Origin of the sequence: Halarchaeum rubridurum (genome assembly GCF_014647115.1) — an archaeon.
Classification (GTDB): Archaea; Halobacteriota; Halobacteria; order Halobacteriales; family Halobacteriaceae; genus Halarchaeum; species Halarchaeum rubridurum.
In genome coordinates, this window is record NZ_BMOO01000004.1 from 332,863 (window position 1) to 381,248 (window position 48,386).

The 48,386-nt window shown below is 69.1% G+C and carries 52 protein-coding genes and 1 other RNA gene (1 of these 53 running past the window's edge); 25 read left to right on the forward strand and 28 right to left on the reverse strand.

What is annotated here, in order from left to right; translation table 11 throughout:
* Positions 1–531, reverse strand: partial view of a phosphogluconate dehydrogenase (NAD(+)-dependent, decarboxylating) gene (gene gnd / locus IEX84_RS10505; RefSeq protein WP_188872520.1) — the 5' portion only. The gene continues 366 nt to the left of window position 1, outside the view; 531 of the gene's 897 nt are visible here — the first part of the coding sequence; the start codon lies at positions 529–531; its stop codon lies beyond the left edge, outside the window.
* Positions 532–626: 95 nt separating this feature from the next.
* Here gnd and IEX84_RS10510 point away from each other — a divergent pair, with 95 nt between their 5' ends.
* Positions 627–1,064, forward strand: coding sequence for a FlaD/FlaE family flagellar protein (locus IEX84_RS10510; protein WP_188872521.1), 438 nt, complete (start codon positions 627–629; stop codon positions 1,062–1,064).
* Positions 1,065–1,192: 128 nt separating this feature from the next.
* On the opposite strand, the gene flaJ is transcribed toward IEX84_RS10510, so the two are convergent.
* From flaJ to IEX84_RS10540, 6 genes are read right to left on the reverse strand one after another with little or no spacing between them, the layout of a single operon-like run.
* The gene (flaJ, locus tag IEX84_RS10515) at positions 1,193–2,950 is read right to left on the reverse strand and encodes an archaellar assembly protein FlaJ (RefSeq protein WP_188872522.1); all 1,758 of its coding nucleotides are present in this window, start codon (positions 2,948–2,950) and stop codon (positions 1,193–1,195) included.
* Positions 2,951–2,956: 6 nt separating this feature from the next.
* Positions 2,957–4,636 (reverse strand): type II/IV secretion system ATPase subunit, encoded by a 1,680-nt coding sequence (locus IEX84_RS10520; RefSeq protein ID WP_188872523.1) that lies wholly within the window; start codon positions 4,634–4,636, stop codon positions 2,957–2,959.
* Positions 4,637–4,638: 2 nt separating this feature from the next.
* Positions 4,639–5,394 carry an ATPase domain-containing protein gene (locus IEX84_RS10525; protein ID WP_188872524.1) on the reverse strand — a complete coding sequence of 252 codons (756 nt, stop codon included), beginning with the start codon at positions 5,392–5,394 and terminating at the stop codon, positions 4,639–4,641.
* 4 nt (positions 5,395–5,398) lie between these two features.
* Positions 5,399–5,854, reverse strand: coding sequence for a hypothetical protein (locus IEX84_RS10530; RefSeq protein ID WP_188872525.1), 456 nt, complete (start codon positions 5,852–5,854; stop codon positions 5,399–5,401).
* A complete protein-coding gene (locus IEX84_RS10535; RefSeq protein WP_188872526.1) occupies positions 5,855–6,298 on the reverse strand; it encodes a hypothetical protein in 444 nt (147 codons plus the stop codon).
* Positions 6,299–7,255 (reverse strand): FlaD/FlaE family flagellar protein, encoded by a 957-nt coding sequence (locus tag IEX84_RS10540; RefSeq protein ID WP_188872527.1) that lies wholly within the window; start codon positions 7,253–7,255, stop codon positions 6,299–6,301. It abuts the gene before it with no gap.
* Positions 7,256–7,409: 154 nt separating this feature from the next.
* Between IEX84_RS10540 and IEX84_RS10545 the strand changes: the two genes are divergently transcribed.
* Positions 7,410–8,024 carry a hypothetical protein gene (locus tag IEX84_RS10545; RefSeq protein ID WP_188872528.1) on the forward strand — a complete coding sequence of 205 codons (615 nt, stop codon included), beginning with the start codon at positions 7,410–7,412 and terminating at the stop codon, positions 8,022–8,024.
* Here IEX84_RS10545 and IEX84_RS10550 read toward each other — a convergent pair.
* From IEX84_RS10550 to IEX84_RS10560, 4 genes are all read right to left on the reverse strand, one after another.
* Entirely contained in the window at positions 8,021–8,398 is a 378-nt protein-coding gene (locus IEX84_RS10550; RefSeq protein ID WP_188872529.1) for a hypothetical protein, read from the reverse strand. The genes IEX84_RS10545 and IEX84_RS10550 overlap by 4 nt on opposite strands.
* A 64-nt stretch (positions 8,399–8,462) precedes the next feature.
* Positions 8,463–8,597 carry a hypothetical protein gene (locus IEX84_RS14745; RefSeq protein ID WP_268237653.1) on the reverse strand — a complete coding sequence of 45 codons (135 nt, stop codon included), beginning with the start codon at positions 8,595–8,597 and terminating at the stop codon, positions 8,463–8,465.
* 2 nt (positions 8,598–8,599) lie between these two features.
* Positions 8,600–9,199 carry a hypothetical protein gene (locus IEX84_RS14595; protein ID WP_229732358.1) on the reverse strand — a complete coding sequence of 200 codons (600 nt, stop codon included), beginning with the start codon at positions 9,197–9,199 and terminating at the stop codon, positions 8,600–8,602.
* A gap of 49 nt (positions 9,200–9,248) precedes the next feature.
* Entirely contained in the window at positions 9,249–9,428 is a 180-nt protein-coding gene (locus IEX84_RS10560; RefSeq protein ID WP_188872530.1) for a hypothetical protein, read from the reverse strand.
* A gap of 91 nt (positions 9,429–9,519) precedes the next feature.
* Here IEX84_RS10560 and IEX84_RS10565 point away from each other — a divergent pair, with 91 nt between their 5' ends.
* Positions 9,520–10,005: a DUF7500 family protein gene (locus tag IEX84_RS10565; RefSeq protein ID WP_188872531.1), complete on the forward strand. Its 486-nt coding sequence runs from the start codon at positions 9,520–9,522 to the stop codon at positions 10,003–10,005.
* 87 nt (positions 10,006–10,092) lie between these two features.
* On the opposite strand, the gene IEX84_RS10570 is transcribed toward IEX84_RS10565, so the two are convergent.
* The 5 genes from IEX84_RS10570 to IEX84_RS10590 all read right to left on the reverse strand — a co-directional run bounded on the left by IEX84_RS10570 (position 10,093) and on the right by IEX84_RS10590 (position 15,433).
* Entirely contained in the window at positions 10,093–10,713 is a 621-nt protein-coding gene (locus IEX84_RS10570; RefSeq protein ID WP_188872532.1) for an archaellin/type IV pilin N-terminal domain-containing protein, read from the reverse strand.
* A 151-nt stretch (positions 10,714–10,864) separates the two neighbouring features.
* Positions 10,865–12,142, reverse strand: coding sequence for a hypothetical protein (locus IEX84_RS10575; protein ID WP_188872533.1), 1,278 nt, complete (start codon positions 12,140–12,142; stop codon positions 10,865–10,867).
* Positions 12,143–12,269: 127 nt separating this feature from the next.
* Entirely contained in the window at positions 12,270–13,148 is an 879-nt protein-coding gene (locus tag IEX84_RS10580) for an ABC transporter ATP-binding protein (protein WP_188872534.1), read from the reverse strand.
* Between the two features lie 3 nt (positions 13,149–13,151).
* Entirely contained in the window at positions 13,152–14,255 is a 1,104-nt protein-coding gene (locus tag IEX84_RS10585) for a FecCD family ABC transporter permease (RefSeq protein WP_188872535.1), read from the reverse strand.
* Between the two features lie 44 nt (positions 14,256–14,299).
* Positions 14,300–15,433 carry an ABC transporter substrate-binding protein gene (locus IEX84_RS10590; protein ID WP_188872536.1) on the reverse strand — a complete coding sequence of 378 codons (1,134 nt, stop codon included), beginning with the start codon at positions 15,431–15,433 and terminating at the stop codon, positions 14,300–14,302.
* Positions 15,434–15,619: 186 nt separating this feature from the next.
* Here IEX84_RS10590 and IEX84_RS10595 point away from each other — a divergent pair, with 186 nt between their 5' ends.
* The 3 genes from IEX84_RS10595 to IEX84_RS10605 all read left to right on the forward strand — a co-directional run bounded on the left by IEX84_RS10595 (position 15,620) and on the right by IEX84_RS10605 (position 20,245).
* Positions 15,620–18,268 carry a valine--tRNA ligase gene (locus IEX84_RS10595; protein WP_188872537.1) on the forward strand — a complete coding sequence of 883 codons (2,649 nt, stop codon included), beginning with the start codon at positions 15,620–15,622 and terminating at the stop codon, positions 18,266–18,268.
* Positions 18,269–18,463: 195 nt separating this feature from the next.
* Positions 18,464–18,856 (forward strand): CBS domain-containing protein, encoded by a 393-nt coding sequence (locus tag IEX84_RS10600; protein WP_188872538.1) that lies wholly within the window; start codon positions 18,464–18,466, stop codon positions 18,854–18,856.
* Positions 18,857–19,138: 282 nt separating this feature from the next.
* Positions 19,139–20,245: an aminopeptidase gene (locus tag IEX84_RS10605; RefSeq protein ID WP_188872539.1), complete on the forward strand. Its 1,107-nt coding sequence runs from the start codon at positions 19,139–19,141 to the stop codon at positions 20,243–20,245.
* 200 nt (positions 20,246–20,445) lie between these two features.
* Here IEX84_RS10605 and rnpB read toward each other — a convergent pair.
* Positions 20,446–20,773: RNase P RNA component (gene rnpB, locus IEX84_RS10610), an RNA gene on the reverse strand.
* A gap of 223 nt (positions 20,774–20,996) precedes the next feature.
* Between rnpB and IEX84_RS10615 the strand changes: the two genes are divergently transcribed.
* On the forward strand, positions 20,997–21,629 hold the full coding sequence (locus IEX84_RS10615; protein WP_188872540.1) for a TIGR00296 family protein: 633 nt from the start codon (positions 20,997–20,999) through the stop codon (positions 21,627–21,629).
* Position 21,630: 1 nt separating this feature from the next.
* On the opposite strand, the gene IEX84_RS10620 is transcribed toward IEX84_RS10615, so the two are convergent.
* Positions 21,631–22,797 carry a nicotinate phosphoribosyltransferase gene (locus tag IEX84_RS10620; protein WP_188872541.1) on the reverse strand — a complete coding sequence of 389 codons (1,167 nt, stop codon included), beginning with the start codon at positions 22,795–22,797 and terminating at the stop codon, positions 21,631–21,633.
* An 83-nt stretch (positions 22,798–22,880) separates the two neighbouring features.
* Between IEX84_RS10620 and IEX84_RS10625 the strand changes: the two genes are divergently transcribed.
* Positions 22,881–23,384: an amino acid-binding protein gene (locus tag IEX84_RS10625; RefSeq protein WP_188872542.1), complete on the forward strand. Its 504-nt coding sequence runs from the start codon at positions 22,881–22,883 to the stop codon at positions 23,382–23,384.
* Between the two features lie 10 nt (positions 23,385–23,394).
* Positions 23,395–24,009: an IMPACT family protein gene (locus IEX84_RS10630; protein WP_188872543.1), complete on the forward strand. Its 615-nt coding sequence runs from the start codon at positions 23,395–23,397 to the stop codon at positions 24,007–24,009.
* Positions 24,010–24,041: 32 nt separating this feature from the next.
* Here the strand turns inward: IEX84_RS10630 and IEX84_RS10635 are convergent, their stop codons facing one another.
* From IEX84_RS10635 to upp, 4 genes are all read right to left on the reverse strand, one after another.
* The gene (locus IEX84_RS10635) at positions 24,042–26,753 is read right to left on the reverse strand and encodes a TRAP transporter permease (RefSeq protein ID WP_188872544.1); all 2,712 of its coding nucleotides are present in this window, start codon (positions 26,751–26,753) and stop codon (positions 24,042–24,044) included.
* Positions 26,750–27,274, reverse strand: coding sequence for a DUF1850 domain-containing protein (locus IEX84_RS10640; RefSeq protein ID WP_229732359.1), 525 nt, complete (start codon positions 27,272–27,274; stop codon positions 26,750–26,752). The genes IEX84_RS10635 and IEX84_RS10640 overlap by 4 nt, the downstream gene beginning before the upstream one ends.
* 24 nt (positions 27,275–27,298) lie before the next feature.
* Positions 27,299–28,300 carry a TAXI family TRAP transporter solute-binding subunit gene (locus tag IEX84_RS10645; protein ID WP_188872545.1) on the reverse strand — a complete coding sequence of 334 codons (1,002 nt, stop codon included), beginning with the start codon at positions 28,298–28,300 and terminating at the stop codon, positions 27,299–27,301.
* 230 nt (positions 28,301–28,530) lie between these two features.
* Positions 28,531–29,208, reverse strand: coding sequence for a uracil phosphoribosyltransferase (gene upp / locus IEX84_RS10650; protein ID WP_188872546.1), 678 nt, complete (start codon positions 29,206–29,208; stop codon positions 28,531–28,533).
* 94 nt (positions 29,209–29,302) lie between these two features.
* Between upp and IEX84_RS10655 the strand changes: the two genes are divergently transcribed.
* From IEX84_RS10655 to IEX84_RS10665, 3 genes are all read left to right on the forward strand, one after another.
* Positions 29,303–29,596: a hypothetical protein gene (locus tag IEX84_RS10655; protein WP_188872547.1), complete on the forward strand. Its 294-nt coding sequence runs from the start codon at positions 29,303–29,305 to the stop codon at positions 29,594–29,596.
* A complete protein-coding gene (locus IEX84_RS10660; protein WP_188872548.1) occupies positions 29,596–30,555 on the forward strand; it encodes an ArsA family ATPase in 960 nt (319 codons plus the stop codon). Before IEX84_RS10655 ends, IEX84_RS10660 begins: the two co-directional genes overlap by 1 nt.
* A gap of 199 nt (positions 30,556–30,754) precedes the next feature.
* Positions 30,755–32,500 carry a carbon starvation CstA family protein gene (locus tag IEX84_RS10665; RefSeq protein ID WP_188872549.1) on the forward strand — a complete coding sequence of 582 codons (1,746 nt, stop codon included), beginning with the start codon at positions 30,755–30,757 and terminating at the stop codon, positions 32,498–32,500.
* Positions 32,501–32,530: 30 nt separating this feature from the next.
* Here IEX84_RS10665 and IEX84_RS10670 read toward each other — a convergent pair whose 3' ends face one another.
* Both IEX84_RS10670 and IEX84_RS10675 read right to left on the reverse strand, forming a co-directional pair.
* A complete protein-coding gene (locus IEX84_RS10670) occupies positions 32,531–33,193 on the reverse strand; it encodes a hypothetical protein (RefSeq protein WP_229732360.1) in 663 nt (220 codons plus the stop codon).
* Entirely contained in the window at positions 33,186–33,560 is a 375-nt protein-coding gene (locus IEX84_RS10675; protein WP_188872550.1) for a cupin domain-containing protein, read from the reverse strand. Before IEX84_RS10675 ends, IEX84_RS10670 begins: the two co-directional genes overlap by 8 nt.
* 93 nt (positions 33,561–33,653) lie before the next feature.
* Here IEX84_RS10675 and IEX84_RS10680 point away from each other — a divergent pair, with 93 nt between their 5' ends.
* The 3 genes from IEX84_RS10680 (at position 33,654) to IEX84_RS10690 (ending at position 35,842) form a co-directional block, all read left to right on the forward strand.
* Entirely contained in the window at positions 33,654–33,863 is a 210-nt protein-coding gene (locus IEX84_RS10680; RefSeq protein ID WP_188872551.1) for a hypothetical protein, read from the forward strand.
* Between the two features lie 64 nt (positions 33,864–33,927).
* On the forward strand, positions 33,928–34,617 hold the full coding sequence (locus IEX84_RS10685; RefSeq protein ID WP_188872552.1) for a DUF5828 family protein: 690 nt from the start codon (positions 33,928–33,930) through the stop codon (positions 34,615–34,617).
* Between the two features lie 40 nt (positions 34,618–34,657).
* Positions 34,658–35,842 carry an inorganic phosphate transporter gene (locus tag IEX84_RS10690; protein WP_188872553.1) on the forward strand — a complete coding sequence of 395 codons (1,185 nt, stop codon included), beginning with the start codon at positions 34,658–34,660 and terminating at the stop codon, positions 35,840–35,842.
* A 67-nt stretch (positions 35,843–35,909) separates the two neighbouring features.
* Here IEX84_RS10690 and IEX84_RS10695 read toward each other — a convergent pair whose 3' ends face one another.
* Positions 35,910–37,274, reverse strand: a complete 1,365-nt coding sequence (locus tag IEX84_RS10695; RefSeq protein ID WP_188872554.1) for a hemolysin family protein — start codon at positions 37,272–37,274, stop codon at positions 35,910–35,912.
* Between the two features lie 96 nt (positions 37,275–37,370).
* Here IEX84_RS10695 and IEX84_RS10700 point away from each other — a divergent pair, with 96 nt between their 5' ends.
* Genes IEX84_RS10700 through IEX84_RS10710 form a run of 3 tightly spaced genes read left to right on the forward strand, consistent with a single transcriptional unit; the run spans position 37,371 to position 38,775 of the window.
* The gene (locus IEX84_RS10700) at positions 37,371–37,667 is read left to right on the forward strand and encodes a glutaredoxin family protein (RefSeq protein WP_188872555.1); all 297 of its coding nucleotides are present in this window, start codon (positions 37,371–37,373) and stop codon (positions 37,665–37,667) included.
* The gene (locus IEX84_RS10705; RefSeq protein ID WP_188872556.1) at positions 37,667–38,179 is read left to right on the forward strand and encodes a redoxin domain-containing protein; all 513 of its coding nucleotides are present in this window, start codon (positions 37,667–37,669) and stop codon (positions 38,177–38,179) included. Before IEX84_RS10700 ends, IEX84_RS10705 begins: the two co-directional genes overlap by 1 nt.
* Positions 38,180–38,181: 2 nt before the next feature.
* Positions 38,182–38,775 carry an L-threonylcarbamoyladenylate synthase gene (locus IEX84_RS10710; RefSeq protein WP_188872583.1) on the forward strand — a complete coding sequence of 198 codons (594 nt, stop codon included), beginning with the start codon at positions 38,182–38,184 and terminating at the stop codon, positions 38,773–38,775.
* Here IEX84_RS10710 and IEX84_RS10715 read toward each other — a convergent pair.
* Positions 38,772–39,416: a CRISPR-associated protein Cas4 gene (locus IEX84_RS10715; protein WP_188872557.1), complete on the reverse strand. Its 645-nt coding sequence runs from the start codon at positions 39,414–39,416 to the stop codon at positions 38,772–38,774. The genes IEX84_RS10710 and IEX84_RS10715 overlap by 4 nt on opposite strands.
* 73 nt (positions 39,417–39,489) lie before the next feature.
* On the opposite strand from IEX84_RS10715, the gene IEX84_RS10720 reads away from it, so the two are divergent.
* Complete coding sequence (locus IEX84_RS10720) at positions 39,490–39,666, forward strand: hypothetical protein (protein WP_188872558.1); 177 nt, start codon at positions 39,490–39,492, stop codon at positions 39,664–39,666.
* 147 nt (positions 39,667–39,813) lie between these two features.
* Here IEX84_RS10720 and IEX84_RS10725 read toward each other — a convergent pair whose 3' ends face one another.
* On the reverse strand, positions 39,814–40,413 hold the full coding sequence (locus tag IEX84_RS10725; RefSeq protein WP_188872559.1) for a conditioned medium-induced protein 4: 600 nt from the start codon (positions 40,411–40,413) through the stop codon (positions 39,814–39,816).
* A 97-nt stretch (positions 40,414–40,510) separates the two neighbouring features.
* Here IEX84_RS10725 and IEX84_RS10730 point away from each other — a divergent pair, with 97 nt between their 5' ends.
* Genes IEX84_RS10730 through IEX84_RS10740 form a run of 3 tightly spaced genes read left to right on the forward strand, consistent with a single transcriptional unit; the run spans position 40,511 to position 42,515 of the window.
* Positions 40,511–41,116: a biotin transporter BioY gene (locus tag IEX84_RS10730; RefSeq protein WP_188872560.1), complete on the forward strand. Its 606-nt coding sequence runs from the start codon at positions 40,511–40,513 to the stop codon at positions 41,114–41,116.
* Complete coding sequence (locus IEX84_RS10735) at positions 41,113–41,814, forward strand: energy-coupling factor ABC transporter ATP-binding protein (protein ID WP_188872561.1); 702 nt, start codon at positions 41,113–41,115, stop codon at positions 41,812–41,814. The genes IEX84_RS10730 and IEX84_RS10735 overlap by 4 nt, the downstream gene beginning before the upstream one ends.
* Positions 41,808–42,515, forward strand: a complete 708-nt coding sequence (locus IEX84_RS10740) for an energy-coupling factor transporter transmembrane component T family protein (protein ID WP_188872562.1) — start codon at positions 41,808–41,810, stop codon at positions 42,513–42,515. The genes IEX84_RS10735 and IEX84_RS10740 overlap by 7 nt, the downstream gene beginning before the upstream one ends.
* A 12-nt stretch (positions 42,516–42,527) precedes the next feature.
* Here IEX84_RS10740 and IEX84_RS10745 read toward each other — a convergent pair whose 3' ends face one another.
* Positions 42,528–42,902, reverse strand: coding sequence for a hypothetical protein (locus IEX84_RS10745; RefSeq protein WP_188872563.1), 375 nt, complete (start codon positions 42,900–42,902; stop codon positions 42,528–42,530).
* Positions 42,903–43,034: 132 nt separating this feature from the next.
* Between IEX84_RS10745 and hemB the strand changes: the two genes are divergently transcribed.
* The 3 genes from hemB (at position 43,035) to IEX84_RS10760 (ending at position 48,273) form a co-directional block, all read left to right on the forward strand.
* Complete coding sequence (gene hemB / locus IEX84_RS10750; RefSeq protein WP_188872564.1) at positions 43,035–44,018, forward strand: porphobilinogen synthase; 984 nt, start codon at positions 43,035–43,037, stop codon at positions 44,016–44,018.
* Between the two features lie 309 nt (positions 44,019–44,327).
* Entirely contained in the window at positions 44,328–46,154 is a 1,827-nt protein-coding gene (locus tag IEX84_RS14600; protein WP_188872565.1) for an ammonium transporter, read from the forward strand.
* Positions 46,155–46,611: 457 nt separating this feature from the next.
* On the forward strand, positions 46,612–48,273 hold the full coding sequence (locus tag IEX84_RS10760; RefSeq protein ID WP_188872566.1) for an ammonium transporter: 1,662 nt from the start codon (positions 46,612–46,614) through the stop codon (positions 48,271–48,273).
* Positions 48,274–48,386: the final 113 nt, after the last annotated feature.

Consider the following 48,386-nt stretch of genomic DNA (forward strand, 5'->3'; position numbering starts at 1 on the left):
GTACTCGACGCCGTTGTGCACCATCTTCACGTAGTGACCGCTCCCGGCGGGCCCCATCCGGTCGTGGCCCTGCGGTCCGGTGGCGACCGCGTCGAAGACCGGGACGAGTTCGTCGTACGCCCACTGCGGGCCGCCGACCATCAGGCTGAAGCCGAGTTCCGCGCCAGCGGGCCCGCCCGAGGTCCCACAATCGAGGTACGCGGCGTCGATGGAGTCGGCGCGGCGCGTCGAGTCCTCGAAGTGGCTGTTCCCGCCGTCGACGACGACGTCCTCGGCGTCGAGGTGCGGTTCGAGTTCTTCCAGCGCGGCGTCGACCGGGTCGCCCGCGGGCACCATCAGCCAGATGCGTTTCTCCGCGCCGAGCTGGTCGGCGACGGCTTCGATGCTGTTCGCGGGCGTCGCACCCGCGTCGGCCGCGTCCGCGACCGCGTCCTCGTCGATGTCGAACGCGACCACGTCGTGGCCCGCGTCGAGGACCCGATCAACTACGATGCGCCCCATCCGGCCGAGCCCGATGACGCCGAGTTCCATACGCGTGGGTCCCGGGGCGCGACCGTAGGGGTTGCGGTTCCCGCGGGTGGCCGCAACGGCAAAGGGCTCGCGGCCCCGAGACGGGACAACGAATGATGTCCCAGTCGCCGTCGGGCCGCGACCCCCATCTCACGGAGATTCAGGGGGAGGGTGCCGAACGGATCACGGCACTCAAGTGGGCGCGCTATCTCTCCGGGACCTTCGGCAGCAGCGGGGCGCTCAACGCCCTCCGGCTCTACGCCGAACTCGGCTGGATCAGCGAGGGCGTCCGCCAGACGATGACCGACTACGTCCGCGGGCTCTCGGGCGGCGCGACGAGCACCGTCGCGGGTTCCGTGGACGACGACCTCCCGAAGGAGCTCGAATCGCTCGCCGGGACGCCGTTCCACCAGCACGCGAAGTCCCTCGAGTTCATCACGACTATCGCCAACGAGAGCCTCTCGCACGTCCTCGCCTCGACGACGCTCGGCGAGGACCTCTCCGGGCCGAGCGACCTCGGCGACCCGAGCGACCTCACCGGCCCCGGCGAGTAGACACGAACGACGGCGTCGATTCGGTTTTCACTCGACCGGTCTCCGAACGCCCACGAGCGCCACGACCGCGGAGCCGGTACGCCGCCACGGTCGATGGCCGTGTGCGCCCCGCGGCGGGGGATTCGAGTTCAGGAGAAGGAGATGATGGACTCGGTGATTCGGATGGTGGCGAAGGCGACGATGACGCTAATCCACGTCTGGATGACGAAGTGGTGGAGCATCGTCGAGAGGTGGCCGCGGTCGGTGTAGCGGAGAATCAACGAGGAGAGGAGCGCGTTGATGAGGACGGCGACGAAGAGCAGAAACTGGAGCTGCGGGATATCGTAGACCTGCGCGCTGAGGAGACCGCCGAGGCGGCTCTGCGAGAGGTTCATCTCGGAGGAGACCTGCTGGAATATCTGTGCGACCTGGAGGCCGACGAAGAGCGCGAACGTGTTCGCGGCCGTGATACCGTAGAGCGTCCCCGTCATCGTCCCGGTGGACTGAGAGCGCTGGTCGCGGAGCTTGAGCACCTCGGAGATGTTCGACTCGATGAGTTGGCCGAGCTGTTTCGGGTCGCCACCCATCCGGCGGCCGGTAACGTACATGTCGCTGAACTTCTGGATGAGGTAGGAGCCGGCCTCGGCGGCGAAGTAGCGCCAGGCCTCCTGTGAGTCGACGCGGAGCGCGAGGCGCTTGTAGAGGTTGTCGATCTGCTCGGTGAGCGCGCCGAAGTCCTTCGTGCGCAGCGATTCGAGGACGGAAGACGTCGAGGACTGCTTGACGCTCTCGACGGCACCGAGCGCGCGGATGAACGCGGGGAACGACTCGTCGCGTTCCTTGATACGCGATTCGGCCGTGTAGGCGACGTATCCCGGGAGCAGGAGGGGCGTGAACGGGATGGCGAGGTAGAACACCGTCGGAATCGGGTTCCCGATCCCGAACGCGTTCGTGAGGAGGGCGTAACAGAGCCCGCCGAGGACGAAACAGAGCGCGACGCTGGCGAGGAGCGTCGCGCGGAGCTTGATGTTCCGTTCGAGCGAGACGCTGGAGCCGCCGAACCAGACGGGGTCGGAGGGCGAGACGCTGTGGATGGCGAAGACGAAGATACCCTGAACGAACGCGAAGAGGATGATGACGGCGGCGACGGGCTGCGTGGGGTCGATGCCGACGATGAAGGGGATGACCATGGCGAAGACCGCGCCGAAGGTCATCGAGAGGACGATGGACATATAGACGTCCTTCAGGAGGTCAAGGCGGTCGAGGCGCGACTCGTAGCGGACGACGAAGTTCCCGATGATGGAGTCCTGTTCTTCGAGGAGGAACTCGCTGATGTCGCGACCCGCCCCGACGGTGTACGCGAGCCGTTCGAGGAAGTCCGACATGAGCGGGCTGGAGATGCTCTCGGAGCGCATCCGGCAGGCGTCCTCCAAGCTCTGATTCCACGTGTCGACGAGGCCGACGATTCGCGCCATCTCCTCGGCGATGGCGTCGTACTCGTCCTCCTGGGCGAGGGTGCGAAAGACCTCGACGCGGTCGATGTTCGTCGTCGAGAGGATGGTCAGGTGCGTGATGAACAGGTGGAAGTGTTCGCGAATCTGCTTGCGGCGTCTGTCCTGGAGTATCTTCGGGTAGAAGACGACGACGACCGGGAAGAAGAATCCGGTGAGGAGCGCGATGAACGTCGGCAGGAACGACCCGACGTAGACGAGGACGACGACCGGGAAGAGGAGCCCGAGGACGAAGGAGGGGATGATGGCGAGGAGGACGTAGCGCCGGATGGGGACGTCCATGTACCGGTAGTCCCGGAGGAGGTCGCGCAACAGCGCGCGCAGCCCCAATCCGTCGGGTTCGTCGATGTCCTGCACGCCCGCGGTCGTCGTCTCGGAGGCGGAGTCGGTCGCCATCGACGGTCAGACCTCCGGGGTGTCCGGGAGGCCGGCGGCGCTTATCGGGAGCGCGCGGACGCCGTCGCGCTGGAAGGTGGCGATGGCGTCGTTGACCTCGTGGAACCCGAGAACGTCGGCGTCGATGAGGCGCTCGATTATCTGCGCGCGGCGTTCGAGTTCCGCGTAGATGTCGCGGGTGTCCTGGTAGCCGAGGAGTTCCGCTATCTGGTCTTCGAGGACGTGGGAGTTATTCATCCCGGTGAAGGCGACGTCGTCCTCGCGGGGGTCCCAGTTGAACACCTGTCGGGTGAGGACGCCGCCCTCCTGTTCGGAGTAGCCCTCGATCTCCTGGACGCTCGTGACGCGCCGGAGGATGTCGTCGCCCTGCTTCACGCGGTTCTGGAAGAGCGCGACGTCGCAGTTGTCCATGAAGGGTTCGGGGACGTTGATGGGGTTCCCGGTGAAGCGCTGGACCATCGAGACGATGTCGCTCGCGTGGAACGTGAGCATCACGGGGTGGCCGGTCTGGGCGGCCTGGAACGCCATCTGTCCCTCCGCCCCGCGGACCTCGCCGACGATGATGTAGTCGGGCCGGGAGCGGAGCGCCGTGGCGACGAGGTCGAACATGTCGACGTCCGTCCCCTCGTCGCCGCCCTGGTCCTCGCGGGTGAGGAGTTGCTGCCAGGCGTCGTGCGGGATGACGACCTCCGCGGTGTCCTCCGCGGTGTATATCTTCGAGTCGCGCGGGATGAACGACGTCGTCGCGTTGAGCGTCGTCGTCTTCCCGGAGGCGGTCTCGCCGACGACGAACACCGTCCGCTCGTTCTCCAAGCAGAGCCAGAGGTAGGCGGCGAGCTTCGGCGAGAGCGTCCCCCACTTCGTAATCTGGAAGACGGAGAGGGGCACCTCGTCGCCCTGCCGGATGGTGAGGCTCGGGCCCTTGATGGAGACGTCGTCGGAGTAGACGATGTTGATACGCGAGCCGTCCGGGAGCGTCGAGTCGATTATCGGGTTCGAGTCGCTCACGGGCGTGTCCATCCGTTCGCCCATGTTCTGGAGCCACTGCTCGAACTCCTCGTTGCTCCCGAAGTCGACGGTCGTCGGGAGGAGCCCGAACGTCCCGTGGTCGACGTAACACTCCTCAGCCCCGATGACGTGGATGTCCTCGTTCTCGGGGTCGCTCATGATCGGATTGAGCGGCCCGAGCCCCGCGATGTCGCGCTGGAGGCGGTAGCGAATCTTCTCGTAGGTGTCCTCCTCCAGGGGGATGAGCGTCCCGACGAACGACTGTATCGTGCTGCCCGCGCCCCCGACGGAGACGACACCGTCGAGGATGTCGTCGAGGTGCGTCTCGAAGTCCCGCTTCGCGGTCGGGCCGGGTTCGGTGACGCTGCGTTCGAGCAGGCGCTGGCGCACCTCCTCGTACTGCTCGCGCTCCTCGCTCGTCAGCGACGGCTCGATGACGTGGTAGCGCGTCGGGATACCCGTGTCGCCGAACACCTGGTAGAACGTCGGGTACTCCGAATCCGTCGAGTAGACGATGTTCGGGTTCGAGACCGCGTGCTCGCCGTCTGGTTCGTCGACGAGCATCGGGTACTCGCCGTACTCCGCGTACATCCGTTCGAGGTGCTCGTCGAGATGCGGGTGCTCGGCGGCGAGCGATTCGAGTTCCGGCGACGGGTTCGGGGTGCCGTGCTCCGACATGGTCAGGCGACGGTGCGGGTGACGATGGTCATACCGCGGTTCACTTGGACGTCGAAGCTGATACTGTCGTCGACCTGGTCGCCCATGTTGGCGAACTTCCGCACGATTATCTCGCGGCGGACGTCGCCCGCGACCTGCTTCGTGTTGAGCTGGAGGTAGACGCCGCTCGTGTCGCGCAGCGGCCGGAGCGCCCGCCCGCTCAACGAGTCGGGGTTGACGGTGAGGACGACCGTCTTGTCGTCGGCGAGCAGCTGCCGGAAGAAGGAGAGGACGTTCTGGATGACGTCGTCCTCCCGATTCTGCTCGACGGCGCGCTGGAACTGCGGGTCGCTACGGAGGATGGCGTCGAAGCCGTCGATGACGACGACGTCGCTCTGCCACATCGTCCCCGCGTGCATCATCCGCGTGAGGAGTTCGCGCCGCGGGCCGTCCGCGTCGTCCCCCTGCTCGTCGATGGCGTCGAAGGTGTCGACGTTCGCGTGCAAGAAGAGCAGGCGCTCGCGGAGGAGGTGGTCCACCGGGTCGTAGTCGAGCGAGCGCGTCTGCTCGATGAAGCTCGCGGACGTCTCCTCCTGGGAGACGTAGGTGACCGTCGTCCCGGTCTCGCAGAGCCCGTAGCAAAAGCGCTGGCCGAGGACGCTCTTGCCCGCACCGTGTTCGCCCTCGACGAGGACGAGACTTCCCGCGGGAAGGCCGCCGCCGAAGGCGTTCGATACCCGGTCGCTGTCTTCGAGCCCGAGTTCGTAGAGGTCTGTCATTGGTCTAGAGGTAGAAGCGGATGGTCGAGGAGGTCCCGCCGTGGAGCACCGTCGCGCGGTGCGCGCCGGCGTCGAGGTCCCGATTCACCGTGACGCGGACGGTCTCGTCCGGTGCCCAGACGCCGTCGCCGTCCCCGAGGTCGGTGACGGTCGTCCCGTTCGCGTACCTCCCGTCGACGAGGACGTCGATTGGTCCACCGTCGGCGGCGAGCGTCTTCGAGCCGCTGTTCTTCACGAGCAGGGTGACGGTCTCGTTCTCGTCGTCGTATATCGCCTCGGGGCTCCCGGGGTCGCTGACGATGGTGACGTCCGAGGCGATGTCGTCCGCCGTGTTCCCGCCCTGCTGGCTGAGCGTCCCCTGGAGGTCGATGACGCTCCCGGTGAGCGTCATCGCCACCGACGTGGCGACGAGGAGCGACGCGATGAAGATGATGAGCTTGGAGACGGAGGAGCCGGCCATCTAGCTCACCACCGTGACGTTCCCCGTCGCGCGCGAGATACCGCCCTTCGTGGCGACGAGCGCGCGCGTGGGCTGTGCGGAGCGTTCGACCGTGACCGTCAGGGTCTCACCGGGTGCCCAGGCCGTCCGACTGCTCCGGCTCTCGACGGCCGTCCGGCGCTCCGAGACGTAGTCGCCATCGAGGAGCAGGTCGACGTCGGCCACCGTGAGCGTCGTCGTGCCGACGTTCTCGGCGGTGAGCGTGAACGTGTCCGCTTCGGCGTCGTACGTGGCGTTGCGCAGTTCGACATCGGTGTTCTCGATGGCGACGGCGTGGTTCGTCCGGTCGTTGAACGCGCGCTCGACCTCGTCGGCGCTCGATTGCACCGCGGGGACGATGACGCCGGCGCTGATGAGCGCGGCGATCAGGAGGACCGCGACGGCACCGCTCGTGCTGAACCCCATCTACTCGCCGCGCTCCCTGGCGATGCGCTGGATGTGTTGGGAGCTCCGGTCGTGGACCTCGACCGGAATCTCTTCGAGACTCTGTTCGGCGTCGGGGTCGATTGCGTCCTCGTCCGCGCCGCTTATCAGGGTCTCCAGTTGGCGCTGGACCGGGCGGCTTATCCAGCCGATCTGGGCGTAGTATTCGAGCGCCTCGAGCGCGCCCGAGGAGCCGGCGGTGTCGAGCAGCATCGAGAGCCACCGGAGGAGGAGGATGTCCGTCGCGTACGTCGAGGAGAGCGAGCTGAGGTACGCGTCGCCGTCCGCGACCGGCGTCGAGGACGCCGAGTTGCTCCCCTGGTCGGGTGACGGCGAGGCGCGCTCGGTCGTCTGCGCACCGTCCGCCTCGACGGGGCGACGGGACTCCGCGGTCTCCGCGTCGGCGTCGCCGTCGTCCGACCCCGCGGAGCGCTTGACGTCGTCGAAGCTGACGACGTCGTCACCGGCGTCCCCGTCAGCGTCGGGGTCCATGACCCCGTAGGGGCCGTCCTGTTCGGGGCGCTCGAAGTCGCTGTCGCCCGCGAAGGGGTTGACGTCCTCGACGAGCTGGTCGTAGACGCCGAGGAGCGTCGCGTGATTGTCCTCGAGGTGGTCGAGGCGCGCTTCGAGGTCCTCGCGGTTCTGTCTGACTTCCTCGATGGCCGACTCGTTGTCCTCGACGTCGGCTTCGAGTTCGTCGATGCGATAGTTGACGTCGTCGAGGTCGTCCGAGGTGGCGTTCGCCGACCCCGTCGATTCGGCGGTCGCCTCCGCGGGTTCGTCGTCGGCCTGCACCGCGGCGTCGCTCGACGGCTCGGCGTCGGCCTCCGTGGACGTATCGGTCGCATCGCTCGAATCGGACGCGTCCGCCTCATCTGCGTCTGACTCGCCCACGAACGCACCCAACCCGAGCTCGTCGACGACATCACGGGCGTTCATTCACGAAATCGTTTGGCGCTAACCGCTCAAGGGCGTTTCGGCCGCTCCAGTGCGCCCGAATCGCTCGATATAGGGTTCGCCGACACGAAAAACCGGATTCGAGCCGTGCAATACTTTCTTTTATCTCGGCTCGTAGTCGTGACCGTAGGTAGAGATGTCAGAACGAGTGCGGTACGAACGGGTGGTCGACGCGCTCGCCGGGTGGCGAAGCGACGCGGAGTACCGCCGCAACCTGATCGGGTCGTTACGTACCTACCTCGACGACGTCGTCGAACCCCCCGTCGTCCGCCGCGCCGATAGCGCACCCTGTGACCTCGCCGTCGACGGCGTCGGCATCGTCGTCTACACCGACTACGGCCGCTCGGACGCGACCGACCTCCGGGTCCGGGGCGACCACTTCTCCCGCGAGTACGACTACCTCGTCTGCTACGGCTACGACCTCCCGAACGACGACCTCGACCGGTGGCGGGTGGGGAAGGCGAAGACCCACCTGCTCGGTCAGGGCGTCGAGGACGTCCAGTTCGTCCGCAACGAGGTGCGTGGGGACGAGGCACTCGTCGAGGAGAAGAGCCCGTGGCCCGTCCGCTTCTGGCGCTTCGGCGAAGCCGTCGTCGCGCTCCTCGCCGTCGTCATCGGCCTCGAACTCGCCATCATCGCACGGTTGCGCGCCCCGTCGCTCGTCGCGGCCTTCGACCCGACGTTGACACTCGGCCTCGTCGTCGCGTTCGCCGCCGCGTTCACCATCGTCCGCGAACTCGTCGCCGTCTAGAGGTACATGTAGAAGGTGCTGTAGAGGAACGCGAGGTAGACGGCGACGAGGAAGGCGAGGAAGACGAAGAGGAGGAGGAACGCCGGATGAGTCGTCGCGTTCCCGGCGTTCTCATCGCGGTTCGTCGCCGCGATCATCGCCCGGAAGAGCGCGTAGCCGACGCCCAGGAAGATGAGGACGGCCAGCGAGACGACCGTGACGACGACCTCCTGGCGGTGGAAGTCGAGGGCGTAGCCGACGCCGGCGAGCACGAGCGCGGAGACGACGACCCCGAAAACGGTGAGCAACGCGGAGAGACCGGGCGTAAGCGAGAGCGAGAGCCCCGCGGACTCCTCGGGGAGGAGGTCGGATATCGCACCGTCTTTCTCTGACATGGCGGAGGGTGCGTCCGCACGCGTCAAAACGCTACTGGCTGTTCGGGGCCGGCCGTTCGCGGACTCAGAGCGTCGCCGCGGCGAGGACGGCGAGGACGAAGACGATGAGCGCGACGAGGAGCAGCGGAATCACGTTCTGCGGGACGTTCGCGCGGTCGTGCGCCGGGCTCGCACGCCGAGAAGTGTCGGAACGCGTCATCCTCACGCCCCCTCCGTCGTCGACGCGGTCGAGCTCTCCGAGTCGTTCGCGGCCGCCGACGTGCCGGTCACTCCGTCCGTCGATTCGTTCCCGCCCGTGCCACGACCCACGTACGCGCGGGTGTTGAGCGCCTTCTGGAGGTACTCGCGTTTCGAGAGGTCGCCGTCGTTGAACCGCACGGCCCACTCGCGCTCGACGTGGAACCGGTCCGCCTGGCCGTACTCACCCCCGCCCGTGTAGTCGGTCGTCGCTCGGTCCGCGACGTGGCCGACGAGGCGGGTCGCCGAGCCGTCGCTGTCGACGTAGCGCGCGTAGGCGTTGAGGACTTTCCCGATCTCCTGAAGGAACGCGGTGAGGTCGTCGGCGTCCGAGGCGAACGTCACGTCGATCCGGTCGCCGTCGACGCGCATCGAGCGGACGTCGAGCGCGCCGTCGCCGTGCGCGAGGAGCCAGCGGAGTTCGCCGGCCGTCGCCGTCCCGTCACCGTCGGGTTCCGTCGCCGTAACGGTGTTCCCGCCGTCGGAGGAGTCGCCCGTGCAGCCCGCGAGCGCCGCGGCCGCGGCCGACCCAGTGGCGGCGAGCACGGAGCGTCGAGAGGTCATACCGTCGATGGGGCCCGAGTCCGCAAGAGGATGACGGCCCGCGCGGCCGTCAGCCGAGCAGGCCGTACGCGAGGACGCCGAGCCCGACGAGCAACAGGAGCCCCGCGAACCCGTATTCGAGCAGCACGAGGTGAGTGAGTTCGGTCTCGTCGCTGTCGGCGAGCCGGAAGAACGCGGTGGACGCCACGACGATGCCGCCGCCGGCGGCCATCAGCGCGAAGGAGACCATCGACCCGGCGTAGGGTGGCGCGGGACACAACCCTTGCGGCCCACACCGGCGGCACCGGAACGTTTTGTGGCTCGTGGCCCAAGAGCGTTGTATGGCCGACGACACGGAGCCGGACGACGACGAGTTGGCCGTGGAGCACGCCGAGCGGATCGCCGAGCTGCGTAGCGAGAGCGACGCGGGCGAGGGGAACCCGCTCGAACCCACGGACCTCGACATCGCGCACCGCGAGGGCGTCCGCGAGCGCGGCGACGGCCGCTACGTCGTCTCCACGAACGGCGAGGCCTCGGGGACACCGCCAGCTACCGACCTCCCCGACGGCGTGGCGCGCGACGCCGAGTCCGGGGACGACGAGCGCGACCACGCGGGCGCGCTCGAACGGAGCGACGACGCGTACGGAATCGTCCTCTCCGCGAAGACCGACGCGGGGGTCGGAACGACCGTCGTCACCTCGAACAACATCGTCGAGACCGTCGAGGAGGCCCTCCGGTGGTACGCGGGCCAAGTCGACGACTCGCTCCCGCCCGAGGACGTCCTCGAACTCCTCTTGCGACAGTCCGACCTCGACGTCGAGCCGTAGCCGTCGGCGCGTGGCCGTCGCTACGCGGTGTTGCGTCGCGCAAAAAAGCGAAGGAAAGAACGTTCTGAGTTCGAAGAGCCAGTGACGTTACAGGGAGACCGCGCCGCCGTCGCTCTGTGAGCTGAGCGTCTGCGGCGTGGAGGCCACGTACGTGTACTGGCTCCCGGACTGCGTCACGATCTGGATCGTCGCGTCCTCGCCGGCCTGCAGCGGCTTCAGCGCGTCCGCGTTCTTGTCCAGCGCGATGTTGAGCTTCATCCGGTCGGTCTTCTCGTTGAGGACCGGGAGGGAGCCGTCCTCGTCGCGGATCGCAGACACGGAGAACTCCGCGTCCGCCGCGGAGGCGTTATCGGCGTACGTCAGCGTCTGCGCGCCGTGCGGCCCGATCCACTTGATCGTGGACCCACCGAGGTCGATTGAATCCGCGCCCGGCGACTGCATCACCGTCAGTTCCGTCTGATTGACGACCTTCTCACCGCTCGAATTGTTGTGCACGTCGCCGACGCCCGAGATCACGACGACCTGGTTCGAGACCTGCTGTGCGGAGTCCTGACTCGTGGCGGACGCCTTGTTCTGCAGGAAGCCGGTCGTGTTGATGAGCACCGTCGCCGCGATCGCCGCGACGAGGATCATCGCGATGAACACGACCAGGGTCTCGATACCGACCTGGCCGCGTTCGTAGTCGAAGTCTGGGAGGCTGAGTTCCATTGCGACGACCGAGTCTGCAGCCCCCACCTGAAAAAGAGTATTGGCCGTTACGGCCGGTGTTCGCGTGTCGAGCGCCGAGTTAGCCGATAGAGCTATACTCGATCAAGCGGCCGAGCGTATCCGGTAGCCGCGGGGGTACGCGGCGAGCGCCTCAGGCGATGCCGACGCCCTTGTTGACCGGGATGCGCTGGCCGTCGGCGTCGTGGACGTAGCCGGTCGTCCCGTCCGCGTTCACGTAGCGGAGGGAGGTGCTGCTGCTCGAATCGACGAAGACGACTTCGGGCTCGCCGTCGCGGTCGACGTCGTCGACGCTGAGGCCCGTGTTGGAGGCCTTGGTCTCGGTCGTCAGCTGTCGCTTGTTGTTGTCCGAGTCGGCGAGGTGGACGTAGCCGGAGCCGCCGATGTACGGGACGTAGACGGTGCCATCACCGTAGAACTCCGTCGGCTGACCCGCGGCGTACGTGTTCGCGGCGCTGACGCCGACGCTGGCCGGCGTCTCGTCGGGCGAGACGTAGTAGAGCCCGCCGCTGCTCCCGAGGTAGATGATGTCCCGGGTGCCGTCGCCGTCGTAGTCGGCGACCCCGAGGACGGAGCCGGCACCTTGCGTGCTGCTCACCTCGGCGACGAGCGTACCGCTGGTCGCGTCGGGGCCCGTCCGGCGGAGGTCCTTGTTCGGACCGACGTAGAAGACGGAGGGGCCGCTCCCGTTCCACGACCCGGTGGCGAGGTGGGACTCCGACGACGGCGGGTCGCCGGGGAGCGTCTGCGGGGCGTCGGTCCCGTCGACGAGGTGGAGCGTGTCGTTCTGGACGTACGGGACGCCGAAGGTGCCGTCGCCGTCGAAGTCGACGGTGGCGGAGCCGACGACCTGCGGTTCGTTGCTCCGATGGGTCGTCACGCTCGCCTCGTCGTACCGGATGCTGTTGAGCGACGCGTCGCCCGCGTAGACGACGATGCCGTCGGCGAGCCCCGTGCCTCCGCCGCCGCGGTACGGGAACGAGAAGAAGTCCCGCGATTCGGCGGCGGTGACGACGACGCGGTGCGCGCCGCCGTCGAGCGACGTGTTCGCCTGGATGCGCGCGACGTAGCCCGGCCGCCAGTACGAGCCGTCGACGACGGTGACGTTCGTGACGGTCACGGGCTCGCCGTCGACGAGGACGAGCAGGGAGTCCCGGTCGGTCGGGAGCCGTAGTTCGCCGGTGTTCTTCGCGAGGAGGGTGAGCGTGTTCGTCTCGGCGTCGTAGAGGGTTGCGCCGGGGTCGCTGATGACGGTGACGCTCTGTGAGACCTGGTCGGCGTAGTCGGAGCCGATGTCCTCGATGGCGTGGCCGACGTCGCCGGCGATGTTCGTGGCGGTGCCGCCGACGATGGTGCTGAGCGAGATGGCCGCGATGAAGAGGATGACGTGCGTGATGGATACTTCGGCCATGGGGGGAGACGGAGTGGGGTACTGCCTCGCGGTTATCGGCCCACGGGGATAACTCGTGTGGCCCGCTCGTGGCGTGCTCCGCTCTCGGTCCCAGGCGCGAGGGCGACAGCCGACGTACGCGACGGCCTCAGTCGTCGATGGCGCGCTTTGGCGTGATACGCGGCTCCGCACCGTACTCGACGCTCGCCTCGACGCCGAAGACCTCGGCGAGGAGTTCCTCCGTCACGACGTCCTCGGGGCGACCCCAGTCGTAGATGTCGCCGTCGCAGAGCGCGACGAGGTAGTCCGCGAAGCGCGCGGCCTGCGTGAGGTCGTGGAGGACGATACAGACGGTGACGTCGCGCTCCTCGTTGAGCGTCCGGATGACCTCCATCACCTGGAGTTGGTGGCGCAGGTCGAGGTACGTCGTCGGCTCGTCGAGGAGGAGCGTGTCCGTCTCCTGGGCGAGCGCCATGGCGATGCGGACGAGCTGCCGTTGCCCGCCGCTGAGGCTGCTGACGTCCTTCTCGCGGAGGTGTTCGATACCGGCGAGCGCGATGGCGCGGTCGATGGCCTCGCGGTCCGCCTCCGTCTGCCCTTCGAGGAACCCCTTGTGGGGGTAGCGCCCGTGGCCGACGAGTTCCTCGACGGTGATGCCGTCGGGGGTCGAGCCGTGCTGGGAGAGCATCCCGAGTTCGCGGGCGAACTCCTTCGAGCCGAACTCCGCTATCTCGCGGCCGTCGATGAGGACGTCGCCGCCGTCGGCGTCGAGGTGGCGGGCGAGCGTCTTCAGGAGCGTGCTCTTCCCGCTGCCGTTCGGGCCGACGAGCGCCGTCACCTCGCCCTCGGGGACGACGAGGGTCTCGGTGTCGACGACGGGGTCGTCGAGGCCGGGGTAGCCGACGCGGAGGTCGGTCGCGTGAATCTTCGCCTCGGACTCCGAGTCGCCCGCGCGCGCCTCGTCGGCCGCCTCGGTCTCGCGCGCTGTGCCATCGGTCGTCTCGGTCGTGGTGTCTGTCTTGGACATCTGTTAGAACTCACTGAAGTCGCCGTGGCGACGCATCAAGTAGAGGAAGTACGGCCCGCCGATGACGCCCGTGACGACGCCGACGGGGACCTGAATCGGCATGAGTGCGAGGCGCGCGACGACGTCGGCGACGAGGACGAGCGCGGGCCCGAGGAAGAGCGAGCCGACGACGAGCCGGCGGTAGTCGCTCCCGACGGCGGTGCGGACGGCGTGCGGGACGACGAGGCCGACGAAGCCGACGAGGCCGGCGACGGCGACCGCGGTCGCGGCGGCGAGGATGGCGAGCGTCGAGAGCCCGAAGCGGACGTACTCGACCGGCATCCCGAGCGAGCGCGCCGTCTCCTCGCCGAGCAGGAGGACGTTGAGGTGGCGTGAGGCGAGGAGGAGGAGCGGGACGACGACGAGCGTCGGGACGATGGCGAGGCGGAACTGCGCCCAGCCGACGCCGGTGAGCGACCCGGTCGTCCACGCGATGGCGGTCTTCACGACCGCGGTGCTGTCGAGGAAGTAGAAGAGGCCGGTCTGGAGGGACTGGAAGACGGTGGCGACGACGACGCCCGCGAGCACGAGGCGGACGGGATTCGTCCCGCCCTGCCACGCGATGGCGTAGACGAGCGCGAAGGCGACGAGGCCGCCGAGCGCGGCGGCGAACGGGAGGACGTACGACGCGCCCGTGAAGAAGACGAGCGTGACGAGCACGGCGAGGCCCGCGCCGCCGCTGACGCCGAGGATGTACGGGCTGGCGAGCTCGTTGCGCGTGACGGCCTGGAAGACGGCCCCCGAGATGGAGAGGTTCACGCCGACGAGCGCCGCGATGAAGACGCGGGGCATCCGGAGGCTCCAGACGATTATCGCGGTCTGGGAGAGCCGGTCCGGGAAGTCGCTCCCCGTGAGGATGGCGGCCCAGACGTCGACGTCGAAGAGGATACGGGGGTCGGTGAGGACGTCGAACGTCGCGCCGAGCGGCGTCGGGTACGACCCCTGAGAAACTTGGACGAACGCGGCGACGAAGGCGACGACGACGCTCCCCACGACGAGGGATGCCAACCGTCGGTCGCGAGAGTCGAGTCGGGTGTACGCCTCCACCGACCGCGACGACACGTCCATCACCCCTATTTCATTTAGGGGCACCTAAATCTATTGCGATACGCTCAGAGCGAGCCGGCGACGATGTCGGCGACGCGTTCGCGCTCGAAGAGCGCCTCGTCGTACCCGTAGAGCTGGCGCGCGCCGCGCTCCGTGAGCACGAGGTTGCTGATGGGGCCCTGGTAGAGCGGGCCGCCCCGGTAGACGTCGCCGTTCTGAACCGCGGTGAGCTCGCTCGCCGTCTCGTGCTCCTGCATGAACGCGACGACGGTGTTCTCGAACTCGGCGGCGGTCTTGTCCTCGTGGCCGCGCAGGAGGAGGTACGCCGGGTCGATCTTGAGCAGCGTCTCGTAGTCGATGCTGCCGCGCGAGCTGTGGAAGTCCTTCACGCTCGTCTCCGCGAGCGCGTCCCGAACGTTCAGGTCGCGCCACTGCTTGAAGCTCGTCCCCTCGTTGACGAGGTAGGGGAGGAAGGAGGTGGGTTCGTCCCCCGTCGCCCACAGCACCGCGACCTGCGGGCGCTCGGCGTCGCTCGTCGGCGCGACGTCGGTGAGCGCGTTCTGGAACTCGTCGTGGAGCGCGGCGAACGCCTCGTAACGCTCCTCGCGCCCGAAGAGCCCGGCGACCGTCTCGAAGGCCTCGTAGAGGGTGTAGTAGCGGTAGTCCTCGTGCCACGCGTAACCGCGCGAGAAGATGGAGTTCCCGAAGAAGGGCGCGACGTTCTCGACGACCTCGTCGACGTCGGCCTCGCTCCACCCCTTGAAGCGGTTGGCGAGGAAGTTCGGGTCCATGACGTGGACGTCGGCGTCGAGCGCGTAGAAGCGCTCCTTCGAGACGCCGTCCTGATAGAGCGAGATGGTATCGCTCGTATCGACCGAGACGCCCTCAAGTTCGTCGTAGTAGGTTGTGTGCCAGCGGTTGGCGAGCCAGAGCCCCTTCGGCGCGTCGAGGCCGAGCGCGACGCCCATGTCGGCGTAGCTCCCGTTGTTCGCCACCCACGTCTCGGGGACGGCGTCGAACGTCACGTCGCCGACGGGTTCCATCGAGACGGTGTAGGAGCCGTCGCCCGTCGACGTCGCGGTCGTCGTCTCGTTCGTGCTCGTACTCGTGGTGCTCCCGCCGTCACCGGAGCCCGTGCAGCCCGCGAGCGCCGTGCCGAGGGTCGCCCCGCCGACGCCGATGAAGGTTCGCCTGTCCATAGTGTTTTAGGCCAGCCTAAAGTACAAAAAGTCGTCGGTCCCGTACCGGTCGGGACGGGAACCTTTTTACGGAGCGCGGGCGTCCGTCGGGGTATGCGCGTCGCTGTCGCCGTAGTACGTCGGTAGATACCGACCCGTTTCTGGCGCGCGTCGAAACGCTACCCCGACAGCGACGACTCCAGACACATGACCCAGGTGCCCGACGACTACGACCCCGCGGAACTCGAACCGCGACTCCAGCAGCGCTGGCTGGACGAGGAGACCTACCGCTTCGACGGCGACGCCAACGACCCCGACACGGCCTACGTCGTCGACACCCCGCCCCCCTACCCGACGGGCGAACTCCACATCGGCCACGCGCTCAACTGGTCGTACATGGACTTCGCCGCGCGCTTCCACCGCCTGCAGGGCGACGACGTCCTCTTCCCGCAGGGGTGGGACTGCCACGGGCTCCCCACCGAGGTGAAAGTCGAGGAGAACGAGGGCATCCAGCGCACGGACGTCCCCCGCGACGAGTTCCGCGAGATGTGCGTCGAGCACACCCGCCACCAGATCGCCTCGATGAAGGAGACGATGCGCGAACTCGGTTTCAGCCAGGACTGGAACGCCGAGTTCCGCACGATGGACCCCGAGTACTGGGGGAAGACCCAGGAGTCGTTCGTCGAGATGGCGGACGACGACCTCGTCTACCGGGACGAACACCCCGTCAACTGGTGTCCGCGCTGTGGCACCGCCATCGCCGACGCCGAGGTCGAACCCATCGAGCGAGAGGGCACCCTCCACTACCTCACCTTCCCCGGTGTCGACAACGACGACGTGGAAATCGCGACGACGCGCCCCGAACTCCTCGCGGCGTGCGTCGCCGTCGCCGTCCACCCCGACGACGAGCGCTACGACGGGCGCGAGGACGACACCTTCGAGGTGCCGCTGTTCGGCCACGAGGTCGACGTCGTCGAGGACGAGGACGTCGACCAGGAGTTCGGCTCCGGGGCCGTCATGATCTGTACGTTCGGGGACAAACAGGACGTGACGTGGTGGGCCGAACACGACCTCGACCTGCGCGCCGTCTTCACCGAGGACGGTCACCTGAACGAGGACGCCGGCGACTACGCCGGCCTCACCATCGACGAGGCGAAGGAGGCCGTCGCCGACGACCTCGACGCCGAGGGCTACCTCACCGACACCGAACCCACCGAGCAGTCCGTCGGGGCCTGCTGGCGCTGTGACACCCCCATCGAGATTCTCTCGAAGGAGCAGTGGTTCGTCGAGGTCGACAAGGAGGCCATCCTCGAACGCGCCGACGAGGTCGAGTGGATTCCCGAGCACATGCAACAGCGCCTCGTCGAGTGGACGGAGGGGATGGACTGGGACTGGGTCATCAGTCGCCAGCGCGTCTTCGCGACGCCCATCCCCGCGTGGGAGTGTGAATCGTGCGGGCACTGGCACATCGCGTCCGGCGACGAGACGCCCGTCGACCCCACCGAGGAGCCCCCGGCCGTGGGGAGTTGCCCCGCGTGCGGGAGCGACTCGTGGACCGGCGAGACCGACGTAATGGACACCTGGATGGACTCCTCCATCACGCCGCTGCACATCTCCGGGTGGCCCGAGGGCATCGACTTAGAGGAGTTCGAACCCGTCAGCCTCCGCCCGCAGGGCCACGACATCATCCGGACGTGGGCGTTCTACACGCTCCTGCGCACCGGCGAACTCACCGACGAGAAGCCGTGGGAGAACGTCCTCGTCAACGGGATGGTGTTCGGCCCGGACGGCAACAAGATGAGCAAGTCTCGGGGCAACACGGTCAGCCCCGAGGAGGCCGTCGAGGAGTACAGCGCGGACGCCGCCCGACAGGCGCTCGCGCTCGGCGGCCAGCCCGGTAGCGACGTCCAGTTCCAGTGGAAGGAGGTCAAATCCGCCTCCCGCTTCCTCACGAAGCTCTGGAACATCGTGAAGTTCGCCGCCGGCCACTTCGACGAGGACACCCCGGACATCGCGGACCCCGCGTACCGCGACGCCGACACTTGGATACGCTCGAAGGCGACGCGCGTCGCCAGCGACGTCGAGGCCGAGATGGAGGCCTACCGCTTCGACGCCGCCCTCCGCGAACTGCGCGAGTTCGCGTGGAACGACCTCGCCGACGACTACGTCGAACTCGCCAAGGGGCGACTCTACAACGGCCGGCCCGGCGAACGCGACGCCGCTCGCAAGACGCTCTACGACGTCGTCTCCGCCGTCGCGCGGATGCTCGCGCCGTTCAGCCCGCACCTCGCCGACGAAATCTGGACCTACCTCCCCGGCACCGAGGGGAGCGTCCACACCGCCGAGTGGCCCGCCCTCGACGCCTACGACGAGGAGGCCGAGGCCCGCGGCGAAGTCATCGCCGAGGCCACCCGCGAGATTCGCGCGTGGAAGTCCGCCAACGGCTACCCGCTCAACGCCGACCTCGACGACGTCGAACTCTACTTCGACCCGGGAAGCGTCGTCGAGAACGTCGACACCTACGACCTCTCCGAGACCGTCAACGCCCCCGTCCGCGTCCGCGACGGCCGTCCGAACGTCGAACTCGTCCCCGTGGACGTCGACGGCGACGACTCCGAAATCGGCCCCGAGTTCCGCGGCGATGCCGGCATCGTCCTCCAGGCGCTAGACGAGGCCGACCCCGAGGTCATCCAGGCCCAGCAGAACTCCGGCGACACCGTTACCCTCGACGTCGACGGCGAGGAGTACGAACTCGACGCCGACTGGGTCACCGTCGAGGAGGAGTACCGGGCGGAGGGCGGCGAGGAGGTCGCGGTCGTCGAGACCGAGTTCGGCACCGTGCTCGTCTACCCGTAGGACCTCGACCGGTTGCGGTGCGCGGCCGCAGGCCGCGCTGGCAAACGCCCGACTCCGCCGACCGGGATTCGTACTCCGGCTTTCTGCGGTGACGGACACCGGCGGCGCACCCGACCCGGAAAAAGGTGGGCCACCGGCTTTACCCGTGCGCCGTCCCCCGGTTCGTGTATGTCCGGATCGCTGCCGGTACGAGATATGTCGGAAGAGGTCGTGAGTATCCCCGCGAGCGCGTCGCTCGACCAGGCTGCGGAGACGATGGCCGCCCACGACGTCGGTTTCCTCGTCGTCACCGAGGACGGCGAGGCGACGGGCGCGCTGACGGACCGGGCGCTCGCGCTCTCGCTGAGCGAGCAGGTCATCCCGGAGTCGACGACGGTGTCGGAGCTGGCGACCGACGACCTCGTGACCATCGACCGGGACATGGACGTCCTCCGGGTCCTCGAGAAGATGAAGCTCGACGAGGTCCGACGGGTCGTGACCGTCGACGACGACGGCGAGCCGACGAGCGTCGTCTCGCTCGACGACGTGCTCGTCCTCCTCGGCGAGGAACTCGGCGACGTGGCGGACCTGCTCGAAGCGCAGGTCTGAGCGGGGGCGAGGAGATGGGCGACGTCCGCGAATCGGCGTTCGATTCGCGGGCCAGTCGGACGCCGGTGCGTCCGACGCTGTCGCGGACCTGCTCGAAGCGCAGGTCTGAGCGGGGGCGAGGAGATGGGCGACGTCCGCGAATCGGCGTTCGATTCGCGGGCCAGTCGGGCGCCGGTGCGTTCGACGCTGTCGCGGACCTGCTCGAAGCGCAGGTCTGAGCCTCGGTGGTGTGTCGATGCGGGAAGTTCGGGCTTTTTCTCGCGGCCGCGCGACGACGCGGGTATGGACGAACGCGTACGGGAGCACGCACGGACCCTCGTCGACTGGAGCGCGCGTATCGAGGCGGGCGACGACGTCGTCGTTCGCGTCGGGCCGGACGCCCACGACCTCGCGGTGGCGGTCGCGGAGGAACTCGGGAAGCGCGGTGCGAACGTCGTGACGACGTACGCCTCGGGGGAGGTAACGCGCGCGTACCTCCGCGCGCACGAGGGCGACTTCGAGGCGGACCCCGAGTACGAGCGCGCGCTCTTGGCGGCGGCGGACGCGGTGTTGACGCTCGGCGGCGGGCGGAACACGGCGGCGACGGCGGACGTCCCGGGGGAGCGCCGGCAGGCGTACGACCGGGCGCGACGGGAAATCCGGACGGCGCGCCTCGACACGAAGTGGGTGTTGACGGAGCACCCGACGCGCTCGCTCGCCCAGCAGGCCGGGATGAGCTACGAGGCCTACCAGGAATTCGTCTACGGCGCTATCAACCGCGATTGGGAGGCCCAAGCGGAGAAACAGGCGAAGGTGAAAGAGGTCCTCGACGACGCGAGCGAGGTGCGACTCGTCTCCGGGGACGACACCGACCTGACGATGTCCGTCGAGGGTCGCGTCGCGGTGAACTCCGCGGCGAGCGTGGACTACGACTCGCACAACCTCCCCTCGGGCGAGGTGTTCACCGCGCCGCACGCGACCGAGGGCGAGGTGCGCTTCGACGTCCCGATGACCATCAACGGGAAGCGCGTCCGCGACGTCGACCTCCGCTTCGAGGACGGGGCGGTCGTCGACTACGACGCCGCGCAGGGCGAAGAGGCGATTGCGGAGGTCGTGGAGACGGACGACGGTGCGCGACGCCTCGGCGAACTCGGCATCGGGATGAACCGCGGCATCGACCGCGTGACGGACAACATCCTCTTCGACGAGAAGATGGGTGACACCGTCCACCTCGCGCTCGGCCGCGCCTACTCGTCGAACTTCCCCGAGGGCCGCGAGGGCGAGGCGAACGAGTCGGCCGTCCACGTCGACCTCATCACCGACGTGAGCGAGGACTCGCGCATCGTGGTCGACGGCGAGACGATGCAGGCGGACGGACGGTTCTGGTTCGAGGACGGGTTCGGGGAGTGAGCGCGCCGTCGGCGTTCGGCGCGCCCGACGGGAGGACGGCACGGCCGTCGCGACGGAGGTCCGTCGCGGAATAGAGAACGGGCGCGAAGCGCTCGGACCCACGAACGACGAACGCGACTCGGAGAGCCGCGACTAGAGTGAGGTGGGTTTCGGCCGAGCGTTCGCAAGCGAGCGTAGCGAGCGCTGCAAAAGTCGAGGTGAGCTGCGGGGAGTAAGCCCCCTTCTGTTCGACCCGGCATTCGGCTGAGCGTCCGCGCGGCACGTCGGGCTACCTTCCTGTGCGCGGACTTGCACCGGCGAGGGTGGCCGTTCCATCGCTCCTCCGTCGTCGTCCCTCGGTGGGTTGACTCCCCACGGCCTTCGTCGCCGCGGGTTCGCACACCGCATCGGTCGGACGGAGACGTGTCGTCTCTGTTCCAGTGCCGACGGTCTCCCGCCCCGGGCGTGTGCCCGGTCGCCTGCCCGACTGGTGGGGGGACTTTCCTCATGCACGCGGGGTGCGCGCACGGGGGCCGGGCTCCCGCTACTCGACCGTGGCTAGCGCCGGGACGGGGTTAAGGGGTTCGGTGAGTGGCGTGGCAACTACTACCAAACACTCTATAAGTACCTTCTGGCCGCGTTCGTCCGGTTCGAGTGCGAAATTCCGTGGCGAGCGGGCGTCTGAGCCCCCAATCACCCATTTGCGTTATCCATCACGGAATCGTTTACCGGGGAAGGATTGAAGTCCGAACGGACCATATATGTATACGTAATGTCGGAGGCCCAGTCGATACACCTTTCTGAGGACGACGGCGTGCGGGCCGTCGAACTCGCGCGTGACTCGGTCGAAGCGTTCGTTCGTAACGGACAGCGCGAGCAGCCCGGGAGCATGCGCGACGCGTTCTACAACCGGACTGGCGCGTTCGTCCGCCTCGAATCGACACGGGGGCGCGGACGCCTCCGAGGGTGCGCGGGGGCGCACGACTCCGTTCGCGACCTCGGGAACGGGTCGAAGCAACTGGGCCACGCCATCGTCGAGGCCGCCATCAACGCGGCCAGCGACTCCTCCTGCGGGTCGGAGGTCGAGCCCGCGGAGCTCGACACGATTCGCGTCTCCGTCTGTACCGTCTCGAACCTCATCCTCACCGACGACCCCGTCGCCGACATCGAGCTCGGAACGCACGGCGTCATCGTCGACGGTGACGGCCAGTACGGCTGGATGTATCCGACCGTCCCCGTCGAGAACGACTGGAGCGTCTTCGAGTATCTCGACCGGACCTGCCGGAAGGCCGGCCTCCCGAACGGCGCGTGGGAGGACGACGACGTCGTCGTCACGCTCTTCGAGGGGCAGGTCTTCGAGGAGACCGAGCCGAACGGCGAAATCGACGTCCGCAGCCGCCTCTAACTCAGAAGTCCACGTCGTCCGCGTCCGCAGCCGACCGTCGCGCCGCCTTCTCGACGTCGAACTCCCTGACGAGCTCACCGTCGCGCAGCAGCGGCTCTAAGAGTTCCTCGCCGTCCGTCGGGCCGGGTCGGTCGGCGAGGCCGACGTGGTGTGCGCCGTCCGACGTCCGATAGACCTGCTTCGCCCCGGAGAGTTTCCCGCGTTTCGCGCAGGGCTCGCCGTCGCGTTCGACGATGTCGAGCGCGAAGTCCACGGGGTCGGCGTTCGAGACGTAGCCGCCGACGCCGAAGCCCGCGACGACGTCGCGGAGCTCGCGGAGGTCGTCGGGGCCGAGGCCGCCGCTGACGAAGATGCCGACGTCGTCGTATCCCCGGAGGTCGAGTTCCCAGCGGACCTCCTGGACGATGTGTCGGAAGTCCCCGCGGCGCGACCCGGTCGTGTCGAGGCGGATGCTGTCGAGGCGCTCACCGAGGGTCTCGGCGGCGCGCAGCGCCTCGTCCTTCTCGTCCGAGTAGGTGTCGACGAGCGCGACGCGCGGGACGCTCGCGTCGACGGCCTCGTCGAACGCCCGCCACGCGTCCTCCTGGTGGCCCGAGCCGAAGGCGATGAGGAGCGCGTGGGGCATCGTCCCGCTCGCCTCGTGGCCGATGACCTCGCCGCCCGCGACGTGGCTGATGCCGTCGAGGCCGGCGACGAGCGCGCTCCGCTCGACCATCGCGGCGATGGAGGGATGGACGTGTCGCGCGCCGAAGCTCAGCACCTGACTCTCGGGGGCGGCGCGCCGAACGTCGAGCGCGGCGGTCGCACAGCCGCTCGCGTGCGAGAGGAAGCCCAGGAGGCTCGTCTCGTAGCGCGCGAAGTCGAGGTAGTCGCCCTCGATGCGCATCACGGGGCCCCCATCGAAGAGTCGCCCCTCGCGCATCGCGTCGACGTCGATTGGCAGCCCTTCGAGGAGGTGGGCGGCGTCCTTCACGCCACCGAGGAGCTCGAACTCCCCGGTGGGGAACTGGTCGGCCGTGACCTCGGCGACGACGCGGGGGTTCTTCCCGGCGTGTTCGAGCGTCGTCCGGGTGCGCTCGAAGTAGGCGTCGGTCGCCCGGCCGTCGCGGATGGCGTCGACCGGCACGATGTCGAAGGGCCCGTCGGCCGGCGGCGCGTCTCGTGGCATGCCTCGGGGTACCGGCGGCGGGGCGAAAAAGCATGCGGGGCGACCCCCGACGGTTTTACCGCGCGGGTCGCGTACGCGTCCGTGTGTTCGAGGACATCATGCGGAAGTTCGAGGGGAGTCCGGGCCAGCAGGCCGTCATCAGGCTCCTCCTCGAACGCGGGTTCTCGGTGAACGACGACGGCCGCGTGGTCTCGGGGGACATCGAGATACCGAACACGCAGCTGGCGGGGGAGGTCGGCGTCGACCGGCGCGTCGTCGACTCGACGACGGACGCCATCCTCGCCGACGAGGAGCTCAGGCGCATCTTCCAGAACATCAGCCAGATTCCGAGCCTGATGGACCTCGCGCCCGTCCTCGACCTGACGGTGGTGACGGTCGCGGTCCACGACGCCGACGAACCCGGGCTCGTGGCGACCGTCACCGGCCTCCTCGCGGACCACGACGTCAGCATCAGACAGACGATAAGCGAGGACCCCGAGTTCACGGACGAACCGCGCCTCTACCTCGTCGTCGACGCGGACCTCCCCGGCGACGTCGTCACCGAACTGATGGCGCTCCCGTTCGTGCGCTCCGTCGAGCTCTCGTGAGGAGGAATGCGTGAGTGACGACGCCTACGAGACGCTCGCGGGACCGGGCGAGGCGCGCTTCGAGGTCCGGGGCTCCGAGTTTATCGGGCGCGCCCGCCCCGTCGAGACGCTCGACGCCGCCGAGGCGTTCGTCGAGGAGGTCCGGGCGCGCTACGCGGACGCGAGCCACAACGTCCCCTGCTATCGCGTGCGCGAGCGCTCCGGGGAGGGGCACTTCCTCCGCGAGTACGAGAGCGACGACGGCGAGCCCTCGGGGTCGTCGGGGAAACCCGCGCTGAACGTCCTCCAACAGCGCGGCATCGAGAACGCCGTCGTCGTCGTGACGCGCTACTTTGGCGGGACGGAGTTGGGAGTGGGCGGCCTCGCGCGGGCGTACTCGCGGGCCGTGAAGGAGGCGGTCGACGACGCGGGCGTGACGACGCGCGAACCCCGGACGGCGTTCGACGCCGTCGTCGACTACGACGACTCGGGGACGGTACGCGGCATCCTCGAATCGGCCGAGTGCGACTTCGAGGCTGCCTACGAGGAGCGGGTCTCCTTCGCGGTATCGTGTCCGCGCGACGACGCGGAAGCGCTCAAAGAGCGGTTGCGAAACGCGACCTCCGGACGCGTCGAGCTCGCGTAGTCGACTCAGGCTTCGGTAGTCGCGTAGTCGACTCAGGCTTCGGTGGTCGCGGCCGCATCGACACCGGCGTCGGCGTTCGCGGGCTCGCCGTCCGCGCCGTCGCGGGTGCGTCGGTTCTTCAGGACGAGCGCGACGAAGAGCGCGAAGCCGAGCGCGCGCAGGGTGAGGTCGAACGTGAGCGGTGCGACGCCGAGGGCGTCCCGGAGGACGCCGAGGAGGCCGGGGGCCATCAGGAGGAGCGCGGCGACGGCGAAGCCGGTGCGTTCGAGCCGGGAGAGCGACGAGTAGAGGTAGCCGATGACGGTCGGCCCGAGCGCGTAGACGCCGAGGAAGACGCCGATAACGGGAATCAGGACCTCGGGGACGAAGAAGCCGAGGTCCAGGACGTCGGCGGCGGTGAGGGTGCGCACGGACTCGGCACCGCCCGTCCCGCGCAGGAGGAGGATGCCGGGCGAGAGGACGAACGCGAACGGCACGATGGCCTTGTTCAGGGAGAGGCTGAACGCCTCGACGCCGGTCTGGAACTGGTCGGATTTCGCGATGCCGGAGGCCGCGTAGGCGGCGACGGCGACCGGCGGCGTGATGTCCGCGATGACGCCGAAGTAGAGGATGAAGAGGTGCGCGGCGAGGATCGGGATGCCGCCGATGTCGCTAATCGCGGAGCCGAGGAGGCTGACGAGGATGATGTAGGTGACGGTCGTCGGCATCCCCATCCCGAGGATAATCGAGGCGACGCCGGTGATGAGGAGGAGGAGGACGAGCGACTCGCCGCTGACGGCGAGGATGAGGCTCGTGAGGTTCGGCCCGAGCCCCGTGGAGGCGACGACGCCGGGGATGATGCCGGCGGCGGCGACGGCGACGACGACCGTCGTCGCGGTGCGCGCGCCGGACTCCATCGACGCGCCGACGAAGGAGAGATAGCCGAAGGCGCGGTTGTCGGCGAGGGACGGCCGGCGGAGGAGGCCGGCGACCGTCGCCGCGGAGTCGTCGACGTGCTCGTCGTAGTCGAGGAGGGGACTGTCGCCGCGCGGGCGGGCGAGGAGCGCGACGACGCTGACGAGGACGACGATCCACCCGAGGTGGGGTGAGGCGTACGCGAAGGCCTCGCCGAGGGGCATACCGGCCGCGCGCGCGCCGGCGAGGAGCTCGACGGCGTTGACGCCGGCGACGGCGAACGACGCGAGGTCGGCGGCGAAGAGCGCGGCGATGCCGACGAGCAGCGGGAGGCGCGTCCGCTCGTTGTACGCCGCGACGAGCGCGACGAGCGCGAACAGCGCGACGATGGTGAACCACGCGGAGCGCGCGGGCGTGTAGCGGATGATGACGAGGTAGTAGATGAGGAGGCCGAGCGGCAGGAGGTAGAACCACCCCTTGCGGAGGTGCGCCTTGACGTCGACCAGCGCGTCCTCGGCGACGCCGCCGATGCCCGTCCGGGAGGCCTCCAGGTGGACCATCACCCAGACGCCGAAGAAGAAGACGACGGCGGGGATGGTCGCGGCGACGACGACCTCGCTGAACGGCGTGCCCGTGTAGGAGACGATGAGGAACGCGGCCGCGCCCATGACGGGCGGGAGAATCTGGCCGCCCGAGGAGGCGGAGGCCTCGACGGCCCCCGCGAACTCGGAGCGGTAGCCCGAGCGCTTCATCAGCGGAATCGTGAACGCGCCCGTCGTGACGGTGTTGGCGATGGAGGAGCCGCTGATGGTGCCCATGAATCCGCTGGCGAGGATGCTCGCCTTCGCGGGGCCGCCCTTCCGGCGGCCGGTGAGCGAGTAGGCGAAGTCGATGAACCACCGGCCCGCACCGGACATCTCCAGGAACGCCCCGAAGAGCACGAAGATGTAGATGAACTGTACGCTGACGGAGACGGGGATACCGAAGATGCCGTTCTCCGTGTTGAACCACATGTTCTGGATTATCGTGTACCAGTCGATTCGGGTCGTCCCGAAGACGCCGACGAGCGGCGTGTCGCTCGGGATGAGGTAGCCAAAGCGCGCGTAGACGAGGAAAGAGCTGACGAGCACCATCAGCGGGAAGCCGAGCGCGCGCCGGGTGGCCTCGAGGACGAGGAGCGTCCCGGCGACCCCCACGAGGAAGGCGTACGACGTCGAACCGAGGGGGACGCCGACGGCGCCGAGGGCGTCGACGACCGGGTGGAGGACGGTGAAGACCTCCTGTATCGGTCGGCCGGACTCCAGACCGAAGACGCGCAGACGCTGTATCTCCGCGAACTCGGTGAGGACGTAGCCGCCGGCGAGGACGGCGAGGACCATGCAGCCGAGGTCGACGGGCGTGACGCGCTCGCCCTCGCGGTCGAGCGCGAGCCACGCGAGCGCGGCCGCGACGGCATCGACGACGCGGGCGACCGGGCCGCCGACGCGGGCGTCGATGGCGTCGTGGGCCGCGGAGAGCCGGCGGGCGAGGAAGCCGTCGCCCTTCGTCGGCGGGAAGAGCAGGAAGGCCAACAGGAGGGCGAACGTCACGTGGAGGGCGTTCACCTGGAGCTGCTGGAGGGCCGCGACCTCGATGCGGCCGACGACGGGGAGCGTGACGGTGAGGACGAAGCCGCGGGCGGCGAGCCAGAGCTGGAAGACGGAGAAGCCGATCCCGATGAGGGCGGCGAGCGCCGCCGCGAGACCCCGCAGGGAGCGTTTGCGTTCGAGCTCCTGGACGATTTCGTCGGCGTCCTCGGGGAGGCTGTCGTCGGCGTCCGTCTCGGCGTCGGTGGTCGGTGTCTCACTCATGAGTGTAGGAGCGTGGCGAGCAGCGAGCGGTCGGTGACGCGAATCGTGACGGCGCGCGCGTCGGAGCGTTCGACGAGGTCGTAGTCGTGGCCGTCGACTATCAGGTGGTGGCCGGCGACGCGCCCGGGTTTCACGTGGAGTTCACGGCCCTGCCAGTCGGGGTCGGCGAGGACGAACGTCCCGTTCACTTCGCGGACGTCGGAGCGGCTGGGGAGCCCCCAGCCGTAGGACTCGAACTCCATCCGGGTGTAGACGAGGGTGTGCCCGCGGACCGTGTACTGATCGAGGACGCGGGACTTCTGGACGCTGTGCATGTAGACCAGGGAGACGGTCGAGTTCTCGTGGACCGGCGTCTGAATGAGGACCTCGCCCGTCTCCTGGTCGGTGACGGTGAGCTGTTTGCCGGCCGGGACGGCGGCAGCGGCCGTGACCGTCGCGAGGAGGAGACCGACGACGACGGCGACGAGCAGCGCGGCTCGGCGGCCGGAGTGCTCTCGGAGTCTGTCGATGAACGCGGACACGGGTAGGGAGAGAGGGGTGTGCGTTCAGCCGAAGTAGGCCTGCGCGCCCTCGTGGAGCTCGATGGACATCCCGTCCTGCGCGCTGTCCGCGGAGATGAAGTCCGTCTTGATGCTGAGTTCGTCGACGTTGTCGAAGATGGCCGCGGTGACGTTCTCGACGACGTCGGCGGAGACCCCGGCGTTCGTGGCGATCATCGCCTGCACGGCGACGGTCGGGACGGCCTCGTCGATGCCGCTGTACGTGCCGGCGGGAATCTGGTCGTCCGCGAAGAAGGACGCCGCGTCCTTGACGCTCTCGCGGGCGTCGCCGTCGATGGGGACGATGCGGATGTCCTCGGTGGTGGCGAGGTCGCTAATCGCGCCGACCGGCCAGCCGCCGACCGTGAACGTCGCGTCGACGTCGCCGTTACGGAGCTGCTCTGCGGCCTGACTGAAGCTCGTGTTCTGCTCCTGGAAGTCCTCCTGGGTGATGCCGACCGCGTTGAGAATCTGGAGCGCGTCGACCTGCGTGCCGGAGCCGAGGTCGCCCGTGTTCACGCGCTTGCCCTCGAGGTCCTGGAGCGTCTCGATGCCCGAGTCGGCGAGCGTGACGACGTGAATCGTCTCCGGGTAGAGCGTGGCGACGCCCATCAGGTTCTCGATGGGGTTGCCCTGGAAGGCGTCGATGCCGGTGCCGTTCTTGGCGAAGTACGCGATGTCGTTCTGGATGAGCGCGAAGTCCGCGTCGCCGGAGTGGAGGCTCCCGACGTTCTCGACGCTGGCCCCCGTGGACTGGACCTGCACGCCGTACTCCGTGTGGCCCTCGATGACGCTCTTGAACTCGTTGGAGAGCGGGTAGTACGTCCCGCCCGTCCCGCCGGCGTGCCACGAGAGGCGCGTCTCGCCGCCGCTCGACGTGGACGAGGTGCTCGTCTCGCCTTCGCCCTCGCCCTCGCCGCCGGAACCGCCGCCCGAACAGCCGGCGAGTGCCGCGATACCCGCTACACCAGTGGCTTTCACGAAGTCACGTCGGTCAAACTTCGACATAGTGGTAGGTAGCACACCGGGTAGGTAAATATTCGCTGGTTTACTACGAACGTTCAGGCAGGTACGAAAGGGCGTGTCAGGCGGTGGCGCGACGGTTCGCGCCACGGCGTTCCCGCGATTCGCGGACCGTGAAAGTGTTTTACAGGGACGTCGGTCGGGGTGCGTTTCGGTTCGACTCGGCGCCACCCGTCCCCGGTGCAGTCAGGGGGTTTCGAGGAGAAGCGAGGGGGTTACTGCGTGCGGAAGGCGCGGTCGCCGGCGTCGCCGAGGCCGGGGATGATGTAGCCGTTCTCGTCGAGGTGGTCGTCGATGGAGACGGTGAGGAGGTCGGCCTCGGGGTAGGCCTCGCTGACGCGGAGCAGCCCGTCGGGCGCGGAGACGGCGGAGAGCACGAAGAGGTTCTCCGGGTCGGGCTGGTCCTCACAGACGGCGTCGAGGACGGTGCACATCGTCGAGCCGGTGGCGAGCATCGGGTCGGCGACGATGACCGTGTCCTCCTCGCGGATGTCGGGGAGCTTCACGTAGTCGACGGTGATGGGGAACTGGCCGTCCTCCTGCATCCCGGCCTCCTCGTCGCGGCCCGCGGAGATGACGCCCTGCTTCGCGCGCGGGAAGGCCTTGAGCAGCCCCTCGACGAACGGCGTCGCGGCGCGCAGGACGTTGATGATGACGACGTCGTCGAGGCCCTTCACGCGCTCGCCCGTCGTCTCGGTGAGCGGCGTCTGGATCGTCGCGTACTCGGTGTCCATCGCGCCGTCGATGACCTCGTAGCCGGCGATGCGGCCGAGCTTCACGAGCCCCTTGCGAAAGGCGACCTGTTCGGTGTGCTTGTCGCGGAGCTTCGAGAGCGTGTCCTTGGCGAGGGCGTGCGTGATGACGTGCGCGTCGTCGCGGTCCTCGATGGTCATGGGCGGAGAAGGGCCCGCGCTCGGGGTGAATGTACCGATTCGAGACCGGACTCACGCCGGCGGTGTTAAACCCTCACGGTCCCACGTGACGGTCGTGACGATCCACGAGCAGTTCGCGCGCTTCCGCGAGCAAGCGGCGGAGGTGCTCCACGGCCTCTACCACGGGATGATCGAGCACCCGGCGTTCGAGCAGATCGAGGACGAGGCGATGGACCAGGAGGACGCGTTCTTCTTCGCGTGCTTCGCGGACGCCTTCGGCATCCCGAGCCCCGTCTCGTACTACACGGCCGAACTCCTCCCCTATCTCGCGGAGGACTTCGAGGCGTGGGAGCGCCGGATGTGGGACCGCGAGAGCGTCCTCGACTGGAAGGGGCACTTCCACTTCTGATGGCCCGTTTCACCTTCTTCGGCGGGAAGGGCGGCGTCGGCAAGACGACGGTCTCGGCGGCGTACGCGCTCCGGTGCGCCGACGCCGGCCACGAGACGCTCGTCGTCTCGACCGACCCCGCGCACAGCATCTCCGACGTCTTCGACCAGCCCTTCGGCGACGAGCCGGAGCCCGTCACGGGCCACGAGCACCTCGCCGCGATGGAGATCGACCCCGAGGCCGAGGTCGAAGCCCACCTGATGGACATCCGCCGCGAGATGGAAGCGCAGGTGAGCCAGGTCGTCGTCAACGAGATAGACAAGCAGATCGAGATGGCCCACGAGACCCCGGGTGCGTACGAGGCCGCGCTCTTCGACCGCGTCATCCGCGTGATGCGCGAGGAGGCCGACGCCTACGACCGGGTCGTCTTCGACACCGCGCCGACCGGCAACACCCTGCGGTTGCTCTCGCTCCCCGAGTTCCTCGGCGACTGGGTCGAGCGGCTCATCGAGAAGCGCGAGACGAGCCTCGACCTCTACCAGAAGGCCGCCATCGGGAAGGAGGAGCCGCGCAAGACCGCGGAGAACGACCCGATAATCCACCGGCTCCGCGAGCGCAAGGAGAAGTTCGAGTTCGCGGGCCGGACGCTCCGCGAGGACGCGGACTTCTACCTCGTGTTGAACCCGGACGAACTCTCCGTCGCGGAGACGCGCCGCGCCGTCGAGCGCCTCGGCGAACACGGCCTCTCGGTGACCGGCCTCGTCGTCAACAAGGTCACGCCCGCGCCCGACGAGGACGAACACGGCCGCGGGGCCGACTACCTGCGGGCGCGCGTCGAGCGCGAGCGCGAGCGAATCGCGGAGGCCGAGGAGACGATTCCCGTGCCGGTCGTCGCGCGCATCGCGTCGCGGACGGGCGAGGTGACCGGCCCGCTCCTCGACGAGGTCGCGGCGGAACTCGGAATCGACGTCGACGACTGAGCGGGGCGACGCCGACGTCTGGGGCCGGCGGAAACGCGGCACCGCGAGCCGGCGGAAACGCGGCACCGCGAGCCGGCGGGAGAGCAGCGTTCGGGTGGTCGAGCCCGCCGCGAGCGGTGGTACGGGCCGATTGCGGCAGGAAGCGCCCCTACCCGTAGAAGAAACAATTATGTACATTCATGAGTTTCTCTCCCATGGCATGGTCGCATTACTCTGGCTGGTCGTCGGCATCCTGATACTCTTCAGCGTCGGGTACCTCGGCTACTCGAAGTATCTCGCCGGGTTCGTCGGGCTCGACGAGGACGCCGAGACACCAGCACACAAGTACGAGGACGGACAGGAGTACGTTCCGGCGAAGAAGCCGGTCCTCCTCGGGCATCACTATTCGAGCATCGCCGGCGGGGCCCCCATCGTCGGGCCCATCACCGCCGGCCTCCTCTGGGGGTGGCTCCCCGCGGTCCTCTGGATCGCCATCGGGAACCCCCTGATGGGCGCGGTCCACGACTTCGTCTCCCTGAGCGCCAGCCTCAAACACGAGGGGCGCTCCATCGGGTACATCATCGGCGAATACGTCGGTGACGAGGGGAAGAACCTCCTCCTCTGGTTCGCCTTCCTCACCATCATCCTCGTCGTCGCCGTCTTCGCCTTCGTCGTCGGGCTCGTCTTCCAGCAGTATCCGAGCGCCGCGACGGCCAGCATCCTCTACATCGGGCTCGCGCTCGTCTTCGGCGTCTACCTCTACCAGCTCGACCTCCCGTTCATCCCCGGGACCGTCATCTTCGTCTCGCTCGTCTTCGTGAGCGTCTTCGTCGGGCTCGAATACCCGATCCAGCTCAGCCAGCAGCAGTGGATTCCCATCGTGCTGGTCTACTCGCTCATCGCCAGCGTCCTCCCGGTCTGGACGCTCCTCCAGCCCCGCGACTACCTCTCCTCCTTCCTGCTCTACGCGGGTGTCGGCGGCGCGCTCATCGCCGTTATCGTCGGCACCGTGCTCGGCCCGTATCTCGGTGCGGTCTCGCCGAGCCAGCCGCTCGTGACGAACATCCCCGCCTTCACCGGCTTCGGCGGGAACTCGACGCTGGGCGCGTTCAGCCCGCTGTTCCCGATGCTGTTCGTCACCATCGCCTGCGGGACCATCAGCGGCTTCCACTCGCTCGTCTCCTCGGGGACGACGTCGAAGCAGCTCAACAAGGAGACGGACGCCCGCCTCATCGGCTACGGCGGGATGCTCGGCGAGGGGCTCCTCGCCACGCTCTCGCTCTGTGCGGTCGCGGTCGTCGGCGTCACCGCGAGCGACGCGACGGGCGGCGTCGGCCTCGCCCTCCCGAAGTTCGCGCAGGGCGGCGGCATCTTCCTCAGCAGTCTCGGCATCCCGACCTCCTTCGGCGCGCCGTTCATGGCGCTCGTGATGGTGAGCTTCCTCCTCACCTCCACGGACACCGCGCTCCGCCTCGGGCGCTACCTCTTCGAGGAGATCGTCGGCACGCCCGAGACGCAGGTCCAGGAGGCGGCCTCGAATCGCTACGTCAACAGCTTCGGGCAGTGCGTCGTCGCGTACGTCCTCATCGCCTCCGGGACGTGGACGCCGCTCTGGCAGCTCTTCGGGAGCGCGAACCAGCTGCTCGCCGCGCTCGCGCTCCTCACCGGCACCGTCTGGCTCGCCAACTGGAGCGAGAAGAAACAGCTCCTCAGCACCGGCGTGCCGATGGCGATCATGAGCGCGATCACCGTCTGCGCGCTCCTCTACCTCGAGTACTACCAGAACCTCTACCAGGGGCTCATCCTCGGTAACTCCTCGACCGCGGCGTGGTCGCTCGCGCTCCAGATCGTCATCGGGACGGTCCTGATAATCCTCGCGCTCTCCCTGCTCCGCAAGGGCATCGGGAACGTCCGCGAGGCCCGCGGGAAGCGACCCGCGGCGACCGACGGCGGCGTCGACGAGTAACCGCGCCGGCTCCGCGTCGGCGGCTCTCCTCTATCCGAATATCGCGTCCGCGACCCGCCCGAACAGCCCGCGCTCGCGGACCGTCGGGTCGCGCCACGTCCGGAAGGCGTCGGCGACGTCCGCCTCCGCGCTCGCCACGCACGACTCGTCGCCGGGGGCGACGACGACGAGATTCACCTCGTAGTGGCCGTAGTAGCCGTACTTGAGGAGAGTGCGCTCGCGAAAGCCCGCGACGTAGTCGCGGACGGCGTCGTCGATTCCCGGGACGACGAGCGCGAACGTGAACTCCGTGCTGTAGTGGCGTTCGTTCGCCGTGATGCGCTCGTCGGCGAGTCGATGGCCGAGGTCGACGAGGTCGTCGAGGGCGTCGGTGTCGAGGGCGTCGGCGCGGCGGACGAAGAGGTGTTCGTCGGAGTCGTGTCGCCCGTAGGAGATCGAGGGATGGAGGAAGTACTTCTCCCGTTCGAGGTTCAGCTCCCCGGAGAGCGGCCACGTCTCGCCGTCGAGGGCGACGTCGCGTTCGAGGTCGAAGGAGTACTGGAGGCGCTCCGCGACGTCGTCGAGGTAGGCGTCGTCCCACGTCGGACGCGTCGGCTCCTCGGACGCGGCGGCGTCGCCGCCCGCGCCGGTGTCCGCCCCAGCGCCCGCGTCGTCGGCCGCGTCCGTTACCGCGTCGTCCGCGCGCTCACTCATCCGCCTCGTACGGCGCGACGTCGTCCACGTTCGGCGCGCCGACGGCGACCGCGCGGACCGGTTCCGCGGCGTCGTCGGGGACGCTGGCGAAGTGGGGGCTCTCGGGTTCGGCGACGAACACCTCGTCCGGACCGACGGCGAACTCGCCCTCCGGCGTCTCGACGTGGAGTTCGCCGGAGAGGACGTAGAAGGCCTCCTCCTGCTCCTCGTGGACGTGGTAGGCGAGCGGTATCGACTCGCCCGGCTCGGCGGTGTAGACGTTGAGCGCGAAGTTGTCGAGGCCCGCGGCGTCCGTGAGAGAGCGCTGGTCGCAGGGGCGCTCGGGCGTGGGTTCGAGTTCGTCCGGGTCGATTGTGTGGTATCCCATAGGAACGTCGTCGTGGCCGAGGGAGAAAAGGCCACGGTCGGCGGCGAGCGCGGGCGCGTAACACCGAAGGCCGTGGCGTGTCAAAGGGGCACTATGGGAGCGAAGGATTCGGTCGAAGCGTGCGGGCGCTGTGCGATGTCGAGCGCGGCCGACCTCACGAGCGGGCGGAGCCCGTTCGCGGGCGAGGACGTCATCGAGGTCGAGGAGAGCGACCTCCGCGCGGTGTCGCGCCACGTCGTCGCGCTCGGCGCACTCAAGACGCGACTGAACGAGTGGGCGCGCGCGCTCACGTACGGTCGCTAGACGCGTGCCACCGCGTCGCCGACAACACGTAAGGGCGATGGCAACGTATCGACGGCAGTAAGCGATGGATGAGAGCATTTCGGGCTTCCGCGTGCGGGGGACGTGGGGCGACGTCGTCGAGCACGGCGAGCGCATCACGTCGGCGCTGCGGGAGGTCGATGCGGACGAGCCCTATCGGGACGCGTACGAGGAGTGGGACGACTGGCGGCCGAAGACCCACGAACGCCTCACGACGGACGTCAACGAGAAGACGGCCGAACAGGCGAGCGTCGGCGAGGGCGAGGGCGAGAAGGCCGGCGAGGACGTCGACGACGACCTCCAGACGGCCGGCGAGCGCCTCAGCGAGTCCTACGAGAAACTGGAGGACGACGACGCCGAGGGGGCCGTCGAGAAGTGGGGCGAGTCCATCGGGCACGTCGCGCGCGCCGCCGACACCGCGGGCCGGCGCGCCCTCCGCAAGGTCGAGAACACCGTCTACAAGCGCGTGATGACCCAGATGGCACCCTACTACTTCGACAACGACCTCGTCTCCGCGAACGTCAAACGCGTGCGCGGCGAGGACGACACCTTCGCCTTCGAGGTGCAGGTGAACGACGACGACCTCCGCGACGAGGTGCGCGCGGTCCTCCACGAGTACGACGACGACGTCGAGCGCTGGCACGTCGACACCGAGAAGGAGACGGACGCGGCCGCGGCCGCCGAGGGCGTCGAGGCACCACGGACCGGCGGCGAGTCGCGGCCCTCGACGAACTGAGCCGACAGCCCTTTCTCCGCGCCCCCTGTCGAGGTTACAAATGGTCACCGTCGCCGCCGCTGGCACCTTGCTCGTCGCCGCGCTCGCCAGTATGTTCATGGCGTGGACCATCGGTGCCGGTTCGAGCGGGTCGACCCCGTTCGCGCCCGCGGTCGGCGCGAACGCGATTCCCGTGATGCGCGCGGGCTTCTACGTCGGTCTACTGGGCTTCCTCGGGGCGGTCCTGCAGGGCGCGAACGTCTCCGAGGCAGTCGGTCACGGCCTCGTCGCGGGGACGACGCTCACCTCCGTCGCGGTCATCGTCGCCCTCCTCACGGCCGCGACGCTCGTCGCCGTCGGGGTCTTCACGGGCTACCCCATCGCCACGGCGTTCACCGTCACTGGCGCCGTCGTCGGCACCGGCCTCGCCATGGGCGGTGCGCCCGCGTGGGACAAGTACGCCCAAATCGCGACGCTGTGGGTGCTCGTCCCCTTCGTCGGCGGCTTCACGTCGTTCGCCACCGCGTACGGCCTCCGCGAGATCGACCGCGACGCGCTGCTCGTCCCCGCGCTCGCGGCCGTCGTCGGCGCGCTCGTGGCGAACGTGAAGTTCGTCCTCCTCGGGCCGCCGGGCGTCGGCCAGTCGCTCGCCGCGACGGCCGCGACGGCGGTGCCCGCCGTCCCGACGACGCTCGCCGTCGCCGGGGCCACGGCCGCGGTCGCGCTCGCCGTCGCCGGTCTCGTCCGCTGGGACGTCGTGGCGCACGGCGACGCGGGGAACCGCCACTTCCTCCTCGCGCTCGGCGGCCTCGTCGCGTTCTCCGCCGGGGGGAGTCAGGTCGGCCTCGCGGTCGGCCCGCTCCTCCCGCTCGTCGGCGACAGCGTCCCGACGACGTACGTCCTCGTCGGCGGCGGCCTCGGCCTCCTCGTCGGGTCGTGGACGGGCGCGCCGCGGATGATCAAGGCGCTCGCGCAGGACTACTCCAGCCTCGGCCCGCGCCGGTCCATCGCCGCGCTCATCCCGAGCTTCGCCATCGCGCAGGCCGCCGTCTTCTTCGGCGTCCCCGTCTCCTTCAACGAGATCATCGTCTCCGCCATCGTCGGCGGCGGCTACGCGGCGGGGAGCGCTGGCGGCGGCGTCAGCCGCGAGAAGATGGTCAAGACCGTCGCGGCGTGGGTCGGGTCGCTCGCGCTCGCGCTCGGCGCGAGCTACGCCGTCTTCGCCGCCGTGGCGCGCCTGACGTAGGACGAGAGAAGAGCGAAGACGAGTCAGGACGGACGAGAGAAGAGCGAGGACGGGGCGGGAGCGCGGCTCAGTTTTCGAGCGACTCGGCGTCGTCGTCCGCCTCCGCGGACTCCGGCGTCACTTCCTCGTCGAGCTTCGTGACGCGGGCCTTCATGATGCGGGTGTTCTCGACCTGCTCGGCGCGGAGCTCGACGTTCTCGTAGCGGAAGGTCTCGCCGACCTCGACGAGGCGGCCCGCGCGGTTGAAGATGAAGCCCGCGATGGTCTCGAACTCCTCGCCCTCCGGGAGTTCGATGCCGAGCGCCTCGTTCACCTCGTCGACGTTCACCTCGCCGCGGACGATGACGGTGTCGTCGTCGACGAACGTCACCGGGCGCTCCTCCTCGCCCTCGAGTATCTCGCCGACGATCTCCTCGATGAGGTCCTCGGTCGTGATGAGCCCCTCCGTGGTGCCGAACTCGTCGAGGACGACGACGAGGCCGACGCGTTCTTCTTGCATCTCCTGGAGGAGTTCGTTGACGTTCTTCGACTCGGGGACGTGGAGCGTCGGCTCCATCAGGTCGTCGAGGGTCGCCGCGTCGCTCTCGCCGTACTGGTGTTGGCGCACGAGGTCGCGGAGGCTGACGATGCCGACGACGTTGTCGAGGCTCCCCTCGTAGACCGGGAGGAGTTCGTGGCCGGAGCGGACGCAGGTCTGGATGGCCTCCTCCAGGGAGGCGTCGGTCGAGGCGGCGTCGACGTCGAGGCGCGGCGTCATCACCTCCTTGGCGATGGTGTTGTTGAAGCGGAAAATGCGCTGGAGCATCTCGCGTTCGTCCTCCTCGATGACCCCCTCGCGCTCGCCCGTGCGTATCATCTCCTGAATCTCGTCGCGCGAGACGTAGGAGGACTCGATGGCCGCGCCGCCGCCCGTGAGGCTGTTGACGATCCGCGTGAGGTGGTCGAAGGTGACGACGAGGGGGAGGAGGAAGCGCTCGCACCACTTGAGCGGGCCGGCGATTCGGAGCGCCCACGTCTCCGAGTTCTCGACGGCGTAGGATTTCGGCGCGCTCTCGCCGAAGAGGAGGACGAGCGCGGTGACGCCGAACGTCGCCGCGATGACGGCTTGGCCCTGCGAGAGGTAGAAGCCGAGGAGCCCCGTGGCGATGGACGACATCGCGATGTTCACGAGGTTGTTCCCGACGAGGATGGTGATGAGGAGGCGGTGCGGGTCGGCCTTGAGGTCGGCGACGGCCTGCGCGCCCGGGACGCCCTCCTCGGCCAGCGACTCGACGCGGTGGCGCGCGAGCGAGAACATGGCGAGTTCGGAGGAGGAGAAGAACGCCGAGAGCCCCATCAGCACGACGAGGGCGACCACCCCGACGGCGGTTATCGTCGGCGTGTCGAGCCCCAGCACTGCCGGCGTCGTCGCGAGAAGTGCAGCTGCGCCCATTCGGTACCGTGGCTTCCGGCCCCCGACGATTAAGCGTTTCTGCACGGTTCCGCCGGTGGCGAAGCGTTTACCCCGTGTTCGCCCGACGGTCGGAACATGAGCGCGACGAGCGCCCCACCGAACCCGGAGAGTCAGGACGCGGCGATCACCCTGTATCGGCTCCAGGCGTGTCCGTACTGTGAGCGCGTCGTCCGCGTGCTCGACGACCTCGGACTCGACTATCACTCGCGGTTCGTCGAGCCGATGCACTCGGAGCGCGACGTCGTCAAGCGTCTCGTCGGCGCGCGAACCGTCCCGGCAATCGTCGACGAGAACACGGGCGTCGCCATGGCGGAGTCCGCGAACGTCGTGCGCTATCTGGAGACGACCTACGGCGAGGGGGGTGAGCACTGATGGTCGACTTCGACGTCAGCGAGCTCCCCGAGGCGAATCACCCCGAGGTCGGCGAGACCGCCCCGGACTTCACGCGGCCGCTCGTGAACGCGGAGTTCTGGGAGGACGCCGCGCTCTCCGACCTCACCGGGGAAGGCCCCGTGCTCCTCGTCTTCCACCCGATGGACGGCGCGTTTCCGACGACGTACATGTGGCAGGAGTTCGTCGAGCGCGACTTCGCGGACGTGCAGGTCGTCGGCGTCTCCATCTCCACGCCCTACGAGCACGCGACGACCATCGAGGAGCGCGGCCTCGACGAGGCGGGCTATCGCCTCTTCAGCGACCCGGGGAACGAGGTCGCGGAGGCGTACGGCATCAGCCACGACCTCGACGGGATGACGGGCGTCTCCGAACCCCGGCCCTCGGTCTTCCTCGTCGAGGAGGACCGCACGGTCGCGTACGCGTGGACCGCACGGGAGTGGCCGGACTTCCCCGAGTACGACGCGGTCGAGGCGGCCGTCGCGGACCTGTGAGCGTGCGCGCCTCCGACGCCGACCTCGACGCGGCCGCGGCCGCGCTCCGCGAGGGCGACCTCGTCGTCTACCCGACGGAGACGGTGTACGGCCTCGGCGCGGACGCCCTCGACCCGGACGCCATCGAGCGCGCGTACGCGGCGAAGGGCCGCGACCGCTCGAAGCCGATGAGTCTCGGCGTCCCGAGCGCCGCCGCCGCGCGCGACTACGTCGTCGCGGGCGAGCGCGAGGAGCGCTTCATGGACGCGTTCCTCCCCGGGCCCGTGACGGTCGTCTGCGAGAAGCGCGACGTCGTCCCGGACGCCCTCACGGGCGGGCGAGAGCGCGTCGGCGTCCGCGTCCCCGACCACGACGTCGCGCTCGCCCTCTTGGAGCGCGTCTCGCCCGTCACCGCGACGTCCGCGAACCGGAGCGGAACCGGGAGCGTCCGGGACGTCGCCGACCTCGACCCCGACTTCCGCGACGACGTCGCCGTCGTCCTCGACGGCGGCGAGACGGGCGGCGTCGAGAGCACGGTCGTCGACGTCGCGCGCGACGAGGTCATCCGCGCGGGCGCGAACGCCGACGAGATTCGGCGCTGGCTCGCCGAGCACTAGAGCAGCGAGGAGAGCGAGCGCGTGCGGACGCCGCACTCGGCCCGGTAGTCGCAGTTCGTGCACTTCGCGTCGCTCCGGAGGCGCGACGGCGGGCCGTCCATCCCGCGGACCGTTCTGAGCGTGCGCCGATACGCCGCCTTCGCGCGCGTCGTGATGGCCACCTCGCGGACGATTCCGTGACGCGGATACTCGACGTAAGCGTACTCGACGGGCGCGCGCTCGCGCCACGCGAGGGCCTTCGCGGCCGCGACCGCCCGCACCGTCTGGGGTTCCCACACGCCCGTCTCGGGCGGCTCGCCGGGCGAGACGAGCGTCGGCGCGAGCGGTGAGACGATTTTCGCGACGCGCCCGCGACAGTCCTTCCCGGTGAGGAGCACGTCGGTCTCGTCGGGCGAGGCGAGCCCCGGGTAGCGCGTCAGGACCGCACCGAGGCGCGCGCGATACGTCGCGGGGTCGACGGCCACGGTGTTGCGCAGCGCGGCGTCGCTCGCCTCGACGAGCGTCGGGTAGCGAAAGGCGAGTTCGCGGACGCGCACGACGGCGTCGGGGAGGTCCCGGGCGCCCTCCTTGCGCCGGTAGTAGAGCTGCCGGGGGCAGTAGGCGGCCGTGGCGAGGTCACCGAAGGAGACGTGGTCGGACACGCGCGGCGGTGGCCCCGTCCTCGTACTTGGACCCGCGGGAAACGACTACGGGGCGGGCGCGACGAGCGGGCGTATGGTGTCAAGCGGTGTTCGAACGCTCGTCTGCGCGGTCGTCGGGCTGGTCGCCGGGGCCGTCCTCGGGCCGTCGTTCGCGCCCGACCCGACCGGCGTCGTCGCGTGCGCGCTCGCGCTGGCCGCCGCGCTCGCCGTCGGCGGCGGCCTCTATGCGACGTGGGGACGGGGCGAGTGAATGCGCGCGGTGCGGCGGCGGTCGCGGTGCGGCGGCGGTCGCGGTGCGGCGGCGGTCGCGGCGACCGCACCCCGCGATGCGTTCGGGCGGCTCCGCCGCCCGCCTGCGTCCAGCGGGCCTGGTGGATCACTAAGGGCGAGCGAGGGCTTAGAGGTTGGTGTTCGTCTCCTGGCCCTCCGTAGCCTCCTCGAGGCCGTCCTCGCGGGCGGCGGTGGTGAGGCGTTCTGCGAGGTCGCGGTCCTGGAGGACGCTCTCGAACTCGGCGCGGTAGCGGTCGTTGACGGACTGTATCTCGATCTGGGCGCGGGCGACGCCGGCGTACTCGCGGACGGTGTCGGGGTCGCTGTCGAGGCGCTCTGCGAGGGCGTCGGTGTCGGGGTCGCCGGTTTCGAGCGCGCGCCGGAGGGCGTCGAGGTCGAGGGGGGCGTCGGCGACGTCGGGCTGGATCAGGTGGAGGTCGCGGCGGGCCTCGCTGACGGTGTCTTCGTCGACGTCGAGGGCGTCGGCGAGCGCGGCGTCGTCGTCGCCGGCGTAGAAGCCCCGAACGAGGCGGACGAGCGCGGCGTCGTCGAGGTCGGTGCGGAAGTCGAGGCGCTCGCGCATGTCGGTCACGGTCTCGCGGAGGCGCTCGTCGATCTCGGCGTCGGTGGCGAGCGACCCGTGGCCCTCCTCCTGGTGCTCCGTGACGGTCTCGCCCTCGGTGACGTCGACGAAGATGTCGCGGAGCTCGCGGGTCTTCTCGTCCATATCGTCCGCGCTTGCCGCCAGGCGGGTATAGACCTTCGGGTGCCACGCAGTCCTGTAAACCGATGTTTTGATTGTGGTTGACGGAGGGTGTGGTGGTATGAGCACGGACACGGAGTCGGTCGCCCTCGTCGGCGACGAGACGGTGGAGAACGTCGTGCGGGCGGCGCTGTTCGCGGCGTTGACCGGCGTCTTCTCGTACGTGAGCTTCCAGTTGCCGGTGTCGCCGGTGCCGTACACGCTGCAGGTGTTGGGCGTCTTCCTCGCGGGGGTCTTCCTCGGGCCGCGGTGGGGGTTCGCCTCGCTCGCGCTCTACGTGGTCGCGGGCGCGGTCGGCGCGCCGGTGTACGCGTACGGGGCGAGCGGCGTCGGGCAACTGTTCAGCCCGTGGGGTGGCTACCTCTGGTCGTACCCGTTCGCGGCGGGGCTGCTGGGCTCCGTCGCGCACGGCACGGGTGCGCGGACGCCGACCGGCGAGGTCCCGCTGTGGCGGCTCGCGGCCGGACTGACGGCGGCGACGGCCGTCATCTACGCGTTCGGGACGGTCGGATACGCCTACTTCGGCGACCTCGCGCTCTTCGCGGACCCGGTTCGCGCGCTCGTGAGCGCGGCGCTCGTCACCGCGGTGCCGTTCGTCCCCGGGGAGCTCCTGAAGGCCGTCGTCGCGGTGCTGGCCGCGCGCAGCGAGCGGCTCCGGGACGCGTGATCGACGTCTCCGGCCTCGTCCACCGCTACGGCGAGGCGACGGCGCTCGACGGCGTGGACCTCGGTATCGACGACGGCGAGTTCGTCGTCCTCGCGGGCGCGAACGGGTCCGGGAAGACGACGCTCGTGCGCCACTGGAACGGCCTCCTCGACCCCGACGCGGGGACGGTGCGGGTGAACGGGACGCGCGTGGACGAGGACCTCGTGGCGGCGCGGACGGCGGTCGGGATGGTGTTCCAGGAGCCGCGCGACGGCTTCGTCGCCGCGACGGTCGGCCGGGACGTCGCGTTCGGCCCGGAGAACCTCGGGCTCCCGCGGCGCGAGGTCGACGAGCGGGTCGCGGACGCGCTCGACGCGGTGAACCTGACGGGGCGGGGCGACGAGCGGATCGACGCGCTCTCCGGCGGGGAGCGCGAGCGGGTCGCCATCGCGGGCGCGCTGGCGATGCGCCCCGACCACCTCGTCCTCGACGAGCCGTTCACCGGGCTGGACGCGCCGGCGCGGGGGAGCGTCCTCGAACGGCTGTGCGCGCTCCACGACGCGGGGACGAGCGTCGTCGTCGTCACGCACGACCTGCGGGACGTGCTCGCGCCCGCGGACCGACTGGTCGTCATGAGCGACGGGTCGGTGGTCGTGAACGACGCGCCGGGGGCCGCCGTCAAGCGATTGGCCGGCCTCCCCGTCGAGCGGCCGTGCTGAGTCACGCCCCCGGCGACACGCTGGGCCACCGCCTCGACCCGCGGACGAAGCTCGCGCTCCAGAGCGCGGTCGCGGCCGTCGCGCTCGCGCGGCCGACGCCGGCGTGGCTGGTCGTCCTGACAGTCGGCTGTCTGCTCGCGCTTCGCGGCTGCGGGCTGTCGGTGCGCGCGGTGTACGCGGAGTACCGCGGCGCCCTCCCGTTCCTCCTCGTCGCGCCGCTCGCCGGGGCGCTCCGGTTCGGTCCGCCGTGGGTCGACCCGGCGGGCGCGCGCGGCCCGCTGCTCGCCGTCTACCGGACGCTCCTCCTGCTCGCGCTCGCGGCGGCGTACGTGCGGACGACGTCGCCGCGGGAGTCCCGGGCGGCCATCACGCGACTCGTCCCGGGACGCGCCGGGCGGTTCCTCGGGCTCGGCGTCATGCTCGTCTTTCGTTTCCTCCCGCTCCTCCAGTCGGACCTCCGGCGGCTCCGCGAGGGGTCGTGGGTCCGGTTGGGGGACGAGCGACGCGTCGACCGGCGGCTGGCGCACCTCGCCGTCGGCGCGCTCGAACGGACGTTCCGCCGCGCGGACGCGCTCGCGCTCGCGCTCCGGGCGCGCTGTCTCTCGTGGAACCCGACGCCGCCGGCGCTCGCGTTCGCACGTCGGGACTACGCGGCGCTGGGAGCGGCGGGTGCGCTCGTCGCGGCGGCCATCGCGTTGTAGAAGATGGGGACGTTACTCGCGGAGTTCGACGGCGTGACCGCGTTCGGCGGCGAACTCGCAGACGGCGACCGGACCGGTCTCGACGTCGAAGGACCGGTCGGCGGCGGCGGCGTCGCGCAGGTCGGCGGCGAGGTCGGCGAGCGCGTCGCCGGTGACGGTCCCGTCGTAGCCTTCGAGACAGAAACCGAGGTCGTCCGGAACGGCGGCTTCGACGTACGGGCGCTCGCCGAGGTATTCGAGGCCGAGTTGGAACCCGGGCGTCGCCTCGGGGTCGTTCCACTCCTCCTCGGGGCGGAGACGGCGCTTCTTCCCCTGCAGCGTCGTGTAGTACGCGTGGAGGAGCTCCTCGCCCCAGTCGTCCGTCACGTCGAGTGCGATGGCCGTCATCGACTCGGCATGTGAGATAGTGACAGAAATAGTTGTCCGCCAGACGAAACGACATAAACTGTATAGTGCGATACGTAATCTCGTGGGTCCGGCTCCGGGAGCCATAAGCGGGCGGGCGTCCTCACGTGTTCCATGGACATGACGCGGCGACCCCGACGGCTCCGTCGGGACGGCGTTCGCGGGCTGGTGAGCGAGACGACGCTGAACGCGAGCGACCTGATCGCGCCGGTGTTCGTCGACGCGACGACCGAGGAGCGCGTGCCGATAGAGTCGATGCCGGGTCACGAGCGCGTGCCCGTCTCGGAGGCGGTGGCGCGCGTCGAGGAGGTGTTGGCGACGGGCGTCGAGGCGGTCATCGTCTTCGGCGTCCCCGAATCGAAGGACGAGCGCGGGTCGCGCGCGTGGGCCGAGGACGGCGTCGTGCAGGCGGCCGTCCGGCGAATCACCGCGGAGACGGACGCCTACGTCATCACGGACGTCTGCCTCTGTGAGTACACCGAGCACGGCCACTGCGGGGTGTTGGCGGAAGGCGCCCGCGCGGGCGAGGGACTGACGGTGAAGAACGACGAGACGCTCGACCTGCTCGCGCGGACGGCGCGCTCGCACGTGGCGGCGGGTGCGGACATGGTCGCGCCGTCGTCGATGGCGGACGGGCAGGTCGGGGCGATACGCGAGGCGCTCGACGAGGCGGGCCACGAGAACGTCCCCGTGATGGCGTACGCGGTGAAGTACGAGTCGGCGTTCTACGGACCGTTCAGGGACGCGGCGGACGGCGCGCCGTCGTTCGGCGACCGGCGCCACTACCAGATGGACCCGGGGAACCGACGCGAGGCGATGCGGATGGCCGAGCGCGACGCCGCGGAGGGTGCGGACGTGTTGATGGTGAAGCCGGCGCTCCCGTACCTCGACGTCGTCGCCGACGTCCGGCGCGAGTTCGACCACCCGGTCGCGGCGTACAACGTCTCCGGGGAGTACGCGATGCTGCGGGCGGCCGGCGAGAAGGGATGGTTGGACGCAACCGAGAGCGCGTACGAGTCGGTGTTGTCCATCAAGCGTGCAGGGGCGGACCTGATACTTACCTACTTCGCGGAGGACATCGCCTCCTCGCTTTCCTGAATCTGCGCGCGGGCGCCGTATTTCCGCCGAACCGGCCACTAATGTAACCGGATATACACTACGGACGACCAGTTTCGTCAGGCGTTAATGCCGGTAAAGTGTGCATTATACATCCTTATACAGACATGACTCGAATAAGTATCTGTCAAATGCACAGATGACCCCGTGTATTTTCTCGAATTTTAAAGCAAAGGGTTATGTTTGGTCATTCCCTGCAACTCTCTCGTAGATCAGCAAGATGGTTTCACGCAAATACGCGGCTCAGGTGAACGAGCGTCTAATGGATGTGTGGTCCGACGGGGGGACGGTATGGTAGACGTCGCGAACATCGCCAACGGCGTCAACACGGTGTGGACGCTGGTGGTGTGTTTCCTGATCTTCTTCATGCAGCCCGGGTTCGCGCTGCTGGAGGCGGGTCAGGTCCGCGCGAAGAACGCCGGGAACGTCGTGATGAAGAACATGATGGACTGGTCGCTCGGCGTCCTCGTGTTCTTCCTCGTTGGGAACGGCGTCTACGCGCTCGCCGGGATGCTCACGTCGGGTCAGGCCGTGAGTGTCGCGAACGCGTTCGCGTACATCAACTCGCCCGGGAGCTGGATCGGGTGGCTCTTCGGCGCGGTGTTCGCCATGACGGCGGCCACCATCGTCTCCGGGGCCGTCGCCGAGCGCATCAAGTTCTCCGCGTACGTCTTCCTCGCGATTTGCCTGACCGCGGTCATCTACCCGGTCATCGGCGGCTTCGCGTGGAGCGGCGGTCTGCTCGCCGGTTCGGGCTTCCTCGGGCAGGCGATCGGCGCGGGCTACGAGGACTTCGCGGGCGCGACCGTCGTCCACATGCTCGGCGGCATCGCCGGCCTCGTCGCGGCGTACATGGTCGGCCCGCGCCGCGGGCGCTTCGATAGCGAGGGGAACCCGCGTCCGATTCCGGGGCACTCGGTCGTCTTCGCGGTCATCGGGACGCTCATCCTCGCGTTCGGCTGGTACGGCTTCAACGTCGGGACGCAGGCGAGCGTCCTGAGCGCGAACGTCGACGCGCAGACGCTCTCGTTCAACGGCGCGGCGCTCGGCCGCGTCGCCCTGAACACGACGCTGGCGATGGGCATCGGCGCGGTCGGCTCGACCATCGTCACGACCATGCAGGAGGGGAAGCCCGACCCGCTCTTCGCGGCGAACGGCCTGCTCGCCGGCCTCGTCGCCATCACGGGTGCGTGTGCGCACGTCACCTGGTGGGGCGCGCTGCTCATCGGCCTCATCGGCGGCGTGCAGACGCCCATCGTCTACCGCTGGGTCGTGGAGAACCTCAAGATCGACGACGTCTGTGGCGTCTTCGCGGTCCACGGGAGCGCGGGTGCCATCGGCACCATCCTCATCCCCGTCTTCGCCGCGGGCGGCTACGCGGACTTCGTCCCGCAGCTGACCATGCAGGTCGCGGGCGTCATCGTCATCGCGGTCTGGACGGTCGTCACGACCGCCATCGCGCTGAAAATCGCGGACGGCATCTGGGGCCTCCGCGTCGACGAGAGCGAGGAGGAGATCGGGCTCGACCGCGGCGAACACGGCATCGAGGCGTACCCCGAGTTCGTCGACGAGGGCGTCGTCACGGACGGCGGCGAGCGCAACCAGGTTCGCACGGACGGCGGTGAGGACCACGACCACGAGATTCGCACGGACGGCGGCGTAGATATGGACACGAAGGACACGCACGAAATCCGCACCGACGGTGGCGTAGACGTCGACGACCACGAGGTTCGCACGGACGGCGGCGAGGACACCGACGCCGAGGACGACGACGGCGACATCAAGCTCGTGATGGCCGTCATCCGCCCCGACCGGCTGGGCGAGGTGAAGAAGTCGCTCGCGGAGGTCGGTGCGCCGTCGCTCACCGTCACGAACGTCTCGGGGCGGGGGAGTCAGCCCTCGACGACCGAGCAGTGGCGCGGCGAGGAGTACGTCGTCGACCTCCACCAGAAGGTGAAACTCGAGTGCGTCGTCGCGGACATCCCCGCCGAGGACGTCGCGGACGCGATCCGCGAGGGGGCGAAGACCGGCGAACCCGGTGACGGGAAGGTCTTCATCATCGACGTCGAGGACGCCCTCCAGATTCGCACCGGCAAGACCGGCCCGGAGGCGGTCTGAGCGTGACCCCCGACGTCGACGCGGTGGGACGGGACGCCCGTGCGGACGTGGCACCCGCTCGCCCCGGCGTCGGGAGAGGTCGCGGTCAGTCGCAGTCACGCACGCGGCGACCGGACCCGGAGGTGATCGTCGTACCCTGAGCCGTCGCGTCCGTGGTTCCGGTCGACGACCACATCCGTCGTACTCAGTCACCCGTCGACCGGCGGCGTCACCCGCCGCCGCGTAGGTTCGCCGTTTCGAGCCCGGTGTACGGACACCCGCGTTTCTCGCAATTATTGCCGTACTACCGGTCTCATTTACCCTTATACAGGGTTATATTGTCCCAATATTGGATGGACGTTCAGTAGAAGTACGTATACACGGGAATTTTTAAGCGAGGGCTTTTATCGGTGGACGAGTTGCTATCCGCCGTGACTGAGAACGACACAACCGCCGTCGGTAGCACGGAGGGTGCGCCGTGAGCGACCTCGCGACCATCGCGACGGGCGTCAACCTCGTCTGGCTGTTGCTGGTGACGTTCCTCGTCTTCTTCATGAAGGCGGGGTTCGCCATGCTGGAGGCCGGACAGGTGCGCGCGAAGAACGTCGCCAACCAGCTCACTCAGACGATCATTACGATGGTCGTCGGGTTCATCGTCTTCTTCGGCGTCGGGGCCGCCGTGGCGACCGTCGTCGGCGAGGTGACGGGCGGCGGCGCGCTCGACGTCGGCGCGGCGTTCATGAGCGTCTACGCGCCCGCCGACCAGACGGGTGCGTGGACGAGTTGGCTCTTCGGCGGCGTCTTCGCTATCGCCGCGGCGAACATCGTCTCCGGCGCGCTCGCCGGCCGGACGCGCCCCCGGATGTACGTCGTCTACACGGCGGTCATCGCGGGCGTCATCTACCCGATTGCGGACGGGCTCGTCTGGTCGGGCGGCTGGCTCGCGACGATGGGCTTCCACGACTTCGCGGGCGGTGCCGTCGTCCACACGCTCGGCGGCGTCGGCGGCCTCGTCGGCGCGTACCTCATCGGGCCGCGCCGCGGGCGCTTCGACGCCGACGGCTCGACGAACGTGATGCCGGGGCACTCCATCACGCTCGCCGTCCTCGGGACGCTCATCCTCTGCTTCGGCTGGTACGGCTTCAACGTTGGGACCGCGGCGTCCGTCCTCGCCGTCGAGAACGGCCAGCTCGTCCTCGATAGCTTCTCGTACGTCGGTCGAGTCGCCCTCGACACGACGCTCGGGATGGTGTTCGGCGGCGTCGGCGCGGGCGCGGTCGCGTGGTACAAGACCCGGAAGCTCGACACGCTCTTCCTCGCGAACGGCCTGCTCGCGGGGCTCGTCTGCGTCACGCCCGTCGCGGACGTCGCGTCGTGGCCGGGTGCGGTCGCCCTCGGCCTCATCGGCGGCGCGCAGCTCCCGGTCGTCTTCGACTTCGTGGAGCACCGCCTGCGCGTCGACGACGTCTGCGCGGTCTTCCCGGTGCACGGGACCGCGGGGATGATCGGGACGCTCGCGTTCCCGTTCGTCGCCGCCTCCTTCACGGGCTCGCGGCTCGCGGCCTTCGGCGTGCAGGTGCTCGGCGTCGCCGTCGTCGTCGCGCTGAGCGCGGGCGTCACCGCGGTCGTCTTCCTCGCCGCCCGGGGCGTGAACTGGGCGCGCGTCGACGCGGACTCGGAGAACACGGGGCTCGACGTCACGATGCACGGCGTCGAGACGTACCCCGAGTTCGGCGAGCACGAGGGCGTCAGCGTGCCGGACGGCGGCGTCGTCACGGACGGCGGTCGGCCGGCGAGCGACATCGAGCTCGTGATGGCCTACATCCGCCCGGACAAGCTCAGCGACGTGAAGACGGAGCTCGCGGAGATCGGCGCGCCGTCGCTCACCGTCACGGACGTCTCGGGGCGCGGGAGCCAGCCCGCGACCAAGGGCCAGTGGCGCGGCGAGGAGTACGTCGTCGACCTCCACCAGAAGGTGAAAGTCGAGTGCGTCGTCGCGGACACGCCGACCGACGACGTCGTCGACGCGATCTGTCGGGGTGCGAAGACGGGGAACAAGGGCGACGGCAAGGTGTTCGTCCTCCCGGTCAGCGCCGCGACGCAGATTCGGACGGGGAAGACCGGCCCGGACGCGGTCTGACGGAACGACGTTCCGTCACGGACGAGTCGGACGGCGGTCGTCCGACGCAGTCTGAGAAACGGCGGTTCGTTTCTCAGGCGGACGGGATGCGGTGTCCCGGCGCAGTCTGAGAA

Bases quoted from the DNA above. Each gene is read 5' to 3' on its own strand.
- IEX84_RS10510 (WP_188872521.1), top strand. From the start codon at position 627: ATGTCCCAGTCGCCGTCGGGCCGCGACCCCCATCTCACGGAGATTCAG.
- flaJ (WP_188872522.1), bottom strand. From the start codon at position 2,950: ATGGCGACCGACTCCGCCTCCGAGACGACGACCGCGGGCGTGCAGGAC.
- IEX84_RS10520 (WP_188872523.1), bottom strand. From the start codon at position 4,636: ATGTCGGAGCACGGCACCCCGAACCCGTCGCCGGAACTCGAATCGCTC.
- IEX84_RS10525 (WP_188872524.1), bottom strand. From the start codon at position 5,394: ATGACAGACCTCTACGAACTCGGGCTCGAAGACAGCGACCGGGTATCG.
- IEX84_RS10530 (WP_188872525.1), bottom strand. From the start codon at position 5,854: ATGGCCGGCTCCTCCGTCTCCAAGCTCATCATCTTCATCGCGTCGCTC.
- IEX84_RS10535 (WP_188872526.1), bottom strand. From the start codon at position 6,298: ATGGGGTTCAGCACGAGCGGTGCCGTCGCGGTCCTCCTGATCGCCGCG.
- IEX84_RS10540 (WP_188872527.1), bottom strand. From the start codon at position 7,255: ATGAACGCCCGTGATGTCGTCGACGAGCTCGGGTTGGGTGCGTTCGTG.
- IEX84_RS10545 (WP_188872528.1), top strand. From the start codon at position 7,410: ATGTCAGAACGAGTGCGGTACGAACGGGTGGTCGACGCGCTCGCCGGG.
- IEX84_RS10550 (WP_188872529.1), bottom strand. From the start codon at position 8,398: ATGTCAGAGAAAGACGGTGCGATATCCGACCTCCTCCCCGAGGAGTCC.
- IEX84_RS14745 (WP_268237653.1), bottom strand. From the start codon at position 8,597: ATGACGCGTTCCGACACTTCTCGGCGTGCGAGCCCGGCGCACGACCGC.
- IEX84_RS14595 (WP_229732358.1), bottom strand. From the start codon at position 9,199: ATGACCTCTCGACGCTCCGTGCTCGCCGCCACTGGGTCGGCCGCGGCC.
- IEX84_RS10560 (WP_188872530.1), bottom strand. From the start codon at position 9,428: ATGGTCTCCTTCGCGCTGATGGCCGCCGGCGGCGGCATCGTCGTGGCG.
- IEX84_RS10565 (WP_188872531.1), top strand. From the start codon at position 9,520: ATGGCCGACGACACGGAGCCGGACGACGACGAGTTGGCCGTGGAGCAC.
- IEX84_RS10570 (WP_188872532.1), bottom strand. From the start codon at position 10,713: ATGGAACTCAGCCTCCCAGACTTCGACTACGAACGCGGCCAGGTCGGT.
- IEX84_RS10575 (WP_188872533.1), bottom strand. From the start codon at position 12,142: ATGGCCGAAGTATCCATCACGCACGTCATCCTCTTCATCGCGGCCATC.
- IEX84_RS10580 (WP_188872534.1), bottom strand. From the start codon at position 13,148: ATGTCCAAGACAGACACCACGACCGAGACGACCGATGGCACAGCGCGC.
- IEX84_RS10585 (WP_188872535.1), bottom strand. From the start codon at position 14,255: ATGGACGTGTCGTCGCGGTCGGTGGAGGCGTACACCCGACTCGACTCT.
- IEX84_RS10590 (WP_188872536.1), bottom strand. From the start codon at position 15,433: ATGGACAGGCGAACCTTCATCGGCGTCGGCGGGGCGACCCTCGGCACG.
- IEX84_RS10595 (WP_188872537.1), top strand. From the start codon at position 15,620: ATGACCCAGGTGCCCGACGACTACGACCCCGCGGAACTCGAACCGCGA.
- IEX84_RS10600 (WP_188872538.1), top strand. From the start codon at position 18,464: ATGTCGGAAGAGGTCGTGAGTATCCCCGCGAGCGCGTCGCTCGACCAG.
- IEX84_RS10605 (WP_188872539.1), top strand. From the start codon at position 19,139: ATGGACGAACGCGTACGGGAGCACGCACGGACCCTCGTCGACTGGAGC.
- IEX84_RS10615 (WP_188872540.1), top strand. From the start codon at position 20,997: ATGTCGGAGGCCCAGTCGATACACCTTTCTGAGGACGACGGCGTGCGG.
- IEX84_RS10620 (WP_188872541.1), bottom strand. From the start codon at position 22,797: ATGCCACGAGACGCGCCGCCGGCCGACGGGCCCTTCGACATCGTGCCG.
- IEX84_RS10635 (WP_188872544.1), bottom strand. From the start codon at position 26,753: ATGAGTGAGACACCGACCACCGACGCCGAGACGGACGCCGACGACAGC.
- IEX84_RS10645 (WP_188872545.1), bottom strand. From the start codon at position 28,300: ATGTCGAAGTTTGACCGACGTGACTTCGTGAAAGCCACTGGTGTAGCG.
- upp (WP_188872546.1), bottom strand. From the start codon at position 29,208: ATGACCATCGAGGACCGCGACGACGCGCACGTCATCACGCACGCCCTC.
- IEX84_RS10660 (WP_188872548.1), top strand. From the start codon at position 29,596: ATGGCCCGTTTCACCTTCTTCGGCGGGAAGGGCGGCGTCGGCAAGACG.
- IEX84_RS10665 (WP_188872549.1), top strand. From the start codon at position 30,755: ATGGTCGCATTACTCTGGCTGGTCGTCGGCATCCTGATACTCTTCAGC.
- IEX84_RS10670 (WP_229732360.1), bottom strand. From the start codon at position 33,193: ATGAGTGAGCGCGCGGACGACGCGGTAACGGACGCGGCCGACGACGCG.
- IEX84_RS10675 (WP_188872550.1), bottom strand. From the start codon at position 33,560: ATGGGATACCACACAATCGACCCGGACGAACTCGAACCCACGCCCGAG.
- IEX84_RS10680 (WP_188872551.1), top strand. From the start codon at position 33,654: ATGGGAGCGAAGGATTCGGTCGAAGCGTGCGGGCGCTGTGCGATGTCG.
- IEX84_RS10685 (WP_188872552.1), top strand. From the start codon at position 33,928: ATGGATGAGAGCATTTCGGGCTTCCGCGTGCGGGGGACGTGGGGCGAC.
- IEX84_RS10690 (WP_188872553.1), top strand. From the start codon at position 34,658: ATGGTCACCGTCGCCGCCGCTGGCACCTTGCTCGTCGCCGCGCTCGCC.
- IEX84_RS10695 (WP_188872554.1), bottom strand. From the start codon at position 37,274: ATGGGCGCAGCTGCACTTCTCGCGACGACGCCGGCAGTGCTGGGGCTC.
- IEX84_RS10700 (WP_188872555.1), top strand. From the start codon at position 37,371: ATGAGCGCGACGAGCGCCCCACCGAACCCGGAGAGTCAGGACGCGGCG.
- IEX84_RS10705 (WP_188872556.1), top strand. From the start codon at position 37,667: ATGGTCGACTTCGACGTCAGCGAGCTCCCCGAGGCGAATCACCCCGAG.
- IEX84_RS10720 (WP_188872558.1), top strand. From the start codon at position 39,490: ATGGTGTCAAGCGGTGTTCGAACGCTCGTCTGCGCGGTCGTCGGGCTG.
- IEX84_RS10725 (WP_188872559.1), bottom strand. From the start codon at position 40,413: ATGGACGAGAAGACCCGCGAGCTCCGCGACATCTTCGTCGACGTCACC.
- IEX84_RS10730 (WP_188872560.1), top strand. From the start codon at position 40,511: ATGAGCACGGACACGGAGTCGGTCGCCCTCGTCGGCGACGAGACGGTG.
- IEX84_RS10745 (WP_188872563.1), bottom strand. From the start codon at position 42,902: ATGACGGCCATCGCACTCGACGTGACGGACGACTGGGGCGAGGAGCTC.
- hemB (WP_188872564.1), top strand. From the start codon at position 43,035: ATGGACATGACGCGGCGACCCCGACGGCTCCGTCGGGACGGCGTTCGC.
- IEX84_RS14600 (WP_188872565.1), top strand. From the start codon at position 44,328: ATGGTAGACGTCGCGAACATCGCCAACGGCGTCAACACGGTGTGGACG.